The sequence below is a fragment of the Pedobacter paludis genome (genome assembly GCF_003173575.1).
In the GTDB taxonomy this organism is placed as follows: domain Bacteria; phylum Bacteroidota; class Bacteroidia; order Sphingobacteriales; family Sphingobacteriaceae; genus Pedobacter; species Pedobacter paludis.
Genome location: NZ_QGNY01000005.1, coordinates 403,700 through 461,370 on the forward strand (window position 1 = coordinate 403,700; position 57,671 = coordinate 461,370).

The window sequence follows — 57,671 nt, forward strand, 5'->3', positions numbered from 1 at the left end:
TCGGAGGTAAATTTAATATCTTCAAAATGTTGCACCGCATTCCAGGTAAAATATCCAAATAAACCGCTAGAGATAAACTTAATCTCTGGAAATTCAGTTTCTTTAAACTTATCCTTAAAGGCAGTAATCTCCTCGGTTAAATTTTCGCTTTCTTTAATTTCTATCGAACCATCAGGAAAATAAGTTTCCAATCTCGTTCCCTTTAAAATAATGCCCGCCACCGGATCGGCACAAACAAAGCTCATGGAGTTTTCGCGGCTGTGATAATCCGAACTTTCCAATAAGATGCTATTTGGATATACATCGCGTAGGCGTAAGTAAATGCTCACTGGAGTTGTGGTATCGGCAAGTAATTTTTTATACGTTGTATTTATTTTAAACATTGTCATATCGTCATTGCGAGGAGGAACGACGAAGCAATCCCCTCTTTTGTAAAACTTATTTTAAATAAAAAGCCCTGCGTGTGGTTCTACGCAGGGCTTTAATGGTTCAATTCGGTTTAGGTTGATAAACTATATTTTTCTCATACGCAGCCTGCGCAATCCGTTTTCGAATTACTTTGCCAAAGCCATGTATGTATATTGCTGATCATGAGCGACAAAAATATAAAGAATTTTGAAAAACCGAAATATTTATAAAAATAGTTTTGTTAAAATTAGGCTGTTGTACCAAAAAAACTTCTTCCCGGCACATCTTTAACCATAAGCAAAATGGTTACAATAATTAAAATTAAGGCCAATCCGAAGAAAACCGAAATGGTTCTGTGCTTCGCAATTGATTCTGTTAATTTTTTGGATTTAGAATTTCCAATGGTAATTAAAACAATGGCAATAATCATCATACTAATGTGCTCCATTTTCCAGTAACGGCCAACGGCATTGCTGCTGTCTGCTTTATACCAATCGCCTACAAAATATAATACCAATCCAAATAATAACTGAATGTGTGCACTAATTAGTGTAAAAACATTTAGTTTTCTATCGCCCTCAGTATACGATTTGTTTCCAAACCAACCCGATAAAGCTTTAATAACAGCGATAACCAATAGAACAAAAACAATGTAGCGCCATCCAGAGTGTGCGCTTTTTAAAATTTGATACATAAAATGATATTTTGATATTCAAAAGTAATCATTAATTGTAAAAAATAGGTTATTAAGCAATATCAACGCTTATTTATATTAGTTTTAAACAAAATAAACCCCTGAACAAGTTATGAAGAAAATTTTACTCGCCATTGCGCTGGTATTTTCTACTACAATTCTGTTTGCACAACAATCTACGTTTCCTGTAAATGGTTCTTATGATACAAGACCAGGCCTGTATGCGTTTACCAATGCAACAATTGTAGTTAATGCCAACCAAACCCTAACAAATGCTACCCTTTTAATAAAAGGCCAAACCATTCAAGCCGTTGGCGCCGGTTTAGCTGTGCCTAAAGGTTATGTGGTTATCGATTTAAAAGGCAAATTTGTATACCCGTCTTTAGTTGATGCCTTTACAAGCTATGGTTTACCGGAAACAGCTTCGCCAACTCGCAGTTTTGGCGGTGGCGGCGGAGGTAATCGCCAGTCAATTTTTGTATCAACCAAAAAAGGTGCTTTCGGCTGGAATGAAGCCATTAGACCCGAAACTCAGGTAAAAACCATTTTTTCTGTTGATGGCAAGAAAGCCGATGAACTGCGTAAAGTTGGGTTCGGTAGTGTAAACGTAATTAACCGCGATGGAATTGCCCGTGGAACTTCTGCGGCGGTAACCTTAAATGAGGGATCAGATAATAATGTGTTCTTAAAAGATCAGACCGCAGCCAATTATTCGTTTAACAAAGGAACATCATCAAACGATTATCCAACTTCATTAATGGGTTCCATCGCTTTGCTTCGCCAAACTTATTACGATTTACAGTGGTATGGCAAACAGAAAGAGGAATATAACATCTCACTGGATGAATTTGGAAAGCAACAGGATTTACCTCAAATTTTTGAGGTGGATGGTTGGCAAAGTGTTCTACGTGCTGATAAAATTGGAAAAGAATTCGGCAAAAAATACATCATCAAATCTACCGGAGACGAATATCAGCGCATAAACGAAGTTAAAGCTACAGGTGCAACCTTGATTATTCCATTGGCTTTTCCAAAAGCATACGATGTTGAAGATCCGGCTGAGGCCAGAAATGTAAGTTTAACCCAAATGAAAGGTTGGGAAATGGCGCCAACAAATGCTGCAGCCTTAGAAAAAGCTGGAGTTAAATTCGCCTTAACCGCTTTTGGTTTAGAAAACAGTCGCGATTTTTGGGCAAACATTCGCACTGCGATAGAAAATGGCTTAACCGAAAAACAAGCATTACAATCTGTAACTGAGATTCCTGCTTCTATTTTAGGCATTAGCGATAAAGTAGGCTCGATTGAAAAAGGCAAAGTAGCCAACTTCTTAATCTCATCTGATAACCTATTCAAAAACGGAAATATCATTTTCGAAAACTGGGTACAAGGCAAGCGCTACATTGTTAATAAAATGGATGTTAGCGATGTTCGTGGCACATATAACTTAAATGTTGATGGCGTTGGAGCGCTAACGCTGAAAATTACAGGAACATCTGGTGGCTCAATTGCGGCCATTGAAAGAACCGGCGTAGATAGCGTTAAAACAACGGCAACATTTAGCAGAAACGGAGATTGGGTTAGCATCAATTTCAATCTAAAGAAAAATCCGAAAGGGGATGTTCGCTTAAGCGGTTATTTAACCTCTGCCAATCCTCTAACATTTAAGGGCGAGTCTGCATTATCAGACGGAACAATAGGAAAATTCACCGCAACTTATAAAGAGCCGGCAAAAGAAATGCCTAAGCGTGATGAACCTAAACCAAGTTTAGCCGTTGGGCCTGTTATTTATCCCTTTACAGCTTTCGGCACCGCCGAATTGCCAAAACAAGAAACCGTTCTAATTAAAAATGGAACCATCTGGACGAACGAAAAAGACGGAATTTTACAGAATGCCGACATCCTTTTAGAAAACGGAAAAATAAAGGCAATTGGTAAAAATTTATCGGCAGGTAGTGCTAAAGTAATTGATGCTACAGGCAAACATGTTACAACAGGAATTATTGATGAGCACTCGCATATCGCCGCAAATGGAATTAACGAAGGTGCGCAATCTGTATCTTCAGAGGTTCGCATGGGCGATATTATTAATCCTGAAGACGTAAATATTTATCGCCAGTTGGCCGGAGGGGTTACTACTTCTCAAATTTTACACGGCTCGGCAAATCCAATCGGAGGTCAGTCTCAATTGATTAAATTACGTTGGGGCAAATCTGCCGAAGAACTAAAATTTGCTGGTGCCGATGGGTTTATCAAATTTGCCTTAGGCGAAAACGTTAAGCAAAGTAATTTTGGTACTGGTGCCCGTTTCCCTGTTACCCGTATGGGCGTAGAACAAACCTATGTAGATGAATTTACGCGTGCAAAGGAATACGAAAAAGCAATGGCTGTTAAAGGCAACTCCGTTCGCAGAGATCTAGAGTTGGATGCAATTGTAGAAATTCTCAACAATAAAAGATTCATTACCTGCCACTCCTATGTACAAAGTGAAATCAATATGTTAATACATGTTGCAGATAGCCTTGGCTTTAAAATCAACACATTTACACACATTTTAGAAGGTTATAAGGTAGCCGATAAAATGAAAGCTCATAATATTGCAGGTTCTACCTTCTCTGATTGGTGGGCGTATAAAAACGAAGTTGCAGAAGCAATCCCTTACAACGGGAAAATTATGCACAACGTAGGCATTACCACCGCCTTTAACTCTGATGATGCCGAAATGGCTCGTCACTTAAATCAAGAGGCAGGAAAATCTATTCTTTATGGAAATGTTCCAGAAGAAGAAGCCTTGAAATTGGTTACATTAAATCCGGCTAAAATGCTTCATATTGACGGCAAGGTTGGAAGTTTAAAAGTTGGTAAAGATGCTGATGTTGTAATCTGGTCGGCTAACCCACTTTCCATTTATGCAAAGGCAGAAAAAACTTTTGTAGATGGAATTGCTTATTGGGATATTGAAAGAGATGCTCAGGTAATGAAAGCACAACAGGTAGAAAAAGCCCGATTGATCCAAAAAATGTTAGATAGCAAAAGTAAAGGCAGTCGCACGCAACGCCCAATGGGAGATGCGCCGCGTTTATTCAATTGCGAAACTTTAGATAATTATTCAGCAGAATTAACCGAAAAAGAACATGCACACTAACATGAAAAATTACTTATTTAGTCTGGCTTTATCGGCATCTAGCCTGATGTGTTTTGCACAAGCAAACATATCGCCAGCACCAAAGCAAAGCAAAACCATCGCCATTACCGGCTCAACCATACATATTGGAAACGGAACTGTAATCGAAAACGGAACCATCCTTTTCGGAAATGGAAAAATTATATCGGTTAGAGCCGATGGTCAGGTACCACAGGATGATGTGGTTAAAATCAATGCAACAGGAAAACACATCTATCCTGGTTTTATTGCAGCAACCACCAATTTAGGTTTGGTAGAAATCGAAGCTGTTAAGGCAACATTGGATTTTCAGGAAATTGGTGATTTCAATTCGCATATTAGATCTATTGTAGCGTACAATACCGATTCTAAAGTACCCGCCACTTTAAGAAGCAATGGCATTTTAATGGCTCAGCCAACACCACAAGGCGGAACGGTTTCTGGCAGTTCTTCAGTTGTTCAGTTAGATGCCTGGAACTGGGAAGATGCCGCACTAAGAAAGGATGATGCCATGCACATGACCTGGCCGGTTACACCACGTTTTAGAGGTGGTTTTGGTGGTGGCGGAAGATTTCAGACTTCACCAGAATTATTGGCCGAACGAACTCAAACTGCAATTGCACAACTGAATACTTTCTTTGCAGAAGCCAAAGCTTATTCGGAAATGGGCAAACCTGAAGTAATCAATACCCGTTTTGAAGCCATGAAAAGAGTTTTCTCCGGAGATGAAAAATTATTTATCGCAGCAGAAAGCCAAAAGGATATTGTTGCTGCCGTAAACTTTGGCAAGAAGTTCGGTATTACCCCTGTAATTACCGGTGCTGATGAAGCTTATCTGATTATCGATTTCTTAAAAGAAAACAACATCACATTAGTGGTAAAACAACCTCATGCTTTACCAAATAATATTGATGATGATGTGAATATGCCTTATAAAAACGCAGCTGTTTTAGCAAATGCAGGTTTAAATGTTGTTTTAAGCATCGATGGTTATTGGCAGCAGCGCAACCTTCCGTTTATGGCGGGTACCGTTACCGCTTGGGGTTTGGATAAAGAAAAAGCACTATCTACCATTACCTTAAACGCCGCCAAAGCAATGGGAATTGATAAAACCACGGGAAGTATTGAAACTGGAAAAGATGCAACTTTCTTCATCTCTGCTGGCGATGCTTTGGATATGAGAACAAACAAAGTTGAGCAGGCTTTTATTCAAGGAAGAGACATCAATCTCGATAATTTGCACAAACAGTTAGATAAAAAATTCAGCGATAAATACACTGCTGATAAAAAATAGGTTAACACATCCTTAACACCGAACGGCCAATATTAAATTATTGGCCGTTTTTTATTTTAACATCAGCTCAAAAACCCTCAAATTGTAAACCGTTTAATAATATAAAGTCAAATTTCAGTTAACACTACAACAACATCTTTGCGGTCAGATAACAAATCAAAAAACTGATCATGATGAAAAATTTACTAATAGCATTATTGCTATTGTTTTGCTTTACCAGTAACTCGGTATTTGCACAAACAACTCAAGCATCCATATCTGGAACGGTTACGGATGAAGCTAAGAAACCAGTTCCCGGGGTTTCGGTTCAAATTAGAAATGAATCAACAGGTTTTACAACAAAAACTTCAACCAATGCAAATGGAGAATATATTTTTAAAGAACTTCCATTGGGCGGACCTTACACTGTAAAAGCCGCTTATATTGGTTTCGGGGAGCAAACCAGAACAGGTTTTATGCTAAACCAAGGTGATGTTGTAAAAGTGGGCATCAAAATGCAAGAGGCTTCCCAAAGCTTAGATGCGGTTCAAGTTACAGGCTCATCTTTAAAAAATAAGGTTCAAAACTTTGGTGCTTCTACAGAAATTTCAGCCAAAACAATGAATCAATTGCCAGTAAATGGCCGAAACTTTTCCAACTTGATGGACTTATCCCCACTAAGTCGCGGTGGCGGAATTTCTGGCCAGCTGGGCTCATCCACAAATTACACCATTGATGGTATGAATGCCAAAAACCCAACCTCTGCCGGATCTACAACAAGCAGAAGCGGTGCGCCTTATTCTATTTCTATGGAGGCAGTTCGCGAATTTAAAGTGGTAACCAATCAATACGATGTTACTTATGGAAGAGCAGGCGGTGGAACAGTAAGTGCGGTTACCAAATCGGGAACAAATACTTTAAGCGGAAGTGCCTTTGGCTATGGCCGTGCAGATTGGTTAGCTAGTCGTTATGACATTAGAGGCGTAAAACGCGATAACGATTTCTCTACCTATCAATATGGTTTTACCTTAGGTGGACCGATCATTAAAGATAAATTGCACTATTTTGTGGGCTGGGATCACCAAAAAGATTCTCGCCCTTTAATCATTGCAGATATTAACGGCCCGGCAGATGAAGCCAGATTCAGAATTACAAATGCTACACTTGCTAACTTCTTATCTATCGCTCAAACTAAGTATGGTGTTGCAAATTCACCTCAATACGGATCTTTCGAAAAGAAACGTGGATCGGATGCTGCATTTGCCCGTTTAGACTGGCAGATTAACAGCAGTAATTTATTAACCGTTCGTGATAACTATACCAATGATAGAAATCCATTAGGTTTAGCCGATAATACGACGATAAATTTTTACGAAAGTTACGGTAACGATAAAAACGTTGATAACAGCTTATTGGCTACATTACGTTCAACCATTAACAGCAAGGTTACAAACGAATTGAAGTTTCAGCATTTATATACTTTTCAGGCCAGTACTCAGAATGATCAGTTAACGGGTGCAATTCCCAGAGCAATTGTGAGTAATGTTCCTTCTACTTTGTCTGATGGAACAACTGCAACAACGGCCATTCAAATTGGTGGTCACCGTTTTGGGCAAGAAGGTTTTACCAATAACGTTTTCCAATTGGTAGATAACTTTTATTACAATACCGATAAAGTAAAATATACTTTCGGGGTTGATGTAATGTACACCAAAGCTAAATCTCTTTATGGTAGCGAAGTAAATGGCCGATTTGAATACACCAATACCGGAACAGCTATTTCTTCAGTACAAAATTTCAATAATTTAATCGCAAATAGATTCTATCGAGAAGTACCTTTGGTTGCCGATCCAACCGTTAAAGCCAACATTTGGAATTCTGCAATTTACGGACAAATGCAAACTAAGCTTGCTAAAGGATTAGACATCATTGCTGGTTTACGTTTAGATTACAGCTCTTATCCAAAATCGCCATTAAACCAAACTTTATTTGATGAATTGGGCGTAAGAACAGATTACGAGTTGAAGCAATTTTTGGTTCAGCCAAGGGTTCAGTTAAACTGGGACATCAACGAGGATAGAACTGATTTTGTACGCTTCGGAGCTGGAATTTTTGGATCGGATGTAAACAACTACGTAACCATAAACAACTTAACGTTCGATGGTAAGCACTTAGCTACAGTTGATGTTTTTGGAGCCGATGTACCAACCCCAAATTTTATTGGATACAGAAATGGTACTGTTGCAACGCCAAGCTTAACAGCATTGCAACTTCCAACAATCAATACCTATGCCGAGGATGCTAAAATTCCTGTGGTTTACAAAGCCAACTTATCATACAGTAAATTAATTACCGATAAATTAAAGGTAGGCATAACAGGTTACGCAACTTTAGGCCGCAACAACTATATGTATGTAGATAGAAACATGGTTGCAAATCCATTTTTTACGCTACCTAACGAGGGTGATAGAGGTGTTTTTGTACCTACAGTTAATGCAAGCAACGGTGTGGCCGATTGGAAAACAGGTAGAATTAGCAATAAATTCGGACGCGTACTGGAGTTAAACAGCAAAGGAAAAGTCAATCAGTTTGCAGTTGTTTTAGATGCAACCTGGAACTACTTTAAAGACGGAGAAATTTCTGCCAGTTATACCTGGAACGATACGAAAGACAATACATCTTTTAATGGAAACGTGGCTAACTCTGCCACATTATCACTTCCGGTTAAAGACGACCCAAGAAATTTAAGTAACGTAACATATTCTGATAACCATTTCAGAACTAAGGTTGTTATTTACGGAACATTACCTACTTTCTTTGGTGTTACCGTAGGCGTTAGATATTCTGGAATTGGCGGTACGCGCTACAGCTTATTGGCAGGTGGAAACATCAACGGGGATTTCGTAACTACAAACGATTTGGCCTTCATTTTCGATAGATATAACACAAGCATTCCTGCGAATATCCGTACAGGTTTACAAACCTTGTTGGATAATCCTGATGCAAGCCAGAGCTTAAAAGATTACATCACAAAATACTCTGGTCAAATTGCTCAGCGTAATGGCGGGATTAATGATTTCTTCGGTATTGTAGATTTAAGGGTGAGCAAAAAATTCAGATTCGCCAAAAAACATAGTATTGAACTTTCTGGAGATATTTTCAACCTTGGCAACTTGTTGAACAAGAAATGGGGCGTAAACGAAACTTTGGGTAACCAAGCATTATATGCAGTTTCTGGTTTCGATAATACAACCAAAGCATTTACCTACCGCGTAAACAACTCGGGAGTTGTTACACCATCAGGCAACCCTTGGCAAATGCAAATTGGTTTGCGTTACGGGTTCTAAATAATCGGCTAAGTATCTTAGCTTAAAGTCATAAAAAAAGGGAATGGATTTATATCCGTTCCCTTTTTTTATGTTTGTAAAACAAACAACAAAACTTTAATGAACGTACTACTCAATTACCTGAAGGGGCACAAATGGATTGTGGCTTTAGCTCTACTTCTTGCAGGCATAAATATCGGCTTTTCTTTAATGGACCCCTATTTTACAGGAAGGATCTTAGATTTGTACATTAACAAACGTAGTGCCTTTACCAGCAAAAGTGCCTACATCTGGGGTGCTTTGGGCTTTATTGGCTTAGCCATTGGCGCTGCTATGGTTTCAAGAATTGCAAAGAACTTTCAGGATTATTTTACCAGCGTAATTGTACAAAAGGTTGGTGCAAAAATGTATGCCGATGGATTACAGCACTCGCTAAAACTTCCCTATCAGGTATTCGAAGATCAGAGAAGTGGCGAAACTTTGGGCATTTTACAAAAGGTAAGATTGGATTCCGAAAAGTTCATCACCTCATTTATAAGTGTGCTTTTTGTAAGTCTAATTGGGATGGTTTTTGTAATCGTTTATTCGGTTTCCATTAGCTACAAAGTAACGCTTGTGTATTTCGCAGCCATTCCGATTATCAGTTTCGTAAGCTGGTTTTTAAGCCGAAAAATTAAAACCATTCAACGTTCTATTGTTGGCGAAACTACTGCTTTGGCAGGCTCTACAACAGAATCGCTAAGAAACATAGAATTGGTAAAAAGCTTAGGCTTGGCCGATCAGGAAATAGAAAGACTAAACAAAACTACTTACAAAATTTTGGGTTTGGAGCTTAAAAAAGTAAAGTACGTGCGAAGCATGAGTTTTGTTCAGGGCACTACCGTAAACTTGGTAAGAAGCTCTATGATCGTGGTGCTCTTACTGCTAATTTTCGACAACACGATTTCGCCAGGACAATACTTCTCTTTCTTATTTTATTCGTTCTTCCTTTTTGGCCCACTTCAAGAGCTTGGAAACGTAATCTTGGCTTGGAGAGAGGCCGAAGTTTCATTAGGCAACTTTAAAAAGATTTTAACCACGCCTGTCGATAAAAAACCGGCAAATCCAATCTCAATTAAAAAAATTAAAGAATTAACCTTTAAATCGGTCAGTTTTAAACACCTTACTGCAAACAGAAATGCGCTGGAAAATATTTCTTTCGATACCCATAACGGCCAAACCATTGCTTTCGTAGGCCCATCTGGTTCCGGAAAATCTACATTGGTAAAACTATTAGTGGGTCTATATCCGGCTAAAGATGGAGAAATTTTATACAATGGAACCTCAAGCAACGACATCGATTTAGATGCGTTACGCGAAAAAATTGGTTTCGTAACTCAGGATACTCAACTCTTTTCTGGTACGATAAGGGAAAACCTGTTGTTCGTAAATCCAAATGCTACAGATGAAGAATGTTATAAAGTTTTAAATCAGGCCGCATGCCAAACCTTATTGGCAAGGGCAGACAAAGGTTTAGATTCTTTAATCGGAGAAGGTGGTGTAAAGGTTTCGGGCGGAGAGAAACAGCGTTTATCAATTGCTAGAGCTTTACTGCGCCAGCCAGATATCTTGGTTTTTGACGAAGCAACCTCTTCATTAGATTCGATTACCGAAGAAGAAATTACCAAAACCATCCGTTCGGTTTCAGATTTAACCGATCACATCACCATTTTAATCGCTCACCGTTTATCAACCATTAAACATGCAGATACCATTTACGTTTTAGAAAAAGGCCACATAATCGAACAAGGCACACATGAAGGACTAATTGCACAAAATGGTTTATATCAAGCCATGTGGCGCCAACAAATTGGCGAAAGAATTGTTGAAGCTTAAATAAAAGACTTCAACATGTTATTGGCACAAGTAGAAAGTAATCAAATCGCAATCATCATTATCCTAGCGGCTATCCTTTGGCTAGCGCTAATTTTGGCCGCACTGTTTCATATATCCAGAAACAACACTATGGGTTTCTCGGTAAAAGTGCTTTGGTTTATCATTATCCTATTCGCACCATTTTTTGGATCGATTATTTATTTAATCTGGGGGAAGAATAAGAAGTTTTAAATCTGGTTTTATTAAACTAGAAATTTGGAAAGCAAAAGCAGGAGTACTTTGGTCCATTCCTGTCCCGCTGTACCTCCAAGCGCTATGAAAAATAGCGGCTTTCCGTACCATCGGGTTTAGCCTGCAAAGCAATTCGATTTGTTTAAAGAGTTAGGTTGCAACCTCCATCAACTTGTTTAAGCTACTTTTGTTGTCTGCTCATTAATGTCTTGCAAACTCAATTTAGTAAGCGATTTCGTTTTAAACCAGGTTAACCCGGCAATAGCAATCGTCATACTTCCACCAAAAACAACAGCCGGAACAAGCCTCATATATTTTGCCGTTAAACCAGATTCAAACTCCCCTATTTCGTTTGATGAACCAATAAACATACTGTTAACTGCCGAAACCCGTCCACGCATTTCATCTGGTGTTAATAACTGCATAATGGTTTGGCGGATAATTACGCTTACACTGTCGAAAGATCCTTCCAAGAATAAAAAGAATAGTGTTAAATAGAAATTTCTCGATAAGCCATAGCAAATGATGCTCAAACCAAAACCCGTTACTGCAATTAACAGATTTCGCCAAGGTTTGCCCATGGGAGAAAAACGAGTCATTGCCAACATGGTAATGACGGCACCAGCTGATGCTGCGCCACGCATCATACCTAAACCAAATGAGCCTAAGTGAAAAACATCTTTTGCAAAAATTGGCAATAGCGCTACTGCTCCACCAAAAAATACTGAGAATAAATCCAAGCTCATGGCCCAAACCATCATTTTTGTTTTAAACACAAAATTGATTCCCTCTTTTAAGCTATCAAAAATGTTTTCTTTAGGAATGTAGGTTGAAGGATGCTTTTTAAGCGTAAATATGCAGATCAACGAGATGGAAACCAAAGCTACAATAACGCTGTAAGCTGCAGTAATTCCCCAAAGCCAATTAATTAAACCACCCAACAATGGGCCAATAATTGTTGCCAATTGCCAGGCACTGCTGCTCCAGGTACTAGAATTTGGATATAATTCTTTAGGAATAATTTTGGCCATTAGTGAAAATGTAGCCGGCCCGAAAAAACCTCTTGCTAAACCAATACAGAAAACCAAACCATACATAATGAGTACGATGAAATCTTCTTTTAGATGTAAGAACTTACTCGTAATAACGAGCATAAGCACCGACGCTAACCACACTCCAGAAAAAATTTTAATCAGCAAGCCGCGTTTTTCACTTTTATCGGCAATGTAACCGCCATAAAGCGCAATACCTATCGCAGGGATGGCTTCGCACAAACCTACTAAGCCTAGTTTTAAGGCATCGTGGGTTAAATCGTAAATGTGATAGCCTATAACTACGGCCTGCATTTGATAAGCAAGCGTAAAAAAGAAACGCATGCCTAAAAACGATCTAAATTCTTTAAACCTTAAGGCGGCGAATGGATCTGGTTTTTCTAATATCGGGTTGGGGTCGGAATCTGCCACAGATGTATTTTTTATACTTGCAAAACTACAATTTGAGAAACAAAAACGATCAACACGAAACAATTAACTATACAATCGTTACTTCAAAATGATATTTAAGAGATCTTATCAAAAGAGATTCCCCGCTCTAGTTTTTTAAGGTAGGCTTTCAATAAGGTATTTGCGGGTTTCTCCAAATGCACATCTTCTTCCAAGAGTTTAATTACCGTATTCCTAGCTTCCTGTAAAATGACCTGGTCGGTTGCCAAATCTGCCAGTTTTAAATCCAAAACACCGCTCTGTTGTGTTCCGGTAATGTCTCCAGGGCCACGAAGCTGTAAATCAATTTCCGAAATCTCAAATCCATTATTGGTTCTCACCATGGTTTCCAATCTTACTTTACCTTCTTTACTGAGTTTATTCCCACTCATTAAAATACAAAAAGACTGCTCTGCGCCACGACCAACTCTGCCACGCAATTGATGAAGTTGTGAGAGACCAAATCTTTCCGCATTCTCAATAACCATCACTGAGGCATTAGGTACGTTTACCCCAACTTCTATTACTGTAGTTGCAACCATAATCTGGCTTTTTCCATCAATAAACTGTTGCATCTCAAACTGCTTATCAGCATTTGGCATTTGGCCATGCACAATACTCATTTGATAATCTGGCCGGGGAAACTGATAGCTCATTTGTTCTATTCCGGCTTCGAGATGTAAAAGATCTAATTTTTCACTTTCTTTTATCAAAGGATAAACAACATAAACCTGCCTGCCCTTTGCTATTTCCTGCTTCATAAAACCAAACATTCGCATCCGTTGGCCTTCGAAAAGATGTCTGGTTTCGATAGGCTTTCTTCCAGCCGGCAATTCGTCAATTACAGAAACATCTAAATCACCATATAAAGTCATGGCCAAAGTTCTTGGAATCGGTGTTGCAGTCATTACCAAAATATGTGGCGGTACTAAGCTCTTCCGCCAAAGTTTTGCCCGTTGCTCAACCCCAAAACGGTGTTGCTCATCTATAACAACTAAACCTAGATTTTTAAATTGAACTTTATCTTCTATTAAAGCATGGGTGCCAATTAGAATATCTATTTCGCCACTTTCCAACTGCTGATGGAGGATGGTTCTTTCTTTTTTCTTACTATTTCCGGTAAGAATGGCAACTTTAACCAAGTCATCGGTAACCAATTCGGAAATGGAAGCATAATGCTGACGAGCCAAAATTTCGGTTGGCGCCATCATACAAGCCTGATAACCGTTGTCATTTGCCAAAAGCATACTCATTAATGCAACCGCAGTTTTACCGCTCCCTACATCGCCCTGAACAAGCCGATTCATTTGAACTCCTCGCTGTGTATCTATCCGAATTTCCTTAACAACTCTTTTTTGAGCATTGGTAAGTTCGAACGGTAAAAATTCTTTGTAAAACCGATTAACCTTCTCACCTACCTTTTCGAAAGTAACGCCTTTAAATTTCAGTGCCCGAAGGTGTTTATTATTTAATAGCTGAAGCTGAATAAAAAACAATTCTTCGAATTTTAATCTCCGTTCTGCATCATTTAAATCTTGTTGATTTTTGGGGAAATGAATATTCAGCAAAGCCATTTTTTTACTCGGCAACTGATATTTATCTAAAACATATTGGGGCAAGGTTTCCGCAACCTGAGGTATTACCTGATCCAGTAAACCTGCAATTAATCTTTGTAACCCCTTCGAATCGAGGTTAAATTTTTTGAGTTTTTCTGTAGAATTATAAACGGGCTGTAAAGTTAAGTTTCCTCTTCCAGTAGGCCTGTTTTGATACAATTCCATCTCCGGGTGAGAAATACTAAATGTTCCGTTAAAAAGATTTGGTTTCCCAAAAGCAACATAGGCTACTCCAACGCTAATGTTATCCTCAACCCACTTTAAGCTTTGAAACCAAACCAATTCCATTAAGCCTGTTTCATCCTTAAAAACAGCAACAATTCTTTTGGTTCGTTTTTCGCCAATTACCTTTTTGCTAATTACGCGACCAATAATCTGAATGTATTGAGAATCCGGATTGATTTGATTGATTTTAAAATATTTGGTTCTATCAATATATCGAAATGGGTAGTGAGATAGCAGATCCTGATAAGTAAATAGGCCAAGGTCTTTTTTTAAAACATCAGCACGAGTTGGGCCAACGCCCTTTATAAACTCAACAGGTGTATCTAAAATCGAACTAAGCAATGTCCCTATCGTTTTTTGTAAATAACACTTTTAATCAATTGTGCATTAAAAATAAGTATCGACAGCAACAAAAGTAAATAGGCAAAGATTTGATGCACATCGATTTTCTCTTTAAAGTATAAAAACGCGACCGCAAATGCAACTATTGGATTTAAATAAATTAAAATTCCCAAGGCAGATGAAGGCATCCCTAACAGTGCGTAAGAATTTAGGAATAAAGGAATTATGGTAAAAACAATGGCAATTAAAAAGATGTGTGACCAGAAAAAGCCATCAACAGGGAAAGAATTTGAATTGAAGAGATACATGGGTAACATCATCAAACCCGATAAAATTAGCTGTAACCCGAGGAAGTTAAACTTATCTACATCTTTAATTACCTTTAGCACAATAACGTATAAAGCATAAAATGATGCAATTATAATTGCCCACAGCACTTCTCTCATTGATCCTGTAGCCAATAAAACGATGCTAATAAGCGCTACCACCATTGCGATAACTTTCGCATTGGTAAGCTTTTCTTTCAAAATAAGGAAACCGCATAATGCCGTAAGCAACGGACAAACCATGTAAGCAAAAGCTGCAGATTTTAGGCTGATGCTATTAACCGCATAAATATAGGTAAACCAGTTACCCGTAATTAAAAATGCCGAAATAACGGTTAATATTAAAATTCTATTCTTTTTAGCTAAGCTTAAAGATTTTATAAAGGCAATATCTTTTTTAAGGGCTTCTCTTCTAAACAATAAAATTGTAGCCCAAACCATAACAATGGAAACAAATATTCTATAATATAAAATTTCCTGTGGAGGAAAGCCTTTTATATTTCGCAGAGGGATAGACATCGTTCCCCAAATGATATAGGGAATGATGCCCGCTAAAAAATATTTGCTTTTACTTGTCGCCAAAATTATCCAATAACAGCGATTACAGAAATTTCTACATTAACGTTTTTTGGTAATACTGATACTTGAACGGTTTCGCGAGCAGGAAAATCTGCTGTAAAGTATTGTCCGTAAACTTCGTTTACTTGAGCAAAAGTTCCCATATCACTTAAAAAGATTGTAGATTTTACAACATGATCAAAAGTTAATCCTGCCTCAAGTAAAACGGCTTTTAAGTTGCGCATTACCTGGTGAGTTTCTTCCTCAATATTGCCGATATTTAATTCCCCACTTTCTGGATTAATTGCGACCTGGCCAGATACAAATAAAAAATTGCCCGCTTTTACTGCCTGACTATATGGACCAATAGGCGCAGGCGCACTAGTTGTTTTTATAATTTCTTTCATAATAAAAATTGGATTTGTTTTATATTATTTAACAAGCCATTGAATAAGCTTGTAAATGATGCCCGCCAGAAAAACACAAATGGCCAATGCATTAATGATATGCATTATTTTGATATTGATATTATTTGGCCGATTTGGATCCTTTTTCCTAAAGAAGTACATGTAGCAAACTTACCGAAAAAGCTTAATACAGAAAATTAAAAGGCATAAAAAAAGTCCCGATTTGCATCGGGACTTTCTTTTAAACTTTATATTGAAATACTAGTTTCTAGCAGTTTCAACACGACGGTTTTGGATACGACCTTCTTCAGTATCGTTAGAAGCAATTGGATTAGCTTCACCATTACCTTTAGTAGCAACTTGACTAGCGTTAACACCAGAGTTTACTAAGTAAGTTTTAACAGAGTTTGCTCTGTCTTTAGATAATTTCAAGTTATATGCAGCAGTACCTTCGCTTGAAGCATAACCGTTTACAGTTACTTTACCACCGTTTTCACGTAACACTGAAGATAATTTATCTAAAGTTGGATAAGACTCAGTTTTTAAAACTGAAGAGTTGAAATCGAAACCGATTTTTTCGAAACCTGTTACACCAGTAGTTGGAGCTGTAACAGCAGCTGGAACTGGTAGAGGACAACCTGAACCATCAACAGCAGTACCAGCAGGAGTACCTGGGCATTTATCGAATTGATCAGCAACACCGTCACCATCAGTATCTTTTTTCAAATCTTCAACAGATTTTTCAACAGCAGAAACACGAGTTTTTAAAGCTTCAACTTCTTGACGTAAAGTTGGATCTTTTAATTCGTCATACATTGTAGCTAATGGGTTAGTCCATTCTAAGCTAGGTTTAGCAGAAGAACCTAAAGAGAACTCTAAACCAGCATAACCGTAAGAGAAGTGATCTTTAGTAGTACCTTTTGCGTAAACTCCATCAAAGTTATCAGCGTCAACAAAGTTCATAGTGTAACCTAAGTTAAAGTTAACACGCTCAGAAACTTTGAATTTAACACCAGCACCAACTGGAATATAGAAACCTTTTACGTAATCTTTTGCTTCGTGTTTATCACCAGCAGGACCAGTAGCATTACCTTTCCAATCAGTTACTGTACCATTTGAAGCTGTTACTTTTGGAGCGTAAGCTAAGTAACCACCACCTGCAGTTAAGAAGAAACCTACAGAATTCTCACGACGTAAGAAATCGATAGAACCAACATTAACAACACCACGTAAATCTACAGCGTATTGTAATTCAGTTTCAAATTCTCTGTTTGTAGAACCTGCACCAGATAAAGTAGCATCGTTAGATCCTGAAACTTTACCACGTAATCCGTTTAATTCTAAAGCGAATGAGTGTCCTAATTGTTTACGGATATTTAAACCGTAACCTAAGTTAACATCCCATTTGTTGAAGTCATTTGAACCGCCGATAGCGATAACTGGAGCTAAAACACCTCCGTTAACACCGATTGACCAAGTTCTGTACTGTCCTCTTCCACCAAATACCTTGGTAGAAGAAGTTGTTGCAGGCGCATCTTGAGCGACAGCAAGAGTCGCAACTCCTGTTAATGCCACTAAAGAAAGTGCAACACTTTTCTTTAAAGTAGAATAATTCATAATCTTTTTCTTTTTTTAAGGGTTAAACAATTTAATTGATTAATTTTTTAAGTAATCGCAAAATTAAACAAAATTTTAAATTTTCAAACTTTTATACAAACTCCGTTCCAAACTTCACCATAATTAATGATTTTCTTACATTTGACCATTATCTACTTAAAAGTATAATAATTATGAAATATCCTACCATTGATCAGTACCTATTCATTTTAAATAGAAATAATTTTACTAAAGAACTAAAAAACAACTCTTTAGCTATATTTCAGGCTAGTGATGAGTTCCCTAGAAGCGGGGATCAAAACTTCATTTTTAAACAAAATCCAGATTTATTTTATTTATCGGGAATTGATCAGGAACAGACCATATTACTACTATATCCTGATTGTCCTAATCCTTTGTACAGACAAGTCCTGTTTTTAAGACAGACAAATGATTACATAAAAGTTTGGGAGGGATATAAGTATACAAAAGAGCAGGCAAAGGAAACATCGGGTATAGAAAGCATTTATTGGCTTGAAGATTTTGATAACATTTTGCACAGCATTGTTCATTATGCAGATAACATTTATCTAAATACAAATGAAAATGATCGCTATGCACACACTGTTCCTTATCGCGATATCCGCTTTATAGAACAAATGCGATCAAAATATCCTTTACATCATTATGAACGCTCTGCTCCAATAATGCGTAGCTTAAGAGCAATCAAATCGGATATTGAAATAGGGTTAACTAAAAAAGCCTGTGCAATTACCAGAGATGCATTTGTTCGTGTTTTAAAATTTACCAAACCAGGCGTTAAAGAATACGAAATTGAAGCAGAAATTATTCACGAGTTTATTCGCCAAGGCGGAACAGGCCATGCATATACACCGATAATCGCATCAGGCCATAACGCAAATATCCTCCATTACAACGATAACAACCAAGTATGTAAAGATGGCGACGTAATCTTATTTGATTTTGGCGCCGAGTATGCCAATTATAATGCAGACATGAGCCGTTCAATCCCTGTAAACGGTCGTTTTACCAAAAGACAAAAAGATGTTTATAATGCAGTTCTTCATGTAATGAAAGAAGCGACTAAATTAATCGTTGCCGATACCGTATGGAACACTTACCATGAACAAGTAGGCGAGATTATGACCGAGCAATTGGTTAATTTGGGATTAATTTCAATTGCTGATGTTAAAAATCAAAGCACAACCATGCCGGCCTATAAAAAATATTTTATGCATGGCACTTCTCATCATTTAGGAATTGATGTACATGATTTCGCTGGGCGATACACGCCTTTTGCAGCTGGGAATATTTTAACTGTAGAACCTGGTATTTATATCCCCGAAGAAGGGCTAGGAATTCGTTTAGAAAACAACATCTTAATTACCAATTTTGGAAATTTAGATTTAATGGCAGATATTCCTTTAGAAGCTGAAGAAATTGAAGACCTAATGAATTAGAAGCAATTCCAATTAACCAATTTGTACAGTTAAACAATTAAGCTTTATAAAAATTCATCCGCAAAGCGATAAACATTAAAATCACTTTTTTTCAAGGCTTCGTGAATAGCATCGCGAAGCCTTTTTTTATCTACACTTTGCATCTTTTGGTGCTGAATAATCTTCCAAGCTTTTTCTGAAAATAGAAATTCCTTTCTATCATTAATAAATTCCTGAGGTTGAACAATCCAATTGCAAAGCTCCTCAATACCAATATTTTTATCTGCAACGGTTTTTAAAACCGGAATGGACTTAATGCCTTGATGAACCATTTTTTTTAAATTATTTGCAAATATATCTGCTCCTTCACGATCTGCCTTATTGATTACAAAACAATCGGAAATTTCCATGATACCAGATTTTATGTGTTGAACTTCATCACCAGATTCAGGCACCAAAACAACTATAGTCTTATCTGCCAAACCAGCAATCTCGATTTCTGATTGCCCAACGCCAACCGTTTCAACCAAAATTAAATCGAAGTTCGATGCTTTTAAAACATCAACCATTTCAATGGTTTTTGCCGAAATCCCACCTAAAGCGCCACGGGTTGCCAAAGAACGGATAAAAACATTTGGTTTATTAAATTGGCCAGCCATTCTAATTCGATCGCCAAGCAAAGAACCGAAGTTAAAGGGAGAAGTTGGATCGATCGCTAAAATCGCCACGCGTTTGTTTAAAGCTGTAAAACGATTTGTAATTGCATTTACTAGAGTACTTTTACCAGCCCCCGGAGGACCTGTTATTCCAACTACTGGAATCGTAACGTTACTATCCAAATTCCTCAAAAGCAAATCTGATGGGGCAAGATCATTCTCTACAAGGGTTAATGCCCTTGCCAAAATCTTATAATTACCTTGCTTTACTTCGTTTAAAATGGATAGATGTGTATTCATCAATAAAACTATCTTTGTACAAATAAACAGATTTATTTTTAATCGCTATTGTCCCGAAGGGACTACTTTGTAGTGAGGCAGGGATTGATTGAGCCCGAAACAATCTATTTTATCTATGAAAGTTACCGGTTTTACCTTTATCAGAAATGCAATCACAAACGATTATCCAATTAAGGAAGCCATACTTTCTGTTTTACCTCTATGTGATGACTTTATAATCGCATTGGGCAACTCTAACGATGAAACCTCAGAACTGGTTAAAAGCATCGATCCAAATAAAATCAATACTATAGATACGGTTTGGGATGAAACTCAAAGAGAAGGCGGACGTGTTTTTGCCGATGAAACCAATAAAGCTTTAGCCTTGATTCCAGTGGATAGCGATTGGATGATTTATATCCAGGGTGATGAAGCCATTCATGAAGATTATCTGCCCTTAATAAAAAAGGAGATGGAACTTGAGTTAAACAACAATAATGTTGAGGCACTTTTATTAAAATACAAACACTTTTATGCTTCCTACGATTATCTGGCCGAATCAAGGAGATGGTATAGAAGAGAAGTTAGAATTATAAAAAATTTGCCCGGGGTGCACTCTTACCGCGATGCACAGGGTTTTAGAATTAAGGATAGAAAGCTGAAAGTTAAACTAATTGATGCTTATATCTATCATTATGGCTGGGTAAAACCTCCGAAAGGATTACAAGGAAAAGTTCGCAATTTTAACCAATATTATCAAACCGAAGAGTGGATTGAAGAAAATTACCCAGTCCAAAATACATTTGATATGCATAATGCTGATCGATTGGTTCACTTTAAAGGTACCCATCCAAAAGTAATGCAGCCCAGAATTGCATCAGCCAATTGGAAGTTTGAACAGGATTTAACAAAACAAACACCAAGAATGAGCTTTAGAAGAAGGGTTTTACAGAAGATTGAAGATTTAACCGGAATGCGTTTATTCGAATATCGTAACTATAAAATCGTTAAGTAGATGCAAAAAAGTGTTTCCATCGTAATCCCAAATTATAACGGCAGGCATCTGTTAGAAAAATATTTGCCTTCTGTTTTCGAGGCTGCTCAAAATGCTAAAACTATTTTCGAAGTTATTGTTGTTGATGATGGCTCAAAAGACGATAGCATCGATTTTGTTAAATCGAATTATTCCAATGTTAAACTACTGGTTAATGATAAAAATCGAGGCTTTTCATATACCTGTAATCATGGGATCCGCGAATCACAGCATGAACTCATTTTACTCCTAAATTCTGATGTAAAGTTAACTCCTGATTATTTTGAGCATCAATGGAAGTACTTTAACAAACCCGATACTTTCGGTGTGATGGCCCGCATTATGAGTTTTGATGAAAGTAGAATCGAAGATGCAGCCCGCTTATTGTATTACAGTGGGTGCAGAATAAAAGCAAACAAGTTCTATTATAGCAAAAATCCTACTGATGAAAATGTATACACCGCTTACCTTTCTGGCGCCAATGCGTTGGTTGACGCCAAAAAACTAAAGGAATTAGGTGGCTTCGATGAAATTTATTCGCCCTTCTCATCTGAAGATTTTGATTTAAGCTTGCGTGCTTGGCAAGTTGGTTGGAAATGTTATTATGAACATCAATCATCTTGCTTTCACCATGTTAGCGGAAGTACAAAAACGCAAATCAAATCTAATTTCATTAAGAAAATTTATTACCGTAATCGGTATATTTTACAAGGTATCCACTTACAAGGCTTAAGAAAAGCATTATGGCCATTGCAGCTGGTTTTTACAGAGCTTTTACCAAAAATATTAACCGGAAAGTTTTGGGTTTTGGAGAGCTATAAAGATTATTTTACCAATAAGGAAGCCATTGTTGCTAGTCGCGAAAAGCTCAAAGCATTAAAACAAAAATATAATTCTGATTTAGATATTTCGGCAGTGATTGAGGTAATTAATCAATCTGTAAGCACAAAGAAAATTAAGCGATTAGAATTTTAAATCACGTAAGACTTCAAAATCTACTAGGTTTATTTGAAAACCGTACATTTGCCAAGTTTTAACAAGATTTTTTATGGAGATGATTCGAGTTCATTTATCCATTTTACATATTCCATTTATAAAGAATGAAAATTTACTTTCGTTTATTATCCTTTGCCAAGCCGATAGAAAAATTTGCTATACCATATGTTATTGCAACACTTTTTGCTATTGTTTTTAACACCTTCCTCTTTACATTGTTAGGGCCATTAATGCAAGCTCTTTTTTTAAAGGATACTTCTTCTAAACCCTTAACTGTTCCAGGAGAAAAATCTTTGTTAGATCCTAGAGAGCTTTTCCAAGCTTATATTGATAAAATCAGTATGCAGCATGGCGAGGTTTATGCACTTCAAATCATTTGTGTCGTAATCGTAATTACTGTATTTCTTGCTAATTTCTTTCGTTACTTTTCACAGAGGTATATGGAAGATTTGAGGGTACATACGCTTCTTAATATGCGAAAAACCGTATTCGACAATGTAATGAATCTTCATGTAGGTTATTTTAATAATGAAAGAAAAGGCGATATTATTTCTAAAGTCGCCTCTGATGTTCAAGTAGTGCAGTTTACTGTTACCAACACGCTACAAGTTGTTTTTAAGGAACCATTACAACTCATATTTTTTATTGTGGTGTTGCTGTCCATATCTGTAAAACTAACGTTGTTTTCATTATTGGTTATTCCCATTTCCGGTTTCATCATTAGTAAAATTGTAAAGCGGTTAAAACAACAGGCCACACAATCCCATGAATCTTTTGCAAAAATGATTGGTTTCCTTGATGAATCGTTAAGTGGAATAAAAATTATAAAGGCTTTTAATGCATCAGAAAGAGCAAAGGACAAATTTGGTGAAGAAAATAGATTTTATTCTTTTTTAAATAGAAAGATGGCGAGAAGACAACAACTTGCCTCGCCAGTTTCTCAAACACTTGGCGTATTAGTAGTTGTTTTTATCCTTTTATATGGAGGAACGATGATTTTAACCGGACAGGGAGATCTTAAAGGAGGAGCATTTGTAGTTTATCTCGCAACTTTTAGTCAAGTAATGCAACCCATAAAGGCTTTAACCGATTCTTTCAGCGGTATTCATTCTGGCATTTCTGCGGGCGAACGCGTTTTAGATTTAATTGATACCAAGCCAGAACTGGTAAACAAACCAAATGCCGAAGTTTTAAGTGGTTTCAATACAGCCTTAACTTTAGAAAATGTTTCTTTTAATTACGGCGAAAAACAAGTTTTAAAAAGCATTAACATCAACATCGAAAAAGGGAAAACCGTTGCTTTGGTTGGGCCATCTGGTGGAGGCAAAAGTACCTTGATGGATTTAATTCCTCGTTTTCATGATCCCAAATCTGGTTCGATAAAAATTGATGGGATTGACTATAAGGATTTAACGGTAGAAAGTATTCGTTCGCAAATGGGAACGGTTAATCAGGAATCTTTCCTTTTTAACGATTCGATTTTTAACAACATTGCATTTGCCAAACCAAATGCTACGGAAGAAGAAGTTATTGCAGCCGCAAAAATTGCAAATGCCCACGAATTTATTCTGAATACGGAAAACGGTTATCAAACTTTTGTTGGCGATCGCGGAAACAGACTTTCTGGAGGACAAAGGCAACGTGTTTGTATTGCGAGAGCGGTATTGGCAAATCCTCCAATTATGCTTTTAGATGAAGCAACTTCTGCACTAGATACTGAGTCGGAAAAACTCGTTCAGGAAGCGTTGAACAATTTAATGAAAAACCGGACTTCTATCGTAATTGCGCACCGTTTAAGCACCATACAACATGCCGATCAAATTGTTGTTATAGATAAAGGCGAAATTGTAGAAATTGGAAGTCATACGGAATTGTTAAACAAAAACGGCCTCTATAGAAGATTAATTAATATGCAGGCTTTTAACGATTAATTTATGGAGCATCCTTTAGTTTCAATAGCGCTTTGTACCTATAATGGAGAAAGATTTCTTAAAGAGCAACTTGATTCTATCGTAAATCAAACATATCCTAACATAGAAATTGTTGTTGTCGATGATGGATCTACTGACCAAACATGGGCAATATTAAACGAATATGCTGAAAGATATAAAAGCTTCAACATCTACCAAAACGATGTTAACTTAGGTTATATCAAAAACTTCGAAAAGGCAATAGGGTTGTGTACAGGAGACTATATTGCATTAGCTGATCAAGATGATATTTGGTTGCCCAACAAGATTGAAGTGCAGGTTAATGAAATTGGAGAACATATTTTAATTTATCACAATTCAGAATTCATAAATAATGAAGGGCATTCTCTAAACAAACGGATGTCTGACATTATAAATATGTATCAGGGGGATAATTTTAAAGCCTTTTTATTTTTCAATTCTTTATCCGGACATGAAAGCCTGTTTAAAAAAGAATTGACTAAGTATAGCCTTCCATTTCCTAAAGAAATTTTTCATGATAGATGGTTAGCTTATACGGCGACAAATGTTGGTAAGTTAAAATATATTAATCAATCATTGGTCAAATATCGTCAACACGAAAATTCTGATACAAACATCCTTAAATTAGAAAGGGAAAAAGTAATTATTACGCCGAATGGAAAAGCCAAAATTGAAAAAACGTTGAGCGAATTCGAAGTGTTTGCCAGCTACAAATACAATAAGGACACTGCGTTTATTCAACAATTATTAAAGCTATACAGAACAAGATTAAATAATTACCTATGTTTTAGATTGATATTTTTCATGTACTCAAACTATAAATCGCTGTTGTTTATTTCGAAAAAAAGTACAGTGAGCAAAATGAATTTTATATTTAAACATATTTGGGGTGGTAAATTAAAAAGTTAATCTGGAGTAACGTCTTTTGAAGTCATTAATAACTTTTTAAATAGAAATGCCCATTCAGATTATCTATTTAAAGTTTGAAAATATTTTTAAATAGAACTTCGGGAAGTTACCAAAAAAAGATTTCTTATTTATTAACGTGTTGGATAAATTAACAAAAAGGCTAAAAACTATTTATCTTTTTTCCTTGGTTAAAAGGAGGTATTTATCAAGTTTTGCTTACAAATACGCAGATAAAAGTCACTATGATATGAAGATTTATAATTGGATAGATAAGTATAATCAAAAAGTAACATTCAAAATATTAAGAAAATACAATTTTGGAATAGCTATGGGCAAAAGCTCATTGTACTATCTCAATCCAAAATTTTATCCAAAATATTTATTGCGCCTCTTACTTGTTTTTTTTTCAACTTTGTTTATAAAAAAATCAGCTTATACAGCTTTCAATAAACTTTTTAGCAACAAGAATTCGGCATTTTATTCCGCAAATAAAAACTCGGTGTTTTTAAATAAAATTAAAGATACAATTGCTACATTATTTGGATATAGATATTTTGTAGACCAAACTCTTCATCCCCTTCTATCAGATACTCAAATCTTAAAAAATCAGATACAGATTATCACTTTTGATAAGCCTTTAGTAAGTATTATTATCCCTGTTTTCAATCACTTAGATTTCACTTACAATTGCATAAAGTCTCTTCAACATAATATCTCTTCACTATATTCTTATGAAATTATAGTTATTGACGATTGCTCGACAGATGCAACCCAAATATTTTTTGATACCAACACAACAGGCGTAAGGTATTTTAGGAATGCAGAAAACTTAGGATTTATTAGATCGTGCAATCTTGGTGTCGAACAATCAAAAGGTGAGCTTGTATGCTTTCTTAACAATGATATTCAGGTATGTGAGAATTGGCTAGAATCTTTGGTTAACACTATGAACGATGACAAAGTTGGGTGCGTTGGCAGTAAACTGGTTTATCCTAATGGCTTATTGCAAGAGGCCGGAGCAATTGTTTATAAGGATGCCTCCGCTGCAAATTATGGGCGTTACAACAATCCTGATCATCCTGAGTATAATTATCTTAGAGAAGTTGATTATTGTTCTGGAGCAAGCTTAATTTTTAGAAAAAAGGAATTTATCGAATTGGGTTATTTCGATAAGAACTTTATCCCAGCTTATTATGAAGATACTGACATGTGTTTTTCAATTAGGCATACCTTAAAAAAGAAAGTTGTTTACCAGCCTCTATCAATGGTTATTCATTTTGAAGGAATATCATCTGGATTGGACATTGATCTAGATCCAGTTAAAAAATATCAAAAAATTAATAAAGCAAAGTTTCAGGAAAAATGGAAAAACGAATTAAGAGAATATCAAAATTCTGGTGATGAAACAAATGCTCTTGGGAAATATCTAGGCAAAAAAACAGTCTTATTTATTGATGATGTGATTCCGGCACCGGATAAAGATTCGGGTTCTAACAGATTGTTCCAGATTATTAAATTGGTAAAATCGCTAGGCTACCACATTATTTTCGTTCCCAACGATGGGATTAAAAGAAAACGTTATTTTGAACATTTGGTACAGGAAGGCGTTGAGGTTATTTATCGCTTTCCAAACAGAAAAGGAATGTTGAATATTCTTCAAAAAAAGCTTCCAAAAATAGACTTTGTTTGGCTATGTAAACTTCATAACAATTATCCATTTGAATATCTTTTTGAACAAAATCCGCACCTAATTAAAATTTATGACACCATAGATCTGCATTTTTTGCGAATGAAAAGAGAAGCAGATTTAGTTGATGATTTAACTTTACTCGATGAAGCAAATAAAATTGAAAAGGAAGAATTAGGTTTCGCAAAAAAATCCAAAATTACTATCGCGATTACGAACGATGAGCAAAAAATACTTGAAGATGCTGGAGTTCAAAATACATTTGTTATTCCAAATATTCATAATCCAGAATTTTCAGATGAAACGTTTTTGCCTTTCGAAAAGAGGACTGGCTTAGTTTTCATTGGAGGTTACGCCCATAAACCCAACATTGATTCTGCAAAATGGCTAATAAATGAGATTATGCCTAAAGTTTGGAAGGTAGAACCCGATATAAAAATAACACTTCTGGGTAGCAATCCTAACGAAGAGGTTTTAAGTTTAAAATCAGAGCGTGTTATAATTCCTGGCTATATTGAAGATGTATCTTCTTTTTTTAATAAAAATAGAATTTTTGTTGCGCCACTTAGATACGGTGCAGGCATGAAAGGCAAAATTGGTCAAAGTCTTAGTTACGGCCTTCCAATAGTTACATCAACCATCGGCGCAGAAGGAATCGGCTTAACTGATGGAGAAAATTATCTACTGGCAAATACGGATGAAGAATTTGCAAAGGAGATTTTAAGACTTTACAATGATGAAAAGCTGTGGAATGAAATATCGAATTCTTCAAAACAACTTATTCAAAAGTATAAGCCGGAGAATACTAAAAAGGTAATCGAAGCATTTTTACCAAGATTATCCGACTAAATTTTTATACCAAAATTTCAAATACTTAAAAAACTTCAATCTCCGGTTTTTATAATAGAAACTTAATAATTCAGAACGTTCTTTCTTATTAAAATCTTTGTTTTTGATCAGTTCTTTAAAAAATCTCTTCAATGATCTATCTTCTAGAATTTTACTTTCATCGCTAGAATAATCATCAGAAAAAACGGGGAGTTTAGCCATCCATTTCTTTTGTACCTTGATGATTTCCTTCAACCATGTATTATCAAAATTTCCGTCAGAAGCATGAGTTAGAAGAATATCGTAAGTAACCAAAACATCATGTGTTTGAGCTATACTTAATGAAAAATCGATATCATAACCATGAAAGCCCTGCAATAACTGATCATCAAACTTAATCGATTGAGCAAGCTTTTTGGTGGTACAAAACCAAACTCCATCTACACAGGTCACCTTGCTTGTAAGCTCGTTTTTCGGATTAAAATATTCATGCTTTTTCTCTCTATTTTGATATCTAGATCCCTGATTAATATTTAGCCTCCATGATTTGGTTCCAAACTCGGCCGGTGGAAACCAACCAGAAGGAACAGCAGAGCGCATTGTACTTCCAGCTATACCAAGTAATCCAACATTCTGAGCACTAAAAATTTCAATTACCTTCTGCCCCCAATTTTGAGTTTCTAAAACGATGTCTTCGTGCATAAAGCAGAGTATCGGAAACTTGGCTAAAATTGTTGCTTCATTATAAACTTCACAAATGCCCCTACCCGTATTCAGGTTGTCAATTGCAATTATTTCGCATTCCAAACCAATAGTTTCTATTATGTTAGATTTAACTTGTTTTAACAGGTCTTTATCTATGGAAGAAATGATCACACTAATCATAATTAACTTTTGCTTAACAATTGAAACAAGAAAGATATAAAAATAAAGAGCCGAATTTCGTAAAATTGCGTTAAATGACGACAAAAGATATTGCTAAAAATTACGATTTCATTGATACAATGCGGTTTATAGCCATGATTGGAATTGTAATGGAGCACAGCTCACCATTTCTAGGTCTAAAACTAGATAACTTGCACGACCAGATTATTCAGACTGTAGCACTACAATTTATAAAGTTTGGCACAATTGTGTTTTTTATTTTAGCTGGGTTTTTAATTGGCGATAAATTTAATGATTATACAACTAAGCAATATTTAGGCAGAAGACTTCATACAACGTTCAGGCCCTGGCTTTTTTGGGTAACTGTGTTTATTCTTTTATTTTATATTGATGAGGCGGTTAAGTATGCAAAAGGTTCAGATTCACTTGGATTTACCCATCCACTGATCTTTATTTTTGATAAAATTCATTTTATAATTGTGCAGACAAGCTTTTGGTTTATTATAAACTTTATGCTTTGTATAACCATTTTACTTGTGTTTAGAAAGTATATGTATAGTGTTGTATTTGGGTCTATACTAGCCATATTATCTCTTTTTTACTCGGTGAACTTATATTTTGATTGGATCCCAACAGGGCATACAACAGCATTACTGGGTTTCGTATTTTATTTATGGCTCGGTGTAATTTTACATAAATACTTTGCTGAATTTAATAGCTGGATAAAAAAAAGATCATTTGCTGTTCTTCTTATAGCTGTTTTAATAACCTTCGCAATTTCTTGTGCAGAAACGATTAATCTAATTCATTTAGGCTCTACTGATTCTGGCAATACCTTAAGATTCACAAACATCTTATTTTCTTTCGCATCATTTTTGTTCCTTTACAAATATTGCAACTTTAAGGCGATAGAAAAGTTAAAACCAAGGTCAATGACTTTCGGAATCCACTTACTCCACCACATTCTTATTATTATATTTTTGCCGATGATTTTAAGACCGTTACATATTGTATACGCAAATGAAACTGCTTGGAGTTTATTCTTTTTGCAATTTGCAATCTTTACTTTAATCTATGGAACTACCTATGCTATTGTATATTATATTGGCCAATCAAAAAAATGGAAATGGAGTGTGGGGCAATAATAATCTAATCTTGTAAAACCGATTAAATATTTCGATTATAGCAAATCTTGTAAAGATAAAAGTGGTGGTTTCTTGAATAAGAAAATCACCACTTTTGTAATGTAAGTATAGTTAAATCTTTGCCTAGGCTGAAATTAGTTAATATATTATTTTTTAACCAAATAAAAGGCAACTCCTTCCCTTATATAATTACTTGGAATTGTTGTACTTGTACTCAAATAATGATCACCATTGTAACGATTGTAGTAAGAATAAACAGGATTCGTATTATTCGCTGATACAGAATAAGCATAGCCAAGTATTCCTTCATATTGATAACCAGAATAGTTACCTTGATTTAAAGTATAATAATGATCGCCATTTCCTGCATTGTAATATCTATATATAGGCATGGTTCCTTGTATCTGAGATGCATGAATATAACCTAATAAACCTTGATTAGTATATCCAGAGATCTGGGCATTATATTTGGGTTGTATAAAAATGATCCCCTAATCCTCCATTATAATACTCATATACTGCAATTGGGACTGGCGGATTAGGTAACTGTCTTAAAACATAAAAAGCAACTCCTTCATAAGCATATCCAGAAAAACTAGAATATTGACTAACTAAATAATGGTCGCCATTTCCTTGATTAAAGTATTGATATACAGGTTCACTATTAGGTTGCTGATTATCGTAAACATAGCCTGCAATCCCTTCGAATGTATATCCAGGAATACTGCTTTGAGATGTTGGATAATAATGATCTCCAGAAACACTATTATAATAACGATAGATGGGGATTGTTCCAGGTTCAAAATTTGGAAAAACATATCCCAATATCCCTTCTTTTTTATAGCCTTGAATATTTGTTTCTAGAGTTGTATAATAGTGATCGCCATTTCCCTTGTTATAATATCGAAAAAATGGAACACTATTTGGAACAGGTGGTGGTTGAATAGGACCTGTGAAAATATTAGATGGCCCATTCTGAACACCACCAATCCCTACCATTAAAAAATAATTTCCATATGGCAAATTTGGTATATCCTTTTCAATAAAGCCACTTAGTTCGGTTGTTCCAATGTTTTGAAATAATACTCCATCCTTAAATAAATACCAAGTCAATGTGCTCCATCCAATATGACCTGTCACTAGATCAGCCGAACCTTGTATACGGTATTGATTACCATCAAGATTCATAATATTTAAAGTGATATTATTCACAGCCATTATAGTACCTGGTGCAATACCCATAATTACTTTGCTAGAATTATTACCTGGATTAAAATTTTCTTTAATAATTTCCTTTTTACAAGAAGTTAAGACGATTATAAGAAACGATATTATCAATACAATTTTTTTCATTTAAGATATTTTTTTCACAAAAAAACTAACTTAAAATATTATTTTTGACAATCCCTTGTTATCATTAATTACTAATTATTTATTATTAGTTGTCATTATAGATTGACCTTCTAAATGCTTGACATCGGAATTACTTTAAGAAAATATAGGGATAAGCATCGCTACACCCAACAGTTTGTTGCCAATTGTATAGGAATAAGTCGCGTAGCTTATCGGAAATGGGAAAACAATAGCATTGAATTTTCAATATTACAACTAAAAAAAATCTCCGATTTATATTGTGTACCTATTGATGTGTTAATTAAAGAATCATACTTAGTGATTTAATCTGTATCTGGACAAAGACATAAAAAGATATAACATTTATTTAATTTCTTTATTATTATGAAAAATTCTTATGCAAATCTATTATTTATTTTCCCCTACTCGATCCCCTTATATTTAAAATAGCTGGCAATACAATTTGTCTACTTGATGTATTTTTATTGGTACCATTTAATTTAGAAAGCATAATCTTCATAATGTTTTCTGCAATGGCTTCTAAGGGTTGTGCAATCGCAGTTACAGGTGGGTTACAGAATTCCAACAGTTCAAAATCATCAAAAGATACCACGGCAAGATCGTCAAAAATATTGATGCCCATTTGCCTAAAAGCTCTTAATCCATCCATACAGATGTAATTAGCGGCAAATATTACCGCGTCGCATTCTTTTTCTGTTGATAGGAACTCGCTTACTTTTTTAATAGAATCTAAAGAGTTTTGATAAGGTATTTTTAAAATAAGCGGATTAAGCTTATTATTTTTAATGGCAAGTTCGTAGCCCGAAAGCCGATCAATCATTTGCTGTTGCTCTGTATCTATAGTTACAAAAGCGATATTCTTATAGCCATTGTCAATTAAATGCTGTGTTGCCTTTTCAGTGCTGCCCTGATTATCAATAATTACATAATCCGTTTTAAGATCTGGCACATAACGATCGAAAAGGACAACTGGCGCATCTGTTTGCACTAGTTTTTTTATCTCTTCTTCCAAACCTTCAGGCAAAGCCATAATGTATCCATCTACATGCCGATCTCTAAAAATCTGCAGCAGTTCTATCGCTTTTTGTGTACTGTTACGCGAACTGCTGAATAATATTTTATATCCTTTTTCTGATGCTTTTTCGTCAATTAATCTGGCAATGCCCGAAAAAAATGGCTCTGAGATATCATCAACCAAAAACCCTATGATTTTTGTTTTCCCGGTGCGTAAACTTTGTGCGAGCGAGTTGGGCTGATAATCCAGTTCTGCAACCAGATCCAAAACTCTTTTAATAGAAGCGTCGCTTATATTATTCTCCTTAGCCTTACCATTTATTACAAAAGATACCGTAGTAATAGACATATTTAGCTGATTAGCTATATCTTTTAACAGAACTTTCTTTTTCATTAAATTTTTTATACAATTTATTTCTACATTATAAACAGGGTAATATAATAAATTATTTAGGGCTAAACTTAATTTCGGGAAAGATTTACGGATTGTATTCGGATTGTTATTCTGAAAAACCAAAAAGGCATAAAACGAAAAAGAGCAACCCATCCGGGATTGCTCGATTAACTAACTTATTATTCATAAAAAATGCTGTTGGGGAAGGAGTCGAACCTTCAAGGGGTAGTTAGCTACAGTTCAAAAAATTAATTGTGGTCAACCCAATAAACTGCGTTTGTCCCATTATTCCCCACCACCGAGACAAGGAGGCGTGTCTGCCAGTTTCACCACCCAACATTGTAAGTCCTCAGTCTTGAGCCTGTAGTCCATAATCTAACGATTTAAGACTTCTGACTCTTGACTAAAGAAGCTGTAGGGGAAGGAGTCGAACCTTCAAGGAGTAGTTAGTACCGAAATCGGTATTTCCCATGTTCTCCACCACCGAGACAAGGAGGTGTGTCTGCCTGTTTCACCACCCTACATTATGTTTGGCAATTGTTAAAGAACGTTCCCTTTTGTTAATTGCTTAATACAAATGTAAAGGAACATCCAATACCTTGCAAATATTTTAAACATTTAATTTTATTTTTATAATATTGATAAATTATTGTAAATTTGCTTATCATAATTCAAAAATATGCTTAAAAAAGACAATTCCAATTTAGAAATTGACAACCTCGATATCGATATATTAAAACAATTGATGCAGGATGCCACAAAACCTTACACTGAAATCGCCAAGGATTTGATTGTTTCTGGTGGTACAATCCACGTTAGAATGAAAAAATTGCACGAAATGGGCATTATAAAAGGTTCTCATTTAATTATCGATCCGCAAAAGGCAGGATATGATATTTGCGCCTTTTTAGGGATTTACTTAGAAAAGGGAATTCAGTATAAAGATGCGGTTGCACAACTAAGCAAGATCAAGGAAGTTGTGGAATTACATTACACAACGGGTTCTTACAGTATGTTCGCAAAAATTATCTGTAGAGATACCAACCATTTGCGCCATGTTTTAAACGAAGAAATACAAGCGGTTAATGGAATCCAACGTACTGAAACTCTAATTTCTTTAGAGGAAAGTATTAAGAGACAGATTGAGCTTGGGTAAGAGATCAAAGCGGAAAAACCAAGGATGAAAGCTTAAAGATTAAAGCTAATGTAATAGAATTACTCACTGTTGCCAATTAGCTCCAATTGTTTGAGCACGAAGCCACAGCTTTCTCAGCTGATGGCGCAATAAAACGGAAAGCTCCAAATAAATTGAACTGCTATCCGTAATCCTAATGAAAATGGTGGTTATTTAAGTAATTGATATGCAATTAATGCAGCCACATAGGCCATAGCAGTCATGTATGCCAATTGAATTACTGGCCATTTCCATCCCTTGGTTTCGCGGTACACAATTGCAACTGTACTCATGCACTGCATGGCAAAGGCATAAAACAGCATCAACGAAATTCCTGTGGCAAACGTGTATACAGGCAAGCCGGTTTTACTATTTACCGATGCTTCCATCCGTTGCCTAATGGTTACGCTGTCTTCATCGCCGCCATCTACACTATAAATTGTTGCCATAGTACCCACAAAAGCTTCACGTGCAGCGAAAGAGGTAATCAATCCGATGCCAATTTTCCAATCGTAACCCAATGGACGTATGGCTGGCTCAATAAAATGACCCAAAATACCCACGTAAGAGTTTTCTAATTTTTCGGTCGCAACCAGGGTTTTAATGTGATCGGTATTTTTTGTTGTATCTGCCAAGGCCGCAGAATATTTTTGATCAATATTATCAAAGCGATTTCCTGGTCCGAAAGAAGCTAAAACCCAAAGAATAATAGAAATGGCGATGATTACTTTACCTGCTTCTAAAACAAAAGTTTTAGATTTCTCGTACATGGTAAACAATACATTCTTCCATCTCGGCATCCGATAAATGGGCAATTCCATTATAAAGTACGATTTTTCTTTGGTTTTGATGATAAGTTTCATTACCCAAGCCACTACAACTGCGGCCACAAAACTTACCAGATACATAACCATTAAGGCTAGTCCCTGTAAGCTTATTATGCCCCAAATGGTTTTTGCGGGAATGATGATGGAAATTAATAAGATGTAAACGGGTAATCGAGCAGAACAACTGATTAATGGCGTAACCATTATGGTAATCATCCGGTCTTTCCAATTTTCGATATTTCTGGCAGCCATAATAGAAGGTACTGCACAAGCCAAACCACCAATCATGGGTACTACCGATTTACCGTTTAAACCTACTTTACTCATGATTTTATCCATCATAAAAGTAACTCGAGACATGTATCCGGTATCTTCCAAAATGGAAATAAAGGCAAATAATATGGCAATTTGAGGAATAAACACAAAAATTCCACCAAGGCCGGCAACCACTCCATCTAAAACCAAATCGGTAAGCATGCCAGCGGGCAAATGCTCATGACCCATCGAAGTAATCCACCCAAAAGTACCTTCAATCCACTCCATTGGATAAGAAGACCATGCGAAAATAGCATTGAAAATAACAAAAAGGATGAGCAGAAAAATTGCGAAGCCCCAAACTTTATGGGTAAGAATTGCATCTAAGCGATCACTGAACGAAAATTTCTTTGCTGTCCCTTGATCGGTAACCACATCAGATAAAACCGTACTCAAATGTTTATACCTGGCAATGGTTTCCGCTGCCTGGATTTTGGCCGATTCAAATTGATGGGATTGCTCAATTTCTTCGATCTCAACCTGGTCTTTTTCTGTAAAGAAAGTTAAGTGCTCATGCTGATGCAGAACCTGAAGGGCGTAATAATCGTTATCGGTATTGATGTGTTGCTTAATGGCATTAATGGCTTCAGGAGCTAAAAAATTAACATCAACTTCTTGAAACTGAGTGGCAATTTTATTGGTATTGGTAACGGCCTGCTTTAATTTATCGATACCGATATTGTTCCTTGCCGATATTGAAACAACCTGAATACCGAGTTTAGCGGCCAGTTTATCAACATCAATTTCGATCCCTCCCTTTGCGGCAAGATCGATCATGTTTAAGGCCAAAATCATCGGAATTCCTAAATCGGCAACCTGCGAATATAAAAGCATGTTGCGTTTTAAATTCGAAGCATCGGTAACCAGCACAATTACATCGGGGTGGCTGCTATTTCCTTGATCGGCAAGTACCTGAAATACGATACTTTCATCTTTGCTTTTGGGATAAAGGCTGTACGTACCGGGTAAATCTATAATTTCGGCATCCTTGCCATCAGAAAGTTTGGTGAAACCTGTTTTCTTATCAACAGTTATTCCGGGAAAATTACCAATTTTCTGATTTAGCCCCGTTAAGCGGTTAAACAGGGTAGATTTACCAGTATTGGGATTACCAACTAACGCAACTTTAATATCCAAACCCAGCCTTTTTTATTGAATAATAATCACATCGGCCTCGCTTTTACGTAAGCAAAGCTGATAACCAGCAACACGAATAGCCATTGGATCGCCGAAAGGCGCAAATCGCTCTACTTCTACAACTTCGCCCGGCAAACAGCCCATCTCCATTAACTTTACAGACATTTCCAAATCTGTAAAAGCTACAATTGTTCCGGTTTCGCCAATCTTTAAGTGTGAAAGTTTCATGTACTAAATTTGGCGCAAGTTAACCTTTCTTTAGATTTATTCCAAATAAGATAATGGGAACTTATAACTCAAAAGGCTTGTTTTACCACAGGATGATTAATTTCTTCTTCCACCCCCGCCAAAGCCACCTCCTCCTCTACCTTCGCCCTTTCTACCTCTTCCCTCACCACCCTGGATTCTGTTTTTACCACCCATTCTGTTTAACGAGTAGGTAAACGAAAACATAAAATATCTTTTCAAAACATTGTAGCTTACATCTTGAATTGTATTATTGTTTGCGGTACGGCTTACACCCTGATTTTCATTTAAAATATCGTTTACCGCAGCCTTAAAAGTTCCCCTGTTTTTAAAGAACTGTTTGCTGATGTAAGAATTTATAAGCGTAAAATGCGTATCGAATGCTTCTCCTCTACCAGTATTTTGATTGTAATCTGCATCAACAGACCAGCGGATTTCTCCCGGAAATAAATAGCTTACACTAATGTTTGGACTAAAAGTATAATACCGTGTATTTGAATTTGGCTGAACAGAATAGGTTGCTCTGTTTATTGATCCGTTTACACCTGCAGTTAAATCCAGTTTATCAAGATTTGAAACCAAGCGGTAACCGTTTCCAATAGACCAGCTGTTGGTGATGTTTTTTAAGGAGTTGGTAAAGTTAACATCCCGATCGTAACTTCCGGCAACGTTAATGTGGAAATTAAGCTTATTCTCGGGCATTAGTGGCAAACTCAATGCAGAACTTATCGAGCCTGAATAAACACCGTTTACGTTAACAGGCAAAACTGCAAGTTTACCTTGATTTACACCACTTTCTATCAAACTACTGCTGTTTGCAATTCTGTTTGAGGTTTGGGTTAAATTCAAATTCACAAAAAGCGAACGGTTTTTGCCTACGGTAAATGTATTGTAAGCAATCCTAATGTTATTGTTAAACTCCGGTTTTAAATCAGGGTTCCCGACTGGAATACTCTGCGTGTTGGTGTTATTTGGAATGGGCTGTAATTGCTGTATTGTAGGTTGGTTGGTGCTTCCGCGATAATTAAAAACAAGGCGTTTGCTGTTGCTAAAATTATATCTAAACATAGCCGATGGCGTATAGTTGTAAACGTTTTGCTTAAGCACAAAGCCTCGCGAAATATTATTATTTGTACGATCTGTATTTTGAACGCCCATACCAACATTCCAGTTGTATTTTTTTGCATTCGCGTTTAAGCTAAAGCCAGCGTTATTGGTTAAAATGGTGTTTTCATAAGAATTGCTATACGTTTGATCAAGCAAATCGTATTGCAAGGTTGCAGGATTATAATTGTAGGTAAAGCGATCGGAAGTATTGTGGTTATATCCGTTTTGATAATTAAATTCCATGCTGAGCATTTTGGAAATCGGCTCGGTGTAAACCAATCGCGTATTTTGATTTATAGATTCGCTTTCCTGATCGTTAAACTGATTGGTTAATCGAGGCGTAATTATACCGCCTTCAATTCTTGTTTCTGGATTTGTATTGTAATTATCGGCGTCGTTGTTATTGATGTTTGTACTAAAATTTAAGGATAGTGTGCGCCCTCGTCTCATAAATTTCTTGCGCAAAAGAATATTGTTGCTAATGGATGGTGCCGTATTATGGTTGGTTAAAGTCTGTGTTCCGTTAATTTTATAAAGATTATAATCTCTGGTGTAAATACTGCTATTTATGCCTTCATTATCTGTATAACTTAAATTTGGCTGAATTCTCAATGATGTAAGCGAATCGATTTTGGTATCTACCATAAAATTTAATCGATGGTTCAATCGATCGGAATTATTGGTTTGCTGGTTATTGAATACTGTTTTCGTATCGCCCAATAAATTCTGGGTTACGCTATTTCTTAGAATTAAATTATCAGATTTGTTAAAGAAATAACTCATGCTGATTTCAGTTTCATCTTTGTAGGTATCGGCATAATTAAAACCTCCGGCATTGGTTTCGGTAATTCCACCCCGTCCGCCGTTGCTCCCGCCGTTTCCACCGCCCAAACCGCCACCAAAGTTTTGCTTATTTACATTATTAAATTGTGCAATAACACTTAATTTTTGATCTTGATCGAAATGATTGACATTTGCATTTACATCGTATCGATGATCCGATCCATAACCAACTGTGGTATTTCCAAAATAACCATTCTTTTTATCTTTTCTTGTGGTAATGTTGATAATCTTGGTTCTCGAGCCGTCATCAATTCCTGTAAACTGTGCCTGATCGGAAAGCTCATCAATAATCTGGATTTTATCGATCATATCTGCCGGAAGATTTTTTGTAGCCAATAATGGATCGTTTCCAAAAAACTCTTTTCCATCTACCTTTACCTTGGTAATGGTTTCGCCTTGCGCCTTCACGGTTCCAGCCTTATCCACTTCAACACCAGGCAATTTCTTTAACAGATCTTCTACTACTGCATTTTCTACCACTTTAAACGAACTTGCATTAAATTCCAGCGTATCCTTTTTTACCACAATTGGCGGAATTTCTGCTTTGATATCAACCGTTTGTAGATCAATTGCATTTCCTTCTAAAACCAAATCGCCCAGATTAACATCTGTTTTATCTGCTTGAATCGTAAAATCCTTAGTCGAATTTTTTAAGCCCAAAAACGCGGCATAGAGTCTGTAATTTCCAGGCTCAAGATTTTTGAAAACAAATTTCCCATCTTTTGCAGTTGTGCTTGCGCCAATTACGCTTGAGTCTTTTAAACTTTTAATGGCTATAGAAGCATAATCAAGCGGTGCTTTATCTTTTGATTGTATTATTCTACCACTAACTGAACCCGTTTTTTGAGCGTAAACAACTGAGGAAATTAATATAAGAAAGAGTGTAAAAACTTTATTCATTCGGCTAGATTAATGGTGTGCTTTTAAGACTCCCAACCTACAGAAAGGTTTATTCCATTTAAGTAACAATTGAAATACATAAACTGTCAACGAGACAATTAAAATACGAGAAAAAAAAAGAGGCTCATTTTTCAACGAGCCTCTCAAAATTAATTAAACGAAATTACATTCTCATCCGTTGGCCACCGCCTCCGCCTTGTCCTGGCATTTGCATATCGCCACTCATTGTTCTTCCGCCGATGCGGGTTAGCGAATAAGTGAATGATAACATGTAGTAGCGTTTTAAAACATTATAATTTAAATCGGTAATTGATGTACCTGTTGCTGTTCTGCTAATTCCTGTATTTTGGTTCAGTGCATCGTTAACCGAGAATTTAAAGGTTCCGCGGTTTTTAAAGAACTGACGACTTACATAAGGATTTAAGATGGTATATTCTTGATTATAAAGATCGCCACCACCAAAGTTTCTAAAGTAATCGATATCCATTGCCAACCTGATGTTTCCAGGAAGCACGTAACTCACATCGAAACTTGGATTTACAGTGTAGAATTGGGTATTTGAAGTTGGTTGGGCAGAGAAGGTAGAATGAGTATAGCTTCCTGTAATTCCACCTGTTAAATCAAATTTATCAACATTGGTTACCAATTTATATCCATTTGAAATGGTGTAACTATTGGTGATGTTTTTTAATCCGGTTATAAAGTTTACGTTTCTATTGTAGTTTCCACCTCCAGAAATATTCAAGGTTAATTTACGTTCTGCAACCAATGGCAACGACCAGTTTACATTTCCATCTGCAGCAAAAACACCATCAACATTTACATAACTGCTAGATTGTTTTCCAAAGTTGGTACTTGCCGGATCTGTAATTAAGGCTACGCTATTTGCAATGCTATTAATGGTTTGCGTTAAGTTTAACCTAGCAAAAAAGAAACGGCCACTTGCAATATTGAAGTTATTGAAGTTAATCCGCAACGAGTTGTTAAATGAAGGTCTAAGATTTGGGTTACCAATAAACACCGTTTGACTATTTGTATTATCTGGCACAGGCTGAATCTGATCGATAGAAGGCTGTGTAGTAGATCCACGGTAGTTAATAAATAATCTTCTGCTATTGCTAAAGTTATATCTAAACTGCGCAGATGGTGTAATGTTTATAAAGTTTTGAGTAAACTTAACGCCAGTGGTTAAATTCGTATTCGCTCTATTGGTTTGTTGTGCTGCCACACCAATGTTCCAGTTGTATTTTTTTTCTGTTGTGGTAAAGCTAATCCCTGCAGCGTTTGTTAAGGTACGGTTGTTATAAATGTTCGAATAGGTATTATCAATCAAATCATAACTCAAAGTTGCCGGATTGTAATTAAAAACGTCGCGTTGAGAATCACTATTAGAGTATCCGTTTTGATAATTAAACTCAACACTTAATGTTTTATTTAATGGCTCTGTATATACAACCCTTGTGGTGTTGTTTAAAGATTGGCTACTCGTATTGTTTAACTGATTGGTTAACTTTTGAGTTGTAATGCCCCCAACAGTATTGTTATCTAAAATATAGTTAAGATTGGTACCATCATTATCGTTGATGTTTGTACTTACGTTTAAAGATAATGTTCTACCACGGCGTTTAAAGCTTTTACGCACCAATAAATTATTGCTAATTGTGGGTGTAGATGAGCTTGTTGTATTTCTTTGTAAACCTTGGGTTAAAGAGCTTACATAATCACGAGTGTATTGTGTAATACTGCTTCCATCGTTTTCCGTATAGGTAACATTCGGCTGAATTTTAATCGATAACGTCGGATCTATCTTAGTATCAACCATAAAGTTAAAACGGTGGTTGTTTTTATCTGTTGTACTATTTAAAACCTGATTAATATCTGTTGTGGTGTTTCCTAATAGATTTTGGATATGAGAGGTCTGGCTGTTATCTACAGAAGAGTTGTTAAAGAAATAACTGGCTTGAAACTGAGTTCCATCTTTATAAACATCGGCAAAGTTTAAACCTGCAGCATTTGTTGTGGTAATTCCACCGCCTGAGCTAGATGCGCCACCGCCTCCACCACGACCGCCCCCACCTCCAAAACCATTTCCTAGGCCGCCACCGCCACCAAAGTTTTGTTTGTTTACATTATTAAACTGGCCAACAAAACTCAGCTGCTGATCTTCATCAAATTTATTAACGTTTAAGTTTGCATCGTAACGATCGTTAGATCCATAGCCAACTGTACTGTTTCCAAAATAACCGTGTTTCATGCCACTTTTGGTGGTGATGTTTAAGATTTTATTTCTCGTACCATCATCAATTCCGGTAAACTGTGCCTGTTCAGAAAGTTCATCAATTACCTGAATCTTATCTACCATATCAGCAGGTAAATTCTTGGTTGCCAATAAAGGATCGCTCCCAAAAAACTCCTTACCATCTACCTTAACCTTGGTAATGGTTTCGCCCTGAGCTTTAATACTTCCATCTTTTGCAACTTCTACGCCAGGTACTTTTTTCAATAGATCTTCTACCACAGCATTCTCACGCACTTTTATTGATTTGGCATCAAACTCTACCGTATCTTTTTTTACAACAATTGGAATTGTTGCCGTAACGTTAACGGTATTTAAATCAACGCCGTCATCGCTCATGGCAATGTCTCCTGTACTTACCGCAGCTTTAGCCACATCGATATCTTTCGTTGCTGTTTTTAAGCCCAAAAATGCGGCATAAACCCTGTACTTTCCTGCCGGAATATTTTTAAAGGAAAATGTACCATCCGGGTTTGATTGCCCCGAGGCCACAACACTGCTATCTTTTAAACTCTTGATTGCTATTGTAGCAAAATCTACCGGTTTTTTATCTTTAGCATTAACTACCTTTCCACTTACTGAACCCGTATTCTGGGCCTGTGCGATGTATCCACAAAATATAAGAACAACTAGTATTGCCCTTTGAACGTTCCTTTTCATTAAAAAATTTTAGATATTATTATTACAAAACTACGCTATCAGACTACGAGAAAGCCTAAAGGTTTGTTAAGATGTGTTAAAAGCTTGGTAACATTTTAAATACAGCTTTTGAGAAACAGCTGCCTGCTCGTTTGGGACGATATTATATTTTATTTCTGTTGGCCAGGATAGCTTTTGTAATATACTTTAGGGCAGTTGCAGTTTTTTTTGAAAATACTGCACCCACTAAAGCTTAAAGCCACTATTATGCAAAATAAACTAATTCGTTTTCTCATTAAAATTTAATTTATGCAATAACACATAGCTAAAAACGGCCATGCATGCGCCCAACATATCGCAACCAAAATCCCACCATTCTGCAGAGCGGTAGGTAAATACTTTCCATTGTAACAATTCTATGCCTCCGCCAATGGCTACATTGATTAAGAGTATTTTAAATATAGTTAACGTTCGAAAAGCAAAATTATGCTGGTATTTTATTTTTCCGTAAAACAACAATACAGAGAGCACAAAAAAGAAACCCATGTGGGTCATTTTATCGAAACCTTCGAAGAAAAAGCCTCCGCCTTTGGTTTCTGGCATTCTCATGTTGCAAAGCACTAAAATTACAGCAGTCCAAAAGATGGCCCATTTTTGATGTTTTAATGCTTTGAACACGATAGATTATAAATTAAGCGCCAACTAAGGCTTGGTAAGCATCTGCAGAAAGTAAACCTTCAACTTCTGCAACATCAGATAAAGAAATTTTAACCATCCAACCTTGACCATAAGGATCAGAGTTTACCAATTCTGGGTTATCGTTTAATTCAGCATTAACTTCTAAAACTGTTCCAGCAACTGGCATAAATAAATCAGAAACAGTTTTAACAGCTTCTACTGTACCGAAAACCTCTTCTGTAGCCACTTCAGAGCCTACACTATTGATGTCAACATACACGATATCGCCCAATTCGCGTTGCGCAAAATCTGTAATGCCAATGTAAGCTTCGTTACCTTCAACCTTAACCCATTCGTGGTCTTTGGTATATTTTAATTCTGATGGAAAGTTCATGTGTTTTAAAATTAGTTTGCCAAAGTTAATTATTATGTTCTAATGTTGAAATGTTATTCCATCATTCTGCCCTAAAGTTTATTTCTCTCTAATTCAGCGTAAATCTTAAGCTAAAGCCAAAATTACTAAACGAAGTATTAAACGTTTGCGAAGTGTATGGTTTGGTGATGTTCGAATCGTAAAATAATTTGATGTTAAATTTCTGGTTTAGCACGTAATCTACACTTGGCCTTAAGGTAATGTTCTTGGCTCCAGATGAAACTTCGGCTTCGGTAACATCAGCACGATAGATTACGGTTTTGTTGTCTCTAATGGCCACATCCAATTTGAAATCCATATTGTTATCCATCTTTAAGCTTTTAAACCATCCAAAAGGGAAACGGAATTTCGTTGTTCTGTAACCCAAGCCCAAAACCATATTGTTTTCTGATAGTTGTGCAAGCTGACTATTGGCCAAACTCAAGCCCAATAATCTCGATCTGTTTAACTCAAACGATGCAGTTAGGTTATTTTTAAAACGGGTATCAACACCAACAAGAGGCGAGAAATATTCTGAAATCGTTACCTGTGCAAACTGGAATTGTGGCAAGAAGTTATTGTTTACATCTCTATTGCTCGAAAATCCGTTTGTTTCATTATACCTTAACAACGAATTATAGCCATTTACATTATACGCTGAGCGATATCCGTGTCTAATGTCTACCGAAGAAAACTTATCGGCGATAAAAGGAATCCTAGTTAAACCGCTGTAGGTTAAGCTCCAGTTCGGCAACGGAATTTTAGGGAATGCATTCATGGATATTTTGCTGGCATCTTTACCGGCATAAGCAGCTAAAAACGCAGATATAATTACATCCTGACTTTCTTTACCATAACCATCTGCATAACCACCGTTAACACCGTTTGAGTTTGGATTCTGTACACCCAATCTTCTCGAAATAATTAGCCTATTATTCATAAACTGTTGAAACAGGCCAGAAACCAAAGTGGAATTATTTTCTTTAAACGCTGTTCCTAAGGCTATGTATGAGATGCTATAATCACCTGTTGTAATTGCACTTAAATTTTCGAAAGATGAAGCGCTTGCCACATACCTAAAGTTGGTAGAGAAGTTTCTCGTTTGCGCTTTGTTGGCCCGCAGCGTAATCCGTAAATCTCTAAAAGGCTCCATCTGCCCTGTTAAACTTAAATCTTCTCTCAAAGTGTTTACGTAAAGCTGATTTTGCAAAGTATCTGTTGTTAACCAACCATTGCCCAATGCCATTTCGCGGATGTCTCTCTGACTTCCGAAAACGAAGCCTAAGCCTGGCGCTCCAGTTACACTTTCAATCCCAAAATAGTTGGTTTTAGGTAAATAACCTGGCAAGAAAATCCCTTTGGTTTGTGTATAAGCGGCATTTATATTTTTAACACTCGTTAATAAATTGATGAAGAAATTTTTTGTTTTATTTCCCTCTTCACTATTACTTGCATTTCTTATAAAACCAAACTTATTGTATAATGTAGTTAAATTTAAAGTTGGATTAAGCTGAACCGTTCTACTGTTTTGAACCGTGTTTCCTAAATTAATATTTGGATCTAATAGCGTAGATAGTGGTTCGGTTTGCCAGTTAAATACTGTTCCGTAACGGGTTTTAACCGTTACCCAGTTTAAGCCGGGAATTTTATCTATCGGAAGGTTATATGTTACATTTAAATTGTGGTTATAATCTGTCGTTCTACCCAAACGTTTAAGGTTTTGCCAAACTGTATCGCGTTTTAAACCTTCAATTCTTCCATCTGGTTCATCAATAATGGAGTAGTTGGTTGCATTAAAATCTAATTGTAAAGAACGGGTTAAATTCCATGCAATTCCGTAAACCCTGCTCATTCTAAAGTTTTTATTGAAGGTTGTTCCAAATCCGTTTTGATAAACTGGAAGTGAATTGTTTGGATCGTTATTTCTTAGCGTATTTTCCGAATACAAACGATCTACATCTATCCTAAAATTAATCGCACTTGGGAAAATACTAAAGTTAAAATCCTTCAGCAAAGCCAGCATATTCGATTTGATAATTTTTTCGAATGGTGCATAAATTTTTGATTCTTTTGAATAGCTATACTGTAATGAGGCCCGATATGTATTCTGCAAACTGCTTTGATTGATAAAATCGCGGTGATTGTATTGCGTGTAAGCATAGCTTGCTGCAAAGTTTTCTACATCCCAAAGGTGAACAGGTTTTGTATTATTGGTACGCTCTTTACGCACATTGGTAAAGTTAATACCTCTTCGAACGGTATAATCCTGTGCAAAGTTTAATATCGAATCTTTTTGCTCTTTTGTAGATTGATCCAGAGCATTCTTCAGTTCGATATCTGGTGTGCGTGGATTGTATTGTGGAGTTGAAACCTGTTTAGAATAACTTACAAACATCGGAATTTTTACTCCCGATTTTTGTGGAAGGAATTTACCCAGCTCTACTGCTGATGAAACATCCAACAGAACATTATCTGCTCGGTTTCTTTCGCTCACTCTAGAATCAATAGATCCAAATCCGATAGTCGATTTACTTCCGGAAATATTAACGTCGGCAAAATCGGCCAACTTTAAATTCAATCGAGCTGTTGCTGCCCAGCCACCTTTTTCATCAAATTCGGTTAAGCGCAATTCGTTAAACCAAACCAAAACGCTTTTATCCAAACCATCATCTCCTTCGGGATTTGCAAGGTTGCGCAATGGATTTTTCACCCCTACCATGTAAACTCTTACTTTACTCATGTCGGGCTGTCCTTTTACAATAATTGTTCTGGTTCCATCAAAATAAGTATACGGAACGTTAATTGGCCAAGGCTGTCCGTTGGCTTGTTTTGCAACATTACGAGCCAATTTTGCATTTTGGAAAAGCGTTAAATCTACATCCATCCTATTTGCTTCTGGCCAAATGGCATCTGGATCGCTTGTACCGGGTTGTGTAACTTTTAGTGGCTGAACATATTCGTAATAGTTATCCTGATTGTCGGTTCCAATTCTTAAGAAAGCGGCAACTTCATTATCACTTAAAACAAGGTTGTTTATCGCCTCTGCGTGAATAAACATTTCTAAATGTTTGTAAGAACGGAAATCGCTGTAGGCGGTTTTAAACGCCGCTCTACCGTAACCATCACGCAAAGTTTTCACACTAACAGATAAAGACTGTTCATTTAAACGTGTATCGCCACGGTAATTGCTATAATCTCGTTCACGAACAATTCCTGGAGGCGTTACATAAGGAATTGGCGAACGTTTTCCATTCTCTTCAATGTTAACGGTAGAAACTTCGATGGTCGAATTATCTGGTGTTAATGCAGGCAAAGCCGGATCTATAATCGCCTGATCTCCTGTATTTTTAGCATTATATTCTCTCCATTCTCCACGGATCAATTGCAATTTAGCGAAACGCATTACGGCGGTATCCGTAAAATTCGTCATAAACATTCTAAAGAAACGGATTGATTTAAAATCCTGAATGTTGCCTACTTTAGATTGATACTGGCTAATTGGAATTCTAAACTGATACCATGAAACGGCTTGAGTATTTCCATTGGCCAGTTTAACCTGCGATATTACTTTATCCGTAATAAAATTCTGACCTACAACTAAATCTGCAGGGCGCATGGATACTTTGTACTGGAAGTATTCATCGCTTTGCGTCATGTTGTTATCGCGATTAATATCTTCTCCATCTGGCAACGAAGTTGAAGCAGAGTTTTCGATTCCTAATTCCTCCTGAGATTGTTGCGATGTTTTTGAGTTTCCTTCTGGTCCGTTATATTTTTCGTAGCGTTTTAAGATTCCGGCATTGATTTGATCTAGCGCTGGCCCTCTAAAATAAGTATAATTATCTGATGCTGGATCGGCATCTATTGCAGCGGCAGCTGTTGCATTTAACTGTGATTTAATCTGTGTTATTGCCGCAGCAAATTTGGCTCTTTCATTGGCATCCGATAAACCATCCAAACCAACATCCTGTGCTTTACGGGCATCGGGATTATTATCAAATGCCTGCACAACAGGTTGCAGTTTTGGAACGCGACCCCAATTTGTTTCATCATATTTAGTTGGGTCATCACCTGCAGGCAAACCATTTTCCAATGATTTACGACCATCTTTTAGAATATCTTCTGAAATATTGCCCAAATTGAAATATACATCTCCACCAGCCGAATTTGGTTTATAAATATACGGGTCCATTACCCAAAGCTCAATAAAGCCAACATTCAAGGCTTCAAAATCATTCGTTTCAATTTTGCGTTGGAAACCTGCCCATCTATCTCTAGGATTTAACAATCTTCCATCATTGGCGAAGCCTGTGGTACTAAAGTTATATGGCCCACGTAAGGTTGGGTAATAGGCAACATCGAAAGTTGTGATGTTTAAAGCTTGCCCTGTAGCGGTTTCCTTAAACGGGAAAACCTCTTGTTCAATTACTTCTCTTACATAATGATTGGAAAGTTCGTTTCTATTGTTACGAATATTTGCCGGTGTTGTAGAAGCAGCCGAATTGTAGAAAGTTGGATCGATATTATAAAAAGCTACTCTTGCCCTGTTGTAGCCATAAGCCAAATCATTTATAAGTTGCGATTCCTGAAACATTTGTGGCGTACCAGAAAGTTGCCAAGAAATAGCGCTTTTTAAATCGATAACAGATCTTGATGCTTCAAAATCGTCCAGATAACTTACCCCATTTTTACTGCCGGCAAAATTTAAGGCTCTCGGATGACCAGGAATTAGCTGTGCAAATTCTCCATAAAAAGTTACGCTTGATGGTGCCTTAGTAGAAATTAAAGGAATTTTATCAACCAGTTTAGTTAAAAATCTTGATGGCGAACTGTAATTTAAATCGGCACCCCAGATGGTATTTGAAATGGGCTCCTCACCAATATTTACTTTTTGAGTTAGGGGTTTCTCCGTCAGGTTCATGATGGTACCACCCAAATTCAGTTTGTTATTTACACGGTAATCCAGTCGGGTTCCGAATAAAGATCTTTGTTGCAAACCAAAAAGCTCGTTGTTTTCAGTAGTAATTCTAATCGGCTGACCAGAAGTTAACAGCGCCTGATTAATAATGCTCACTCGACCGCCTTGGTAATCCACGGTAAAGTCGACACCTTCGGTTAGAGGCATAGTACCGGCAAAAACTTTTACCGATCCTTCAGGAACATTAATTGCGTTTAAGCTGAATTCAGAAGAAACCTCCGATTGGTAATTTCCCTTAAGCACATATCTATTCTGGTTTTGAAACAATTGTTTGGCAATTGTCTGCGTGGAATCGTAAAGGGCTGTAAAAGTATATTTATCGATCAGCGCCTGCTCACTTGGCAAAAATTTATCTGCCAAATCCTTTCCAAAAGGTTCAATAATCGGGAAAATAATTCGGCCATTGGCTGGATCAATCGTAATATAGCCTGTATTGGTATTGTTAACTAATGAAGAAAGTCCAGAACTGGAAAGATTTGAACCAAAAGTACTATTTGTTCCAGCTGTACTGGAAGAGAAGTAAGATCCGAAAGCATTGTTGGCCGCAACAAAATCGAAAACTCCATCTGGCTTTCTTTCATTTTGCTGATTCAGCCGATCAAATTCTGTTAGTCCAATCCATTGTCTATTGGCCGTATTCTGGCCCTCTGTCATAATGGGTTTTTCTACACCGCTTTCATTGTCGATTCTATAAATATCAAGTTTAAAATTCTGACTGCTGATTTGATAACCACCAATTGAGTAGATGTTTTTCATCATCAAATCCCATGTTGGCAGGTTAATTTTAGTGGTTTCGTTCTTTAACAATTTGGCATATAAAACCTTTGGATTATTCGGATCGAAAGTAATATCTGTTGAGAACTCTCCCACCTGATACTCAACACCATTGTAAGTATAGCGATAAGCAACCGCCAAAACCTCATCAGAATTTAACGGATTGTTCAGGGAAATATAACCCAATTGGGGCTGAAAGGTAAACTCACGCTCGGTAAGTTTTCTGGCATAAGTTAGTTTGGCAAAATTATCTGTGCCTCTATTGGCTTGAAAAAACGAGATAACATCATTAGAATTTGTAAGCCTCGCATTTGGCGGAAGAACCTGTAATAAGTTGTTGGATTGTTGCGTAAAACCTGTAGCGGTTGTACCTGCAGGCAAGCCCGATGTTCCCCCTGTAATTTGTGCCGTGTTAAATGGTGCGTTTTCCCCCAAATCGATTAAACCCAATACATCGCGGGAATCGGTTGTATTACCAGATTTATTGGTGATCCAAACTTCGATTTTTGTAATTTGAATGGGCGATGTAATAATTGGTGCGTTGGCTAGATTTTTATTGTAATTATTTCTAAAATACTGCGCTAAGAAATAATGTTTATTGGCTTCGTAATTATCGGCACTTACACTAAAGGTATTTTGTTGTGCACCATTGGTAATCTTAATTTCTCTCGATTGCGATTTCTGCTGTGTGTAAACACTGGTTACATTTAATTTACCAAACTGAAGCTGGGTTTTAATCCCAAATAAGGCCTGTGTACCAGAAATTAACGACGTATTTAGTGGCATGCTTACATTACCTGCCTCAATTTTTTTGATGATGTCGTCTGGTCCGCCGGTGTAATCGAGTTTGATTTGGTTCTCAAAATCGAACTGGGCTTCTGTATTGTAGTTACTTTTTATTTTCAACTTTGTACCAATATTTCCCACAAGATCCATCTGAATCCTTTGGTTAAAATCGAAGTTGGTCTGTACTCTTTGTCTTTCGTTAAAAAGTGGATTTTCGTTTTTGTTTATCCGTCCTAGAAAAGTTAGTTCAGCTTCCCCACGGGGTTGAATATCTATAGTAGAACCACCAAATAATTTCTCGAAAGCTTTACTGTTTACCTGAATTTGAGGAATAATTCCAGTGCTTCTGTAATCGCTAACCTCTGCATTAGAAATACTGCGCCAGTTGTCGCGTTTTATTTCGCTATTAACCAGGCGGGAATATTCGTCAATAGTTAAATACTGCGTTTGCGTAACGTACTTATCGCCAATTAATTCCTTAACAACGTAGCGTTTGTTCTTGGCATCGTACTCTACAATTCTTTTAATATTACTTGGTAATGGATAAAATGGATTTGTTGACGGGCTAATCCCAAGCAATTGTTTTTCGCGTAGGCTAAAGTTATTTTTGGACGCAGTTGTATCTGCTTTGCCCGGAATTACCTGAGAGAAGGTGTTTTGAGAGGCAAATAAAATGAATAGTGGGATGAGAAATAATAGGGTATATATTCTCTTCAAAGGCGTTAGTTCTATAAATTTTTCAAAGCTTGTTTAATTAGTTGCTCAACCGAAAGTGTTCCTTCTGTTCCTTTTAATATTTGATCGATGGTTTTTTCGGCAGTTTGTTTGGCAAATCCGAGCATTACCAAAGCTGATAACGCTTCATCTTTAACTGTATTGTGCAAAGGCATAGAAATTAATGAATCTACGCCTTCTTTTTTTAATTTATCCTGTAATTCCAATACCAATCGTTGAGCCGTTTTGGCACCCAAACCTTTAATCCGTTGGATTAGCGGAAGATCTGCATGAACAATTGCGGCCTGGATTTCTAATGGTGTTATGGATGATAAAATCATCCTGCCAGTGTTTGGGCCAATGCCCGATACCGAAATTAAATGTAAAAATAAACGGCGTTCGCCTTCATCAGCGAAGCCGTATAAGGTGTGTGCATCTTCTTTTACATGCAGCCAAGTATATAATTTACACTTTTCACCATCTGCAAGGTTGCTGTATGTATTTAAAGATATGTTAATATGATAGCCTATACCTCCGGCTTCAACCACAACATAAGCTGGGCTTTTAAAAGCTAATTTACCATCAATATAGGCGTACATGTTTTACTTCTTAGTTGTTTTACCAAATATACCTTTTCGTTTCGATGCGGCAATCTCTTCTTTTGCCTGAACATCTACAACTGCAATAGTAACCATATTTACAATCTCTCTCACCGAACTTCCCAATTGAACAATATGAACAGGTTTGTTTAATCCTAACAAGATTGGACCAACCGCTTCGGCACCACCCAGTTCTTGCAAAAGTTTGTATGCAATGTTACCCGATTCCAAGTTAGGAAAAATTAAGGTATTTGCTGGCGCATCTGCCAAAGTACTGAAAGGGAAATTATCTTTTAACAACTCGTTGTTTATGGCAAAGTTACCCTGCATTTCTCCATCAACAACTACCTCTGGATGGTTTTTATGAAGTAATCTGGCTGTTTCCCTAACTTTTTCTGGTGTTACGCCATCATTAGAGCCAAAGTTTGAATAAGAAAGCAGAGCGATGCGAGGCTTGATGTTAAACTGTTTTACAGATTTATCCAACAACAAAGTAATATCTACCAATTCTTCTGCCGTTGGATCAACGTTAACAGTCGTATCGCCAAAGAAAACCGGGCCTTTTTTCGTCATCATCATGTACATACCTGCAACACGCTTAACGCCAGGTTCTACACCGATAACATGCAAAGCAGGCTTAATTGTAGAGCCATAGTTTTTTGTTAAACCTGAAATCATGGCATCTGCTTCTCCAAACTCAACCATTGATGCACCAAAATAGTTACGATCTCTCAATAACTTTGTAGCATCGCTTGCAGAAACACCTTTACGTTGACGTTTCTTATACAGCGCCTCAGCATATTTTTTGGTTTTTTCTGGTTCTTGCATCTGATCGATAATCAAGGCACCTTCCAGTTCTAAAGCATGTTCATCAATAATGGTTTGTATTTTATCTTTGTTTCCTAAAAGGATAGGAATTGCGATGCCTTCATCTTTAACAATTTGTGCGGCCTTTAAAATTTTATAATTATCAGCCTCTGCAAATACAACACGTTTTGGGTCTGATTTTGCTTTTGTTGTAATGGCACGCATAATTACATCGTCCAAACCTAAACGCTTTCTCAATTCTTCTGAGTATGCATCCCAATCGGTGATGATTTTCCGAGCCACGCCACTTTCTATTGCCGCTTTAGCTACCGCGATAGATACTTCGGTAATTAACCTGAAATCTACCGGTTTCGGAATGATGTATTCTTTTCCGAATTTAAGATTACGGGCATTATAAGCCAAGTTAACAGCCTCCGGAACTGATTTTTTAGCCAATTCTGCAATAGCTTTAACTGCAGCGATTTTCATTGCTTCGTTAATACTGGTTGCACGAACATCCAAAGCACCACGGAAAATATATGGGAAGCCTAAAACGTTATTAACCTGGTTCGGATAATCGGAACGGCCTGTAGCCATAATGATATCCTTACGGGTTTTAATCGCCAACTCATAAGCAATCTCCGGGTTAGGATTAGCCATGGCAAAAACGATTGGATTTTTAGCCATCGAGCTTAACATTGGAGCCGTAACACAATCAGCAGAAGAAAGACCAATAAATACATCAGAGTCTTTCATTGCTTCTTCAAGCGTGTTGATTTTTCTATCTGTAGCAAATTCAGCTTTAATATCATCTAACACCGCACGATCTTTACGGATAACCCCCGAGCGATCGCACATGATGATGTTTTCTTTTTTTGCACCTAAAGAAACATATAGTTTTGTACAGGAAATTGCAGCGGCACCAGCACCGTTAACCACAATTTTAATCTTGTCCATCTTTTTCTTGAAGATCTCGCAGGCATTTAACAACGCAGCGGCAGAAATAATTGCCGTACCATGTTGATCATCATGCATAACCGGAATGTTCATTTCCTCTTTCAAACGGCGCTCGATTTCAAAACATTCTGGAGCTTTGATATCCTCTAAGTTTACACCGCCAAAAGTTGGCTCTAACGCTTTAACAATTTTTACAAAGTCATCTACATTTTTGGTATCTAACTCTAAATCGAATACATCGATATCAGCAAAAATTTTGAAAAGCAATCCTTTACCTTCCATAACTGGTTTACCAGCTTCAGGACCGATATCGCCTAAGCCTAAAACAGCTGTACCATTACTAATTACCGCAACTAAATTTCCTTTTGCGGTATATTTATAAACGTCTTCTTTATTTTCTGCAATTTTTAAGCATGGTTCTGCAACACCAGGAGAGTAGGCTAAAGTTAAATCTCTTTGCGAATTAGTAGGTTTTGTGGGTACTACTTGAATCTTTCCCGGACGACCTTGAGCGTGATAATCAAGTGCATCTTGCTTTCTATTGGTTTTACTCATTACGTAACTTATTAGTGACGGCGCAAAGGTACAATTCTTTTATTAGGCAAGAAATAAATATCCTGTTCATTTAAGAATAAACAGAAGCTTTAAAACAGAAAAACCAATATATGCACCAGCAAATATTGGTTTTAAAAAATTATTAGAATGTGGTTTTATGCTTAAACTTTTCCCATAACAGGATCTGTAAAACTTTCTTTCCCGGTTTCTATCCTGCCTGCAAAACGTTGCATAAAAAGGCTGTTGGCGTCAGATTTAATTTCAAAATCGTACCATCCAAAACTAGACTTTAAATCCAGTACAATGGCTTCTTCCGTTTTTGGGAGGATTGTTTTTCTGAGCTCTTTCCCCTTGTAACCCAAATCTGTTAATTGGATGTTCACTGGATTGTTGCCCGAGTTTTTAAACAAAAGCTTGATGTTTCCAGTTGGGGCTTTGGTTAATCTATTTAGCTCATTATCGGCACTAATTGTTAATACCGGATCATTGGCTGTTCCTGTAAATTCCCTAAAAAAACCATTTGGCCCGTTTAACCTGAGATGATATTTTCCATCTTCGAAAGAATTAATGGGCCAGCTATATTGGAGATTATCGTTTGCTTTTACTGCGAACGACCAGTTTCTGCAAATTTCTTCCTTCTGATTATCATCCTTGAATTTAACTGGTGCATATACTGTAAAAGGCGCCCCAGATGCCTGCTTTCCAAAAATTTGATTACTCGTAGCCATATTAATCTGAAAAGATCTTTTATCGGAAGAAAGTGAACCACCAGCCAATAATTGATACGGTAACGCACAGGCCTTACGGATTCCCTTTTCTTGCCTCGACATTAGATTTGCAGATGTACCGTTAATGGCCTTCTTTATTTCATCGTTTGATAAAGCCTTAAAAGCATTAGGCTCTTCCTTAAATTTCGCATTAAAAATGGTCTCTACAAATGCATCGCGATTTAAAAACGGAAGCTTTTCTGATGCCGGATCAAATGGTGCAAATGCTGATGTTAAATTTCCAGAGATGGTTCTTCGCCACTGACTAATATTCTCCAGATGAAGATTTTTATTATATTTTTTGTTTACAAATTCTTCTAAAAACTGAAGTGTAGAAGTATGATCGAAAAGTTGTGAACATACTTTCCCGCCTCTACTCCATGGGGAAGCAATTAACATCGGCACACGGAAACCTAAACCAATTGGTGCTTCTCTAGCTCCTTTTTCAGAAACACCCTGTTTTAGCTCATTCGCCAGACGCACATGCTCAATTTCTGTATCTATTCCCTCAGAAACTTTTCCGGTTTCTGGTTTATTGCTATCCGGAATCGAGAACGGTGGAACATGGTCATAATAACCATCATTTTCATCATAGGTAACAATGAAAATCGTTTTCTTCCAAACCTCTGGATTTTTGGTTAAAATATCCATCACTTCCGAAACGTACCAGGCGCCATACCAGGGTGCACTTGGGTGATCAGAAAAATTTTGAGGACCAGCAAGCCATGAAACCGTAGGTAATTTTCCCGAGTTTACATCTTGCCTAAACTGGTGCAATACATCGCCCTTTGGAACACTAACTTCCCGTTCTTTCCCGCCATCATTGTATTTCACAGATGCTATGTTTCTATAATCTGGGTCTTTTTCGTTTACTACAAATGCTCTGTAAAATAATCCCTTTTGTTCATCTGTTAATTTAGCAAAGTTTTTTTCATTCCATTTTTCCAGCTCGGCAGTTGCATCATCCAAAGCCTTCATTTTATTTTTTAAATCTGCTTGGATTTTTTTCGAGGCAGCGTCACTTGATGGACTTGCTTCCTGAAGTTTATTGATTTCGCCAGGCAAAGTATCTACTTGTTTTTGAAGACTTTCGATATACTTAGGTTTGAATTTAACGTTATACGCTTTAAAAAACTCTAGAAGATTACAGCCAAAGTTAGAAAGCCAAGCCCGTTCCTCGCCTTTAAAACCTCCACCACAACTGGTTTCATTTTGATAAAATTTCCAGTTAATTCTATTTTCTTCTAAAAGTTCAGGAAAGGTTTTCCAGGGAAGCTTAGCATAAGCGAAGTCATCATTTCTAATGTGTGCTTTTTGAATCCCGGCATCTTCATGAGTGATTTTGCCCGTCCAAAAAAAAGATCTGTTCGGCGTTGTGCTTGTCATCGCAGAGCAAAAGTTCTGATCGCAAATGGTAAAGGCATCTGCAAGCGCATAGTTAAACGGGAGATCCTCACGCGTGTAATGGCCAAGCGTTAAAGGCATTTGAGCGTAACTTTTGTTGCCCGATTTTTTAGCCAACAACCATTTATCATATTTTCCTTCATTGTAGGCATCTACCTGACTTGCACGAGAATGCGGAAGCGATCCCATCCAGGTGACTTTAGTATCCTTAATGTTTAAACGAAAAGGGGCATATGTATTTCCAGTAGCATCGGTTTGGAACCATACTGGCTTTTGATCGGGAAGGGTAATTGCTCTTGGATCGTTAAAACCCCGAACACCTTGTAAACTTCCAAATGCGTGATCGAAGGAGCGATTTTCCTGCATTAAAATTACAATGTGTTCGGCATCCAAATAAGTACTTCCAGCAATTGGATCAATTGCTAAGGCTCTTTGAATAGATGAAGGCATTACAGTGGCTAGACCTGTTGCGCCTGAAAGCAGTAAAGATTTACGGAGAAATTCTCTTCTGGTATCCATGATATGTTAAAATAATTTAAAGCAAATTAAATCTATTTTAACATTAATTAAATAAAGCGAAAGTTAATTATATGTAAATCGATAACATTGTTACAAATATTATCCCTTACTAATTTTCAATATCATACCCGGTTGTAAGCCTGCTTTAGCCAACTTATTATCTCTCTTAATGTTTTGAACGGTTGACCCATTAAATTTCTCTGCAATTTCAGAAAGTGTATCGCCCATTTTTACCTTGTAACTTAAAAAAGAAGCTGGAGCCTTTAGCTTGTTGTTATTTTTGGTATAAATTTTTAATCGCTGACCAGGAACAATGGTTTTACTTTTCAGTTCGTTCCAAACTTTTAAGTCTTGAACCTCTACACCATACTTATCTGCAACAGCATTAAGACTTTGGCCCGAGGTTACTTTGTGGTAAATTATGTTGCCATTTGATGTAGATGAAACAGCCAGTTTCTTTTTTCGTAAATCCCGAACATCATCTGTACTGGCTTGGATAATTCTCATATCCACATCATTTGTAGAATTGTTTAGCACGTCATAAACCCCTGCATAATCATAATCTTTTAGCTTGGGCATTACTATTCGCTTCGGAAGTTCATCCGTACCATTTACAATTTTTTTCTTATAAGATGGGTTTAAAGCAAACAAGGTGGATTCTTCTACATTTAACGCTTTAGCCAGTGTTGATAAGGAGATAAATTTATTAACCTGAACAGTATCTGTTTTTAAGAAAAGATTACAGGCCTGAGCTGTAATTTGATGCTTTCCAGAATAATTCATAACGTAAACAGCAGCGATAAATGCCGGCACATAATTTCGGGTTTCCTTAGGCAAAAACTGCCTGATCTCCCAAAAATCTCTTGATCCTGCCTTATCAATTGCCCGGGTTACATTACCCTTGCCACAGTTATAAGCGGCAATGGCCAACAACCAATCGCCCAGTTCTTCGAACGCATCTCTAAAGTACGCCGCGGCAGCATAACTGGCTTGAATGGGGTCTTTCCGTTCATCAACAAAATTATCCATTTTTAAACCGTAGGCTTTTCCGGTGCCAAACATAAATTGCCAAATACCCGTTGCGCCAACCCTAGAAATGGCATGTGGATTCATCTGCGACTCTACAATGGTTAAATACTTTATCTCAGTCGGAAGATTATAATCCTTTAATGCCTTATCAAAAATTGGAAAGTAATAATTAGATAATCCAATCATTTTGCCAAACATGTCTTTACGCTTGGCATAAATATCAATGTACTGTTGCACGTATTCATTGTAAGGCAACGGAATGGTTTTTACAATCGAATCTAACCTAAGCTTGTAAATATAATTTTGGCCCATCAACAATGGGTTTTCATAAATAAGCGGAACAGCTACTGTATCTGTATTTACGAAAATATTGTTCTGACCTTTTGAAATACTATCGGTTTTGATGGTTTGCTGCGCTGAGGCGGAAGAAATGAATCCTAGTAAAGCACAAATTGAAGTAAAAAGTAATTTTTTAATCATGGGCTATTTGGTTTATTCTCGCTGCCATAACTTGTGTTGCCACAAAGTATAAACAATATCGATCCCATTTCATTACAACAGGAATCGGGTAGCGGATTATTAACACAGCTCAACCGAGCTAATGCCTATTTTAAAAATGCCTGAGAAAAAGCCAGAAGCTTATCTTCCTCAAAATGTTTGGCTGTAAATTGAATACTTAACGGCAAACCTGCCTTATTATTGCCTAAAGGTAATGCGATAGCAGGATTACCACTTAATGATGGTAAAACTGTAAAAATATCAGCCATGTACATAACCAATGGATCTTGCATATTATCTCCTATTTTAAAAGCCGGGGTTGGTGCTACTGGTGATAAGAGTAAATCGTAATCCTGAAACAGGCTATCCAATTTCTCTCTAATCAATTTCCGCACCTGTTGCGCTTTTTGGTAATAGGCATCATAATATCCGGCGCTTAAAACAAAGGTTCCTAAAAGAATTCTTCGTTTTACTTCTTCGCCAAAACCTTCTGCACGAGATTTTTTATACAATTCGTTTAGCGATTTTGCTTCCGTATTTCTATAACCATAATGTACACCATCATATCTGGAAAGATTTG

39 protein-coding genes (2 of these 39 running past the window's edge) are annotated in these 57,671 nt (G+C 36.7%); 14 read left to right on the forward strand and 25 right to left on the reverse strand.

From position 1 onward, the window contains the following. Nucleotides 1-389, reverse strand: partial view of an anthranilate synthase component I family protein gene (locus DF947_RS15915; protein WP_205940800.1) — the start only. The gene continues 1,015 nt to the left of window position 1, outside the view; the window shows 389 of its 1,404 coding nt (coding positions 1-389); its start codon is at nt 387-389; its stop codon lies off the left edge, out of view. 266 nt (nt 390-655) lie between these two features. Beyond that, nucleotides 656-1,102 (reverse strand): cytochrome B, encoded by a 447-nt coding sequence (locus DF947_RS15920; protein ID WP_109931024.1) that lies wholly within the window; start codon nt 1,100-1,102, stop codon nt 656-658. Between the two features lie 112 nt (nt 1,103-1,214). On the opposite strand from DF947_RS15920, the gene DF947_RS15925 reads away from it, so the two are divergent. The 5 genes from DF947_RS15925 (at nt 1,215) to DF947_RS15945 (ending at nt 10,967) form a co-directional block, all read left to right on the forward strand. Continuing rightward, nucleotides 1,215-4,244, forward strand: a complete 3,030-nt coding sequence (locus DF947_RS15925) for an amidohydrolase family protein (protein ID WP_109931025.1) — start codon at nt 1,215-1,217, stop codon at nt 4,242-4,244. 1 nt (nt 4,245) lies between these two features. After that, on the forward strand, nt 4,246-5,556 hold the full coding sequence (locus tag DF947_RS15930) for an amidohydrolase family protein (protein ID WP_109931026.1): 1,311 nt from the start codon (nt 4,246-4,248) through the stop codon (nt 5,554-5,556). A gap of 170 nt (nt 5,557-5,726) precedes the next feature. Then, nucleotides 5,727-8,882, forward strand: a complete 3,156-nt coding sequence (locus DF947_RS15935) for a TonB-dependent receptor (RefSeq protein WP_109931027.1) — start codon at nt 5,727-5,729, stop codon at nt 8,880-8,882. 99 nt (nt 8,883-8,981) lie between these two features. After that, on the forward strand, nt 8,982-10,736 hold the full coding sequence (locus tag DF947_RS15940; RefSeq protein ID WP_109931028.1) for an ABC transporter ATP-binding protein: 1,755 nt from the start codon (nt 8,982-8,984) through the stop codon (nt 10,734-10,736). Nucleotides 10,737-10,751: 15 nt separating this feature from the next. Then, nucleotides 10,752-10,967: a PLDc N-terminal domain-containing protein gene (locus DF947_RS15945; protein WP_109931029.1), complete on the forward strand. Its 216-nt coding sequence runs from the start codon at nt 10,752-10,754 to the stop codon at nt 10,965-10,967. A 176-nt stretch (nt 10,968-11,143) separates the two neighbouring features. On the opposite strand, the gene DF947_RS15950 is transcribed toward DF947_RS15945, so the two are convergent. From DF947_RS15950 to DF947_RS15970, 6 genes are all read right to left on the reverse strand, one after another. After that, nucleotides 11,144-12,430 (reverse strand): MFS transporter, encoded by a 1,287-nt coding sequence (locus DF947_RS15950; RefSeq protein WP_240615396.1) that lies wholly within the window; start codon nt 12,428-12,430, stop codon nt 11,144-11,146. A gap of 95 nt (nt 12,431-12,525) precedes the next feature. Continuing rightward, on the reverse strand, nt 12,526-14,631 hold the full coding sequence (recG, locus tag DF947_RS15955) for an ATP-dependent DNA helicase RecG (RefSeq protein WP_109931030.1): 2,106 nt from the start codon (nt 14,629-14,631) through the stop codon (nt 12,526-12,528). A gap of 5 nt (nt 14,632-14,636) precedes the next feature. Beyond that, a complete protein-coding gene (locus DF947_RS15960) occupies nt 14,637-15,539 on the reverse strand; it encodes an EamA family transporter (RefSeq protein WP_109931031.1) in 903 nt (300 codons plus the stop codon). Between the two features lie 2 nt (nt 15,540-15,541). Then, nucleotides 15,542-15,922, reverse strand: a complete 381-nt coding sequence (locus DF947_RS15965) for a RidA family protein (RefSeq protein WP_109931032.1) — start codon at nt 15,920-15,922, stop codon at nt 15,542-15,544. Nucleotides 15,923-15,946: 24 nt separating this feature from the next. Further along, a complete protein-coding gene (locus tag DF947_RS22645) occupies nt 15,947-16,084 on the reverse strand; it encodes a DUF6728 family protein (protein ID WP_317046772.1) in 138 nt (45 codons plus the stop codon). A gap of 99 nt (nt 16,085-16,183) precedes the next feature. Next, nucleotides 16,184-17,539, reverse strand: a complete 1,356-nt coding sequence (locus tag DF947_RS15970; RefSeq protein WP_109931033.1) for an OmpA family protein — start codon at nt 17,537-17,539, stop codon at nt 16,184-16,186. Nucleotides 17,540-17,712: 173 nt separating this feature from the next. Here DF947_RS15970 and DF947_RS15975 point away from each other — a divergent pair, with 173 nt between their 5' ends. Continuing rightward, on the forward strand, nt 17,713-18,999 hold the full coding sequence (locus tag DF947_RS15975) for an aminopeptidase P family protein (protein WP_109931034.1): 1,287 nt from the start codon (nt 17,713-17,715) through the stop codon (nt 18,997-18,999). Nucleotides 19,000-19,043: 44 nt separating this feature from the next. Here the strand turns inward: DF947_RS15975 and meaB are convergent, their stop codons facing one another. Then, nucleotides 19,044-19,934 carry a methylmalonyl Co-A mutase-associated GTPase MeaB gene (gene meaB / locus DF947_RS15980; protein WP_109931035.1) on the reverse strand — a complete coding sequence of 297 codons (891 nt, stop codon included), beginning with the start codon at nt 19,932-19,934 and terminating at the stop codon, nt 19,044-19,046. 115 nt (nt 19,935-20,049) lie between these two features. Between meaB and DF947_RS15985 the strand changes: the two genes are divergently transcribed. The 5 genes from DF947_RS15985 (at nt 20,050) to DF947_RS16005 (ending at nt 27,339) form a co-directional block, all read left to right on the forward strand. Continuing rightward, entirely contained in the window at nt 20,050-20,928 is an 879-nt protein-coding gene (locus tag DF947_RS15985) for a glycosyl transferase (protein WP_109931036.1), read from the forward strand. Beyond that, complete coding sequence (locus tag DF947_RS15990) at nt 20,929-21,921, forward strand: glycosyltransferase family 2 protein (protein ID WP_109931037.1); 993 nt, start codon at nt 20,929-20,931, stop codon at nt 21,919-21,921. It abuts the gene before it with no gap. A 125-nt stretch (nt 21,922-22,046) separates the two neighbouring features. Then, the gene (locus tag DF947_RS15995) at nt 22,047-23,873 is read left to right on the forward strand and encodes an ABC transporter ATP-binding protein (RefSeq protein WP_109931038.1); all 1,827 of its coding nucleotides are present in this window, start codon (nt 22,047-22,049) and stop codon (nt 23,871-23,873) included. A 3-nt stretch (nt 23,874-23,876) separates the two neighbouring features. Beyond that, a complete protein-coding gene (locus DF947_RS16000; RefSeq protein ID WP_109931039.1) occupies nt 23,877-24,803 on the forward strand; it encodes a glycosyltransferase family 2 protein in 927 nt (308 codons plus the stop codon). A gap of 247 nt (nt 24,804-25,050) precedes the next feature. Beyond that, entirely contained in the window at nt 25,051-27,339 is a 2,289-nt protein-coding gene (locus DF947_RS16005) for a glycosyltransferase (protein ID WP_109931040.1), read from the forward strand. Here DF947_RS16005 and DF947_RS16010 read toward each other — a convergent pair. Next, nucleotides 27,328-28,203, reverse strand: a complete 876-nt coding sequence (locus DF947_RS16010; protein ID WP_109931041.1) for a glycosyltransferase — start codon at nt 28,201-28,203, stop codon at nt 27,328-27,330. The two genes, DF947_RS16005 and DF947_RS16010, sit on opposite strands and share 12 nt — an antisense overlap. Before the next feature lie 74 nt (nt 28,204-28,277). Here DF947_RS16010 and DF947_RS16015 point away from each other — a divergent pair, with 74 nt between their 5' ends. Next, complete coding sequence (locus DF947_RS16015) at nt 28,278-29,348, forward strand: acyltransferase family protein (RefSeq protein ID WP_109931042.1); 1,071 nt, start codon at nt 28,278-28,280, stop codon at nt 29,346-29,348. Between the two features lie 146 nt (nt 29,349-29,494). On the opposite strand, the gene DF947_RS16020 is transcribed toward DF947_RS16015, so the two are convergent. Beyond that, on the reverse strand, nt 29,495-29,836 hold the full coding sequence (locus tag DF947_RS16020) for a hypothetical protein (RefSeq protein ID WP_449415914.1): 342 nt from the start codon (nt 29,834-29,836) through the stop codon (nt 29,495-29,497). Beyond that, complete coding sequence (locus DF947_RS16025) at nt 29,811-30,701, reverse strand: hypothetical protein (protein ID WP_109931044.1); 891 nt, start codon at nt 30,699-30,701, stop codon at nt 29,811-29,813. Before DF947_RS16025 ends, DF947_RS16020 begins: the two co-directional genes overlap by 26 nt. Nucleotides 30,702-30,815: 114 nt before the next feature. Between DF947_RS16025 and DF947_RS22695 the strand changes: the two genes are divergently transcribed. Next, nucleotides 30,816-31,028, forward strand: coding sequence for a helix-turn-helix transcriptional regulator (locus DF947_RS22695; protein ID WP_109931045.1), 213 nt, complete (start codon nt 30,816-30,818; stop codon nt 31,026-31,028). 85 nt (nt 31,029-31,113) lie between these two features. Here DF947_RS22695 and DF947_RS16035 read toward each other — a convergent pair whose 3' ends face one another. Further along, entirely contained in the window at nt 31,114-32,130 is a 1,017-nt protein-coding gene (locus tag DF947_RS16035) for a LacI family DNA-binding transcriptional regulator (RefSeq protein ID WP_109931104.1), read from the reverse strand. 679 nt (nt 32,131-32,809) lie between these two features. Here DF947_RS16035 and DF947_RS16040 point away from each other — a divergent pair. After that, nucleotides 32,810-33,286 carry an Lrp/AsnC ligand binding domain-containing protein gene (locus DF947_RS16040; protein WP_109931046.1) on the forward strand — a complete coding sequence of 159 codons (477 nt, stop codon included), beginning with the start codon at nt 32,810-32,812 and terminating at the stop codon, nt 33,284-33,286. A 188-nt stretch (nt 33,287-33,474) separates the two neighbouring features. On the opposite strand, the gene feoB is transcribed toward DF947_RS16040, so the two are convergent. The 12 genes from feoB to gatA form a co-directional block, all read right to left on the reverse strand. Next, complete coding sequence (gene feoB, locus DF947_RS16045; protein ID WP_167398024.1) at nt 33,475-35,589, reverse strand: ferrous iron transport protein B; 2,115 nt, start codon at nt 35,587-35,589, stop codon at nt 33,475-33,477. Nucleotides 35,590-35,595: 6 nt separating this feature from the next. Then, nucleotides 35,596-35,811 carry a FeoA family protein gene (locus tag DF947_RS16050; RefSeq protein ID WP_109931048.1) on the reverse strand — a complete coding sequence of 72 codons (216 nt, stop codon included), beginning with the start codon at nt 35,809-35,811 and terminating at the stop codon, nt 35,596-35,598. Between the two features lie 96 nt (nt 35,812-35,907). Continuing rightward, entirely contained in the window at nt 35,908-38,679 is a 2,772-nt protein-coding gene (locus DF947_RS16055) for an outer membrane beta-barrel family protein (protein ID WP_109931049.1), read from the reverse strand. A 163-nt stretch (nt 38,680-38,842) separates the two neighbouring features. After that, on the reverse strand, nt 38,843-41,635 hold the full coding sequence (locus DF947_RS16060; RefSeq protein WP_109931050.1) for an outer membrane beta-barrel protein: 2,793 nt from the start codon (nt 41,633-41,635) through the stop codon (nt 38,843-38,845). Nucleotides 41,636-41,893: 258 nt separating this feature from the next. Beyond that, nucleotides 41,894-42,223: a VanZ family protein gene (locus DF947_RS16065; RefSeq protein ID WP_240615397.1), complete on the reverse strand. Its 330-nt coding sequence runs from the start codon at nt 42,221-42,223 to the stop codon at nt 41,894-41,896. Nucleotides 42,224-42,305: 82 nt separating this feature from the next. Further along, nucleotides 42,306-42,686: a glycine cleavage system protein GcvH gene (gene gcvH, locus DF947_RS16070; protein ID WP_109931052.1), complete on the reverse strand. Its 381-nt coding sequence runs from the start codon at nt 42,684-42,686 to the stop codon at nt 42,306-42,308. Between the two features lie 88 nt (nt 42,687-42,774). Then, nucleotides 42,775-49,959 (reverse strand): T9SS outer membrane translocon Sov/SprA, encoded by a 7,185-nt coding sequence (sov, locus tag DF947_RS16075; RefSeq protein ID WP_109931053.1) that lies wholly within the window; start codon nt 49,957-49,959, stop codon nt 42,775-42,777. Nucleotides 49,960-49,970: 11 nt separating this feature from the next. After that, nucleotides 49,971-50,555: a Holliday junction branch migration protein RuvA gene (gene ruvA, locus DF947_RS16080; RefSeq protein WP_109931054.1), complete on the reverse strand. Its 585-nt coding sequence runs from the start codon at nt 50,553-50,555 to the stop codon at nt 49,971-49,973. A gap of 3 nt (nt 50,556-50,558) precedes the next feature. Beyond that, nucleotides 50,559-52,874 (reverse strand): NADP-dependent malic enzyme, encoded by a 2,316-nt coding sequence (locus tag DF947_RS16085; protein WP_109931055.1) that lies wholly within the window; start codon nt 52,872-52,874, stop codon nt 50,559-50,561. A 161-nt stretch (nt 52,875-53,035) separates the two neighbouring features. Beyond that, nucleotides 53,036-55,564 carry a phosphocholine-specific phospholipase C gene (locus DF947_RS16090; RefSeq protein WP_109931056.1) on the reverse strand — a complete coding sequence of 843 codons (2,529 nt, stop codon included), beginning with the start codon at nt 55,562-55,564 and terminating at the stop codon, nt 53,036-53,038. 99 nt (nt 55,565-55,663) lie between these two features. Beyond that, nucleotides 55,664-57,073 carry a lytic transglycosylase domain-containing protein gene (locus tag DF947_RS16095; protein ID WP_109931057.1) on the reverse strand — a complete coding sequence of 470 codons (1,410 nt, stop codon included), beginning with the start codon at nt 57,071-57,073 and terminating at the stop codon, nt 55,664-55,666. A 125-nt stretch (nt 57,074-57,198) separates the two neighbouring features. Further along, nucleotides 57,199-57,671 carry the 3' end of an Asp-tRNA(Asn)/Glu-tRNA(Gln) amidotransferase subunit GatA gene (gene gatA, locus DF947_RS16100; RefSeq protein WP_109931058.1) on the reverse strand. Its footprint extends 946 nt past the window's final position, so 473 of the gene's 1,419 nt are visible here — the last part of the coding sequence; the start codon falls outside the window, past its right edge; the stop codon is at nt 57,199-57,201.

Coding starts and splice junctions, on each gene's coding strand:
- DF947_RS15920 (WP_109931024.1), bottom strand. CDS start 1,102: ATGTATCAAATTTTAAAAAGCGCACACTCTGGATGGCGCTACATTGTT.
- DF947_RS15925 (WP_109931025.1), top strand. CDS start 1,215: ATGAAGAAAATTTTACTCGCCATTGCGCTGGTATTTTCTACTACAATT.
- DF947_RS15930 (WP_109931026.1), top strand. CDS start 4,246: ATGAAAAATTACTTATTTAGTCTGGCTTTATCGGCATCTAGCCTGATG.
- DF947_RS15935 (WP_109931027.1), top strand. CDS start 5,727: ATGATGAAAAATTTACTAATAGCATTATTGCTATTGTTTTGCTTTACC.
- DF947_RS15940 (WP_109931028.1), top strand. CDS start 8,982: ATGAACGTACTACTCAATTACCTGAAGGGGCACAAATGGATTGTGGCT.
- DF947_RS15945 (WP_109931029.1), top strand. CDS start 10,752: ATGTTATTGGCACAAGTAGAAAGTAATCAAATCGCAATCATCATTATC.
- DF947_RS15965 (WP_109931032.1), bottom strand. CDS start 15,922: ATGAAAGAAATTATAAAAACAACTAGTGCGCCTGCGCCTATTGGTCCA.
- DF947_RS22645 (WP_317046772.1), bottom strand. CDS start 16,084: ATGTACTTCTTTAGGAAAAAGGATCCAAATCGGCCAAATAATATCAAT.
- DF947_RS15970 (WP_109931033.1), bottom strand. CDS start 17,539: ATGAATTATTCTACTTTAAAGAAAAGTGTTGCACTTTCTTTAGTGGCA.
- DF947_RS15975 (WP_109931034.1), top strand. CDS start 17,713: ATGAAATATCCTACCATTGATCAGTACCTATTCATTTTAAATAGAAAT.
- meaB (WP_109931035.1), bottom strand. CDS start 19,934: ATGAATACACATCTATCCATTTTAAACGAAGTAAAGCAAGGTAATTAT.
- DF947_RS15985 (WP_109931036.1), top strand. CDS start 20,050: ATGAAAGTTACCGGTTTTACCTTTATCAGAAATGCAATCACAAACGAT.
- DF947_RS15990 (WP_109931037.1), top strand. CDS start 20,929: ATGCAAAAAAGTGTTTCCATCGTAATCCCAAATTATAACGGCAGGCAT.
- DF947_RS15995 (WP_109931038.1), top strand. CDS start 22,047: ATGAAAATTTACTTTCGTTTATTATCCTTTGCCAAGCCGATAGAAAAA.
- DF947_RS16000 (WP_109931039.1), top strand. CDS start 23,877: ATGGAGCATCCTTTAGTTTCAATAGCGCTTTGTACCTATAATGGAGAA.
- DF947_RS16005 (WP_109931040.1), top strand. CDS start 25,051: ATGAAGATTTATAATTGGATAGATAAGTATAATCAAAAAGTAACATTC.
- DF947_RS16010 (WP_109931041.1), bottom strand. CDS start 28,203: ATGATTAGTGTGATCATTTCTTCCATAGATAAAGACCTGTTAAAACAA.
- DF947_RS16015 (WP_109931042.1), top strand. CDS start 28,278: ATGACGACAAAAGATATTGCTAAAAATTACGATTTCATTGATACAATG.
- DF947_RS16025 (WP_109931044.1), bottom strand. CDS start 30,701: ATGAAAAAAATTGTATTGATAATATCGTTTCTTATAATCGTCTTAACT.
- DF947_RS22695 (WP_109931045.1), top strand. CDS start 30,816: ATGCTTGACATCGGAATTACTTTAAGAAAATATAGGGATAAGCATCGC.
- DF947_RS16035 (WP_109931104.1), bottom strand. CDS start 32,130: ATGAAAAAGAAAGTTCTGTTAAAAGATATAGCTAATCAGCTAAATATG.
- DF947_RS16040 (WP_109931046.1), top strand. CDS start 32,810: ATGCTTAAAAAAGACAATTCCAATTTAGAAATTGACAACCTCGATATC.
- DF947_RS16050 (WP_109931048.1), bottom strand. CDS start 35,811: ATGAAACTTTCACACTTAAAGATTGGCGAAACCGGAACAATTGTAGCT.
- DF947_RS16055 (WP_109931049.1), bottom strand. CDS start 38,679: ATGAATAAAGTTTTTACACTCTTTCTTATATTAATTTCCTCAGTTGTT.
- DF947_RS16060 (WP_109931050.1), bottom strand. CDS start 41,635: ATGAAAAGGAACGTTCAAAGGGCAATACTAGTTGTTCTTATATTTTGT.
- DF947_RS16065 (WP_240615397.1), bottom strand. CDS start 42,223: ATGAGAATGCCAGAAACCAAAGGCGGAGGCTTTTTCTTCGAAGGTTTC.
- gcvH (WP_109931052.1), bottom strand. CDS start 42,686: ATGAACTTTCCATCAGAATTAAAATATACCAAAGACCACGAATGGGTT.
- ruvA (WP_109931054.1), bottom strand. CDS start 50,555: ATGTACGCCTATATTGATGGTAAATTAGCTTTTAAAAGCCCAGCTTAT.
- DF947_RS16085 (WP_109931055.1), bottom strand. CDS start 52,874: ATGAGTAAAACCAATAGAAAGCAAGATGCACTTGATTATCACGCTCAA.
- DF947_RS16090 (WP_109931056.1), bottom strand. CDS start 55,564: ATGGATACCAGAAGAGAATTTCTCCGTAAATCTTTACTGCTTTCAGGC.
- DF947_RS16095 (WP_109931057.1), bottom strand. CDS start 57,073: ATGATTAAAAAATTACTTTTTACTTCAATTTGTGCTTTACTAGGATTC.